Here is a 51504-nt window from a genome sequence, read left to right on the forward strand (position 1 = left end):
CGCCGAACAGCCTGATTGCTCTGCCCCCGGCAGGGTCGGCTTTCTTTTCGTTAGTTTTCTTTGCCGAACGCAAAGAAAAGTGACCGGCAGCCCCCCGCAGGGGGGATGTCGTATGGCTGTTGGGTGCAAAAACCAACACCGATCAAATAACACCACCAGCAAAGAAACCTCACCAAGCCCTTGAGTCCAACAGCCGACACCGCCCACTCACACCATCAACCCCCATCAAAAAGCCACCCAACCATTAAGCCTTACAATTCCCCACCCCCCAGGAAAACACAAAAATGGATTCCCGCCTGACCGAACTCGAAATCAAGGTTGCCTTCCAGGACGACCTCCTCGACAGCCTCAACCTCGCCGTAGCACGGCAACAACGCCAGATCGACCTGCTGCAAGAGCAGTTGCAGGCGCTCTACCAGCAAATGCGCTCCAGCGGCACCGGCGGCGCCGAAGGCGGCCCACAGCACGAAATCCCGCCGCATTATTGAGAACGCATGGCGGCACTCCGCAACAACAAAATCCGCCTCGATTGAACAAAGCCATCACCACCGCGGTCAGACCGGGTAACGCGMAAAACGCCAACCTGGAGGCACCGCAGCATGCCGACCATGYAACCCCGCACCCGGCTCCTGCCCGCACGGTCCATCCGCGCCAGGACCTTGAAAGCCGTCACAGCACTCACCATGCTTGGCGCCGCCACCGCCTGGGCCGGCTATAACGTCTGGACCGGCGAATACACATTCACCCGCGAGGAATTGCAGGCTGCCGTGGAAAAACGCTTTCCCGCAACGCTGCGTTATGGCCAGGTAATCGACGTGCAACTGACGCATCCGCGCCTGGTATTCGACGGCGCCAATAATCGCGTGACCACCCAGATGGACGCGCAACTCGGCAATACCTTGCTGCCGGCACCGCCGATCAACGGCACGCTTTCGCTCAGCAGCGCACTCAAATACGATCCGGCAAAACGCGCCGTGCTGCTCGACAATCCATCCGTCGAGCGGGTCCAGGTAAACGGCATGCCGGCGCAATATGGGGAGCAACTGAACGCGATCGGCGCCGTGGTGGCGCAGCAGTTGCTACGCGATTACCCGCTTTACACCTTCACGCCGGAGCAATTGCGCATCGCCGGCAAAGATGTGGAACCAGGCGCCATTACTGTGCTGCCCGATGGCATCAAGGTTCAGGTCAATACGCGTTAAACGCAATACGTATTGCGTATTCGCATCGATTGCCCCTGCCATTGCCGTGCAGGAAATGTTGTATCCGCGCACGCATTCAGCCAGGAACCACACCGATTAATATCACGGCGCGCGAGTAATGCCGCGCGACCGGTTATACTCCGCGCTCCTACAACTAACGGGTAAATACAATGGCCGTAGCTAAGAAAGTCGCACAAACCAGCGCAGCAGCAAAGACCAAGCCGGCAGCCGCCAAGAAGGCAGCAGCACCGGCAAAGAAGGCCAGCGTGCTGGCTCGCGAACTGGCAGCTGCAAAGAAGGGCCTGCTGAAGCTGCGCGCTGACGCGAAGAAGGCGATCGAAGCCGCCAAGCGCGAAATCAAGGTGGCTGCCGAAGCCGCCAAGCAAGCCGTGCTGGCAGAGCGCCAGGCCGCCAAGGAAAAGCTGGCAGCACAAAAGGCAAAGGCCAAGCCCGCTGCCAAGAAGCCGGTGGTGAAGGCCGCCGTGGCAAAGAAGGCTGCAGCCAAGCCGGCCGCCGCCAAGAAGGCCGCTGCACCGAAGGCAGCAGCTCCGAAGGCCGCCAAGCCGGCCGCCGCTCCCAAGGCAGCAGCTCCGAAGGCTCCCAGGAAGGCCGTCGCGAAGAGCGCCGCCAAGAAGCCGGCAGCACCGAAGAAGGCCGTGGCCGTCAAGGTCGAGGCAGAAGCGCCTGTCGCCGCGAAGTAAATCGCGCGAGGGCCAGCGCGGCGGGCGGCCCGGACATGCGCGCGGCAATCCGCGCCATGCTTCGACCCCCTTTCGCGCACCACTTTTGTGCGAACCGGCTGGCGCCTGGCAGGGCCAGCCGGACATCTCCTTTCGAAATTCCCCGTCTTTCCAGCAGTCCTGACCGATCGGCCAATTCGGCACGATCGCGTGAACACGCGCCCCGGCCCCCCCGCATTCCCGGCATCATTTCTGCCAGATCTCAAGCCAATACTTGAGCCAATACTTCAGCCGATGCGTCAGCCAAGAGTTAAGCGGACACCCGGCCGGAAAACCCAAATCGCCCTTTCCGCGATTACCTGCCCCCGGCATTAGCCAGCATCCATCCAGGCAAATCGGGCCGCGATCCGCCAGCATTCGGCCGGCAGTTTCCTATTTTCGGAATACCAGGCTGAAGTTATTGGCTGGCATCGGGATTGGCTCATCCATGCGGAAACCCTCGGCCTGGCCCAGCACCGCCACGTCCTCCATATTGCGCACGCCCCATTCCGGGTCGGCATTGCGCAACTGCGCATCGAACGCGGCATTGCTCGGCGCGGTGTGTTCGCCGTTGCGCCGGTAGGGGCCGTACAGGTAAAGCACGCCGCCGGCCGGCAACAGGCGCCCGGCGCCGGTGAACAGCGCCTGGGCCGCCGCCCACGGCGCGATGTGGATCATATTGATGCAGACCACCGCCTGTGCCGCTTCGATGCCCCAGGATGGCTGGCGCACGTCCAGCACCAGCGGCGCAAGCACGTTGGCCACGCCGGCATGCGCGGCCCAGCCTTCGATCGACGCGCACGCCGCCGCGTCGGGATCGCTCGGTTGCCAAGTCAGGTCCGGCAGCGCGGCGGAAAAATACGCCGCGTGCTGGCCGGTACCGCTGGCGACTTCCAGCACCAGGCCGCTCTGCGGCAATACCCAGCGCAACACGGCCAGGATGGCGTCGCGATTGCGGTCGGTGGCCGGCGCGATCCGGCGTGCGTCAAGTTGGCCATCTTGGTTCGGCATGTCGTTTCTCCTGTTATGGGGACGGAATAGGGCGCGGAACATCGAGCCACCGCCAATGTGCTGCCGCAAGCGTAGCAGGCATGCCCCACCCCCCGCCACCGGGGCCGCCTTCGGCCTGTCCGGTTGCTCACGCCGCCAAACCCAGGGGGCACAAAGCAAAACGCCCCCGACGACGTTGTCATCGGGGGCGTTCAGCCACGCGGGCCTGGACCGTCCCGCGGCCAGGATTACCGTTGCTTGCGCACCGGCTTCAACCTCCGCGTGGTCCAGTCCGCACTCAGGCCTTGCTCGTCTTGACGCTGGTGACATCGGCTGTCAGGTAGCCGACTGCCGCGCCAAAGCGGTCCTTGTAGTTGGCACGGACCAGCGGATCCAGCGCGGCCTTCACGGTGTTATGCAGGCTGCTCCAGTCGCCGGCGTGCTGGAAGTTGCTCATGATGTAGGTCCAGCCGTTGAGCTCGTCGACCGCATGCAGGCCGGTCGATTCGCCACCCGACGGCACCGACAGCAAGCGCGACAGCTTCTTGGTGTCGACGTTGTAGGCCCACAGGAAGTTGTTGACGTGCTGGCCGCTGTCTTCGCCGATAAACAGGGTGCGCAGCTTCTCCGAGAACTTGAGGTTGTCCGGATTGGCGATCGTCTCGGGGTCGCCGGTGTTGCCCAGCGCATCCGCGCCGATGTCCTTGCCGACGATCAGGGCCTTGGTATGCACCGGCACCCATTCGCTGTTGATCGCGGCGCCGTCCAGGTCCTTCTGGCCGCCGGCGAGGTTGTGCTGCATCACGCCGCCAGCCTTGAGCGCGGCGGGCAGCGAGATGCCGCTTTGCGCATTCCAGCCCTTGGCGTTGTTCGTGACCATCGAGTCCTGGATGTTCTGCAGCGCGGAGTAGGCCACCTTGTCCTTGATATTGACGGTGGTGCCTTCCATCTTGGTGAAGCCCATGCTGCCGCCCTTCAGGTAGGCGTAGCGGTGGGTTTCCAGGAAGGCGGCGGCCTTGTCCTTGCCCTGCAGGATCTTGACCCATTGCGCCTTGCCGCCGGAGAAGATCTTGGTGTATGCCGAATCGCTGGGATCGGCCCACTTGACGTCCATGACGTCGACCGGGCGGTTTGACTTGGCCATCGCCTCGACTTCTGCGCTGGTGGCATGGCCGAGCTTGACCCAGGACAGGTCCGCGCCGGAAGCCGCCGGATCGATGGAGAAGCCTGCACCGATCTTGGCAACGTACAGCGTGCCGGCGGAGAGGTCCTTCTCCTTGTCGGCCACGAACATGAACAGCCCGCTGTTGGTGGCGTCGTCACCCATCAGCACGGTGCGGTTGTCGGGCATCACCTGCACGAGTTCGTGCGAGATGCGGCCCAGGCAATAGTGCTTCCTGATGGAACCGGTGCCGTCGGGATTGACAGTCACTTCGGGCAGATGGCCATACAGATAGGGGTTGAACGCGATGTTCGCATTGCCGTACAGGTTCTTGGCGAACTTCGTGTACTGATCCGTCTGGTCGGTGTAGGTCGGAACATCCGCCGCATTGGGGAACGTTTCCGGCTCGTACTCTTCGCTGGACAGGTGGGTGTTCCACGGCGACAGGCTGGCGCCGCAGGTGATCCACAGGCCGTTGACGCCCGAGGTGTCGACGTTGTGGTACTTGACCAGCGCCAGCTTGCCGGTGGCCGGGTCCTGATCCAGCGTGAGCACGGCGATCGGCGACGGCAGGCGGCCGTAGGTGTCGGTGCCGAGCTGGTCGCGCGTGGTGTATTCGAACTGCACGACGGCGAATACGGTGTTGCCCTTCACGCCGGCCACCTTGGCGCCGTCGATCTTGAGCAGCGAGGTGCCATCCGGCGAGTCCGAGAAGAACTGGCGTTCCTTGCCGGCCACCGACGTGTCGATGATGGGCTGGTTGTTGATGTCGACATAGCCGCCCGCCAGGATGGTGCCGCCCTGGCCGTCCGGGACCATGTCGCCGGTGACGAAGAAGGGCTGGTAGGCCAGCTTGAAGGTCTGGCTGCTGCCATCGCTGAACGATACCTTCAGGCTCGAACCCACCGTGGTGGTCGCCATCGCTGCCGGGTTGGCCAGCGTGGGGGCCGCCATGCCGGTGAACTCGGCGGTGGTGAAGGTGGCGGCGGCGGGTGTGCCGGGTGCCGGTGCCGGCGCCGGCACCGGCGCGGCTACCGCGTCGCCGTCTCCGCCGCAACCAACCAGGAAGGCGGAAGCGCCAAGGCCCAGCGGCAGCATGGGTGCGCCGGCCAGGAATTTAAGCGCCTTGCGGYGGGATGCGTCCGGTTTGTCGAGCATTCTTCTTTCCCGTTTCGTTATGTGAGTGATTGGGCGGCGCGCGCTGCGCCGCCTTGCCGCGCGCTTGTGGGGAGCCGCGCGGCGTTCAGGCCGATTCGCATCCTATGAATGATTTGTTACAACTTGTTGAAAGTGTCTTAAATCGCAGACATCCAGGGACCGCCCGCGAAATCAGCCTAACCAGCGTAATCAGGGCAATCCGCGCATCCCGGACGGCCGCGGCCGCTGTTGTACACTGGCGCACGCTCCCTGCCAGGAGCTGATTCCCTTAGCTCTCAGCCCGCCGGCGCCGCTTATGGCCCGCCGTGACGCGGCCCCACCCGTGCCGACTTACACCCTCGCTTCTCCCGTCCAGGCGGACCTGGAAATCCGCAAAAGCCGTTTCATCGGCTACGCGATGCCCGTGCAGGACCGCGCAGCGGCCATGGCCGAACTACAGCGCCTGCGCGAAGCGCACGCCACCGCCACCCATGTCTGCTGGGCCTTGCTGGCAGGCGGCCAGTCCGGCATGTCGGACGATGGCGAGCCTTCCGGCACAGCCGGCCGGCCCATGCTGGAGGTATTGCGCCACCATGAACTGGAAGGCGTGCTGGCGGCCGTGGTGCGCTACTACGGCGGCATCAAGCTGGGCGCGGGCGGGCTGGTGCGGGCCTATACGGATGCCATCGCCGCGGCGCTGAAGGATGCGCAGCGCATCGAGCGCATCGCCTATGCCGAACTGGTTGCGGAGGTGGACTACGCCGACGAGGCGCGCGTGCGCCGCTGGATCGAGCAGGAGGGCCACGTGCTGGCGCATGGCGAGCATGGCGCCGCCGCCCGGCTGACGATCCGCCTGCCGGCCAGCGCGCTGGACGCGGCGCGGGCCGCGCTGCGCGACGCCACGCATGGCCGCGCCCGCTTTCCCGGCGCGGACGATGGCGAGGCGCAGCCATGAACAACGGCCCACACGCGCCCGGTTCGGGTTCCGGCGGCGCGGCCGATGCCGCCACGCCCCCCTCGCCACCTTCGCCGGCCTTTGCCGCGCGCGTCGAACCACTGGGCAGCAGCTTTCCCGCCTTGCCCACGCAGACGCTGCTGGAAGCCGCGCTGCTCGCCGGCGTGCAACTCCCCAGTTCCTGCCGCAATGGCACCTGCCGCACCTGCCTGTGCCGGCTGTCCGCAGGGCGGATTGCCTATCGCATCGAGTGGCCGGGCGTGAGCTTCGACGAACGCGACGAGGGCTATATCCTGCCCTGCGTGGCGTATCCCGAGAGCGATGTGGTGATAGAGGCGCCGCTGGCGCGCCTGCCGGACGCTTCCCGCGCTTAAGCCACACTGACCAACTTGCGCCTTCGCGCCGGCACGGCCCGCGCAGCGAGGCACTGCATGAAGAACTGCCACGCGATGCGCAGCGCATCCGGGCCGGAAGGATCGGCAAAGGCCTGGCTGGACGGGCCGCCGCTCCACGCATGCCCGAGCCCTTCGATCCGCACCAGGCGGACATAGGGCTGCCGCTCGCTCGACCATGCGTAGACGCTGAAGGGCCGCCGCTGCCCGCGCTGCCCCCGGCGTGGTGCGGCCAGCACGGGTGCTTGCGGCAACAACTGCTGCCACAACGCGGCCGAAGCCAGCGCGTTGTCGAAGTGCACCACGTGATCGGCATCCCCGTGCACCAGCAGCAAGGGCGGCGGGCGGCGCCCCGCCAGCAGCAGCCGCGCGGCCGCCACGTCGGGGTGGCCCTTGCCTTGCATGACGCGCGCCGCCTGCGCGGCGTTGGACGCGCTCAGCGGCACCGCGCCGGAATGCGAACCCACCGCGGCGAAGCGGTCCGGATAGCGCAGCCCCAGTATCTGCGCCATGGCGCCGCCGGCCGACAGGCCAAGCGCGAACACGCGGTCGCGGCGAATCGGGCGCTGCTGGCACACATGCTCGACGATGGCCATCAGCAGGCTCGCCTCGGCCGCCACGCGCGCGGAAGCGCCGAACCAGTTCCAGCACCGCTGCGCGTTCGCGTGGGAGGATTGCTCGGGCATCAGGACCACGCAGCCCGCGCTGCGCGCCACCACCGCGGCGCGGGTACATGTGGCAAAGCTGGCCGTGTCCTGGCCGCAACCATGCAGCAGCACCAGCATAGGCGCCGGACGCGAAGCGCTCACCCCTGGCGGAATAAACAGCCGGTAACGGCGCTGCACGAGCGGCCCCAGCCCCCAGCTTCCTTCTTCCCAGCGCCCCCCGCCACGGCCTGCCGGCGCCGGCACCGGGGACACGACACCGCTCAACACGCGTTGCGTGGCCTTGCTCATGGCCTCGCCCTGCCTCACCGCCGTTTTGATTGCGGACTTCGTGACCGTGCGCTGCGCGCGCCGCATGTTGCGGGCGGCGATCTTGCCGAGGGTGCTCCAGAGTTTGCTGCCACTGCTCTTGCGACGCGTCATCGGCGGCATCTCCTGCGCGGGGTGATGGAATGCGCCGTCAGGGCGCATGGCTGGCATGGACGCGCAGCGTTTCGCTGCAGCGCACCACCAGTATGCCGTGCAGCGGGAAGTTCTGTCAGGCTTTCCCTCGCCTTCAGCAAGCCTAGAAGACCCCACGCAGCGCCAGTTCGGCGCCGAGCAGCAGCAGCCCGCAAAAGAACACCTTGCGAAACCGCGCCGGGCTGATGCGATGGCGCAGCCATTGGCCGACGAACATGCCGCCCAGCGCGGGCAACAGCGCCAGCACCGAAGCGCCCAGGACGGGCGTATGCAGCAACGCGCCATTCATCGCCAGGCTCACCGCAAGCGCGATGGTGGACACCGTGAACGACAAACCCAGTGCCTGCACCAGCGTCTCCCTGTCCAGGTCCAGGCCCTGGATGTAGGGCACCGCCGGAATCACGAACACGCCCGTGACGGCGGTGATGACACCGGTGATCACGCCGGCCAGCGGTCCCAGCCAGGGTTCGGCGGCAGCCGGCACTTTCGGGTGGAAGGCGGCCAGGCCCAGCACCGCGTACAGCACCAGCGCCACGCCCAGCCAGGACGTGGCATGCGCCATCAGGCTGGCCGGCAGCAGCGCCGCCGCCAGCCATGTGCCCACGCAGATGGCCGCCAGCATGGGCCACATCCGTCGCATCAGCTGGCCCAGCCGCGGGCCGCTGTAGAGTTGCACCACATTGGTCACCATGGATGGCGCGACCAGCAGCGCCGCAGCCTGCGCGGGTGGCATCGCCAGGCCGAGCAGCCCCATCGCCACGGTCGGCAGGCCCAGCCCCACCACGCCCTTGACCAGCCCGGCGAGCAGGAAGGTAAAGCCGATCAGCGCCATCTGCGCGCTCAGGAACGTCGAGTCCATGGCCCGCTCACTCCGCCCGCGACGCAGGCGCCGCGATGGGCTGGTGCACCGCGCGGCTATCCGCCGGCGCCTGCTCGCGCTCGTTCAGGCCATAGTCGCGCAGCACGTGCGCCACCCGCAGGCGATAGCCCGCGAACACGCCGCCGCGCCCGGCCGACTGCGCGTGGCGGTGCTCCATCGTGTTGCGCCAGGCCATGACCGCGGCCTCGTCACGGAAGAACGAGAGCGACAGCAGCTTGCCCGGGTTGGTCAGGCTCTGGAAGCGTTCCACCGAGATAAAGCCGTCGATGGCTTCCAGCGTGGGCCGCAACTGTGCCGCGAGGCTCAGATACGTCTCCATCCGCCCCTCGGCGGGTTCGACTTCGAAGATGACTGCGATCATGGTGATTGTCCTTTTGTGATTGCGGTGTTTCAGGTGCCTGGCCGTTCAGGCACTCAGAGGAAATGCGGAATGCGCGTATTGAGCGAGGGCCGGTAGCGGAATGCCCGCACCAGCGCAGCGGGATCCGCGCCGCGTGCCAGCAGCGCGGCAACCACCGCCTGTGCCACCGAGGCGGCCAGCGCATCGCCGGGACACGCATGACGGCCGGCACCGAAGGTCCACGGCCGAGAGGCCTTGTCCGCGCACTCGCCCGGCATGCGCTCGTCGAACGAAGCGGCCGCCAGCACCAGCAGCACCCCATCGCCGGCCTTCAGGTCCGCGCCGCACAGGCGTGCATCGGTGGCCAGGAAGCGCCGTGTGTTCTGCACCGGCGGATCTTCGCGCAGCACCAGCGCGGCGACATCGCGCAACGCGCCGGATTCGTCCGGGCGCCGGCCTTGCGCCATCTCCCTGCCAAGCCGCACCAGCATGTTGCCGACCAGTCCGGCGGTGGCCTCGCACGCTTGTATCAGCAGGCCAATCGCATTGGTGGCGATCACCGCTTTCGCCACGCCGGCGGCAAGGGCTTCGCGTTGCAGCGCATCCAGCGGCCGGCCTGGCGCGGAGGCCGGCGCGCCCGCCGATAAGCTCTCGCGCATCCACGCCTGCAGCCAGGTGGCCGCCTCGCTCCCGGCGGCAATCTCCTGCGCGGTTGCCAACGGCGACATGGCCCGCGCGAATGCCGTCACCTGCGCAGCGGCCTGCATCGCCACACCGGGCTGGCCTGCTACGGCCAGGCCGAGCGCATCGGCCACGGCCAGCACCGGCAGAGAGAACATCCAGTGATTGACCGCAGCACCAGGCTGCGTCAGGTCGAAGGGCAGACCCTGCGCCAGCGCCGACACGCGCTGCCGCATGCCGCCCAGTTCCAGGGCCGCCATGCGTTTGAGCAGCACGCCCTTGAGCGGCGCGTTCCACGCGCCATCGTTCATGCGGATCAAGCCGCCAAACAGCGCGCCGGCAGGGCTGCCGGCCAGCCCGGGAGGCACTGGCTGCGCGGGCGGCCTCACGCGGCTGGCGGGATGCGCCAGCACCGCCGCGACCTCGGCAGCGCCGGCGGCAACCCACAGTCCGAGCGCCTCGTCGCGATAGAAAGGCCGGCGCGCGGCGAGGCCGCGGTAGTAGGGCGCCGGGTCGGCATGGGTGACGGCGGCAAGCGGATCTGACGGCATCGGGATCGGCATGGGCATCGGTGTGGGAACGCGGTTGATATTGGTGAGTATGCGTCTATACTGCGATCGTTGTTTCACCGCGAGATGAACTATGGAATACGCGCCCAGCATCAGCCAGATGGCCGGCCTGCTTGCCGACCCCGGACGGGCCGCCATGTTGTGGGCGCTGATGGACGGCAGCGCGCGCCCGGCTGGCGAGCTTGCTGTCATCGCCGGTTTGTCGGCATCGTCCACCAGCGGCCACCTTGCGCGGCTCAGCGAAGGGGGGCTGCTCGCGGTGCAGACGCGCGGGCGCAATCGCTACTACCGGCTTGCCACGCCCGAGATCGGCGTTGCCATCGAGGCGCTGGCCAGTGCGTCGCTGGCGAGCCAGCCGCCGCGCGTGCGCGCGGTACCCGCCTCGCGCACCGCGCCGGCGGCGCTGCGCCAGGCCCGCACCTGCTATGACCATCTCGCGGGAGAGCTTGCGGTTGCACTGTTCGAGCGCATGTCGCACGCCAACTGGATCGTGGTGGCCGGCACGGCCGTCGACCTGACCGAGAGCGGCACGCAAGGCATGGCGCAACTCGGCGTGGATCTCGACGTCGCGCGGCGCAAGCGGCGGCAGTTCGCCTGCACCTGTCCCGACTGGAGCGAACGCAAGCCGCACCTGGGCGGCGCGCTCGGCGCGGCGCTGCTCGAAAGCCTGATGGCCCGCAAATGGATAGAGCACACGTCCACCTCGCGCGCGCTGCGCGTGACGCCGCGCGGGCAACGCGAGATCTTGCGCATCGCCACTTGAGCGGCTGGCGCGCTTGCCCGGTTGGAATCCCCGTTTTCAAATGCGCCGGAACGTCATGGCGCCGCACCCATGGAGGGCTGATGCGATGAGCGATGAACTGGATGACGAAACGCACCGCGCGCTCTGGCGCCTGATCGAGCTGATCAACTTCGACGATCCCGTCATGATCGAGAAGCAGCAGACGCTGTTCGACGAGGCACTGGCCAGCTCGGACGACGCGGATGCGGTCGAGGGCCAGGAGCTGCTGTGGGTCCTCAAGGACGTCATCGACTGGGAGTCCGGCTTCTATGTGGACTGGAAAGACGCGCCGTCTTTCATCAGCTGCATGGACGAGCTTTGCGACCGCCTCGACATCGAACTCGACTGGGGCGTGGAAGATCCCGAAGACGAGGCGTTCCTGGAAAAAACCAGCGTGCCCGAGCTGATGGAACTGGCGCACGAGCAATTGCGCGTGGCCGGCATCACGCTATGGAACTGGGACACCGAGAGCGACGCCTATGCCGGCTGGCTGGCGCGCGGCGAGGACGATGAGGAGATGATCGGCCTGGGCGAAACACTGGGGCTGGAGATCAGGCCCGGCGACCAGCCGTATTGAGAGCGAGCGGATGCGGGTCCGCCTCCTCCGGGCCGGGGACGTTCCCTGTTAGTCAGTTGAAGTTGGGCTCTGTGTCGACAATTTCCGCGCCCCCAGGCCCCAACGTCTCCTCCAGCACATCGAGAAACACCCTCACGCTGGCCGGCATCAGCTTGCGCGCAGGCATCAGCACATAGACCTTGAGCGGCGCAGACGAATAAGCAGGCAACACCCGCACCAGCCGCCCCTGGTCCAGTTCGTCCTGCACATAGCGCGGCGACAGCCGCGCCACGCCCAGCCCGTCCAGGGCGGCCTTGAGCCGGATCTCCGCGTTCTGCGTGCGCATGCGCGGCTCCACCGCCAGGCTCGCCACCTCCACGCCATCGCGCAGGAACTCCCAGCGCCGGTCGTCGGCATTGCCCAGCGTCGGCCAGCTCGCCAGATCCTGCGGCGTGCGCGGCAATCCGCGCGCGCGTATCAGCGCCGGCGAGGCAAAGAATCCGCGATCGATCAGCACCACGCGTTTGCTGGCGAAGGAGCTGTCGAGCAAGCCGGTGTGGGTCATCACGAACACCAGGTCGTAGCCCCGCTCGACCAGGTCGGGCTGCTCCCAGCTCACATCCACCTCGACGCGCAACTCGGGATGCAGCCGCAGCAGCCGCGTGAGGCTGGGCGACAGATGCAGCGAGCCAACCTCGTACGGAGTGGAAATGCGCAGGGTGCCGCTGACCTGCTCGCTAACGGACACCGCCTCGGCGCTGATTTCGCGCAGTTCGTTAAAGAGCGGGGCGACCCGGTCGTAGAGTTGCTGGCCCCGTTCGGTCACCCGCACGCGGCGCGTGGTGCGCTCGAACAGCCGCACACCGAGTTGCACCTCAAGCCGGGACACCGCCGCGCTGGCCGACGACTTCGGCACATCGGCCAGGTCGGCCCCTTTGGTAAAGCTCGCGCCTTCCACCACCCGGCAAAAAATCTCCCAGTCCTTCCATTCGATCGTCTTCATGCGCCAATCCCTTTTGCCGCCTTGGGCCGCCTTACGCGCGCCATCGGTCGTGCGCGTCAATGCGGGCGATTGTCCCATATGGCGAACAATGGTGCGCCGATGTCTCCTGCAAAAGCTTTCCTTGACAATTTACATCGTAAATATACACTGTAAAACATCATCGCCAGACCATCTGACGATATGCCTCAAAAGGCATACGACATCCATCGCAGCACAACTGACAAATGGCAAAGAACCTTACCCAGGATGAAATCGAAACCTTCAAGGCGCGCCTGTGCGCGGTGGCCGAACGCCGCTTTGCCGAAGGCGGCGTAGCCAGCGTGAGCATGCGCCAGCTCGCCGAGGAAATGGGCTGCAGCCCGATGACGCCCTACCGCTACTTCAAGGACAAGGAAGACATCCTGGCGGCCGTGCGCACGGCGGCGTTCGACCGCTTCGCCGCCGCGCTGGAAGCCGCCGGCGCCAGCGTCGGCGAGCCGCGCGAGCGGGCGCGCGCGGTGGGCGAGGCCTACCTCGCCTTTGCCTTTGCCGAGCCCAACGCCTACCGGCTCATGTTCGACATGACGCAGCCGGGCGGCGACCGCTATCCCGAGCTGGAACGCGCCGGCTCCCGCGCGCACCGCACCATGAGCGCGCACCTGGAGACCATGGTGGAGCGCGGCCTGATCCACGGCGACCCGCAGGTGCTGAGCTATGTGATCTGGGCCTCGATCCACGGCCTGGTGATGCTGCACCTGGCCGGCAAGCTGCCCGGCGGGCCCGGTTTCCGGGCCATCCATGCCGAGATGATGCGGCTGCTGGCGCAAGGCATGCGCGCGCCCATCCCCGAAACCGGCGTCGAAAACGAATAAGCGAATAACGCAACAAGTAACGAAGCCAGCAACGAACCCGGCCCCCCGGCTACGCTGGAGCCAACCCCGCAGCAGACAACAAGGAGCACGAGATGAGCCAGCCGTTCCCGTCATCCCCCTATCTCAGCGGCAACTTCGCCCCCATCCTGATGGAGTGCGACGCGCCCGATCTGCCGGTGCTGGGCGAGCTGCCGCGCGCGCTGCGCGGCACGCTCTACCGCAACGGCCCGAACCCGCAATACGCGCCGCGCGACGCGCAGTACCACTGGTTTATCGGCGATGGCATGGTGCACGCCTTCCACATCGAGAATGGCCGCGCGCGCTACCGCAACCGCTGGGTGCGCACCAACAAATTCCAGCGCGAGCAGGCTGCCGGTCATGCGCTGTTCGGCAGCTGGGGCAACCCCGCCACCACCGACCCTTCGGTGCTTGGCCAGAACGACGGCGTGGCCAACACCAATATCCTCTGGCACGCTGGCCGGCTGCTGGCGCTGGAAGAAGCCGACCCGCCGGTCGAAATGGACAGCGAGAGCCTGGCCACGCGMGGCGACGTCGACTACGGCGGCAAGCTCAAGGGCGCCATGACCGCGCACCCCAAGGTGGACCCGGTCACCGGCGAGATGGTGTTCTTCGCCTATTCCGTCGATGGCCCTTTCACGCCCGGCATGCGCTACGGCGTGGTGGACCGCAACGGCCAGTTGCAGCGCCTCGAACGCTTCGAAGCGCCGTTCCCCAGCATGGTCCACGATTTCATGGTGACGCAGAACCATGTGCTGTTTCCCATCCTGCCGCTCACCGGCAGCATGGACCGCGCCATGCGCGGCGAGCCGGCCTATGCGTGGGAGCCGGAGAAGGGTTCGCACATCGGCATCATGCCGCGCAACGGCGGCACCGCGCAGATGCGCTGGTTCCGCGGCGCCGCCTGCTATGTGTTCCACGTCATGAACGCCTGGGAAGCCGGCAACAAGATCATCGCCGACGTGATGCAGTACGAGAGCGCGCCCCTGTTCAATCCGGGCGCCAATGGCGAAGGTGCGCGCCTGTGCCGCTGGACCTTTGACATGGCCGGGAAGTCCGACAGTTTCACGCGCGAGTACCTGGACGACATGCCGGGGGAATTCCCTCGCTTCGATGAGCGCTTCGCCACGCTGCCCTACCGTCACGGCTACTTCGCGTTCCGCCAGCACGAGAGCAGCGCGCGCGGCAGCTATGACAGCCTGGCGCACATCGACCTGCGCAGCGGCAAGCGCGCGGTCCATGTGCTGCCGCAAGGCGACGCCATCTCCGAGCCGGTGTTCGTGCCGCGCGCGGCCGACAGCGCCGAAGGCGACGGCTGGCTGCTGGCCACGGTCTACCGCGGCGCGCAGGCGCGCAGCGACCTGGTGGTGCTGGACGCCGGCGCGGTGGCCGACGGCCCGATCGCCACGGTACAGCTTTCGCACCGCGTGCCATTCGGCTTCCACGGCAACTGGCACGGCGCGGACTGAGCCGGCGCCTTGGCGCTTCTTTGCCTCACTGTTCATTCACGCAAGACGGCACGACACGCATCGTGCCGCATCACGACACCAAGGAGACCAGCATGGGAATGCTGACCGGCTTTGCCCCCTTCATCGCCTTCTTCATCGCCATGCGGCTGGCATCCCCGCTGGCTGGCCTGGCCTCGGCCTGCGCGGTCTCGCTGTTCATGTGCCTGCGCATGTGGCGGCGCGGCGAATCGCTAAAGGTGCTGGAAATAGGGAGCCTTGCCTTGTTCGCACTGCTGCTGCTCTATACCTTCATGGCGTCGCCCCAATGGACAGTGGCCACGGTGCGGCTCGCGGTGGATGCCGGCCTGTTTGCCATCGTGGCGATCTCGCTGGCGATCGGACGCCCGTTCACGCTGCAATATGCGCGCGAGCGCGTGCCACAGGAATACTGGAATGCGCCGCGCTTCCTGGCGGTGAACCGCCACATCACGCTGGCGTGGGCCGTCGCGCTGGCGATCATGGTGGCCGCCGACGCGTCGGCGGAATATGTCAGCGCGATCCCGTTGTGGATCGACATCGCGGCCACCGTGGCCGCCTTCGCCGGCGCCGTGATCTTTACCGTGCGCTACCCGGCGGCGGTACGGCGCGCGGCGGAGGCCGCCGCGGCGGGGCAGACACGGGCGTAGGAACAAGCGCTAGCTTCGGATTCCGTCGTGCCGGGCAAAACCGTTGGCTTCGCTTCCCGTGGCTCCTGGCCAGACCGCCCCTCACTCCAACCCTCTCCCCATGAGGGGAGAGGGCGTGAAGGCCTTCGTCATCGCGGGCGGCTTTGGCGCATCCTGGCCGCTTCGTTCGGTGCGTTGTGCATCAGGTTTCCTGACTTCCGGCTTTCAAGGCGCCCAGCCCGTCTTCTATCTCCTGCTGGAATGCTGGCCATAGCACCTGGAAGCTATCGAGTCCCTCGCTGCGAACCACTTGCCGCATGCCGTTACAGAGTTCTGCCAGGGTCGCATTTCCCACCAGTGCGAAGCCACCGCTCAGCGAGTGCAGTGCATTGAGGACTGCGCCGGCGTCGCCCGCATGCAAGGCATCCGCAATCGCCGCCGTTGCCTCCCGCGTAGCGGAATGCATCGCCTCGCACACCTGCGGGGTGATCGGCAATTCCGCCGGCGTCTTGTCGCTATCCGGTTCTCTTCTAGGGCTTCTACCGGCACGCGCCCGCAGGACACGCTCCAGCACCGCGAGCGGCAAAGGCTTGTTCAGCACGGTGGAAATGGACGCTTCCAGACGGCGAGCCGCGTCTTCCGGCATGCTATGCGCGCTCATCGCTACAACCGGCAAGCCTGGGTACTGCTGCCGGATGGCAGATGCCAGTGCATAGCCATCCATCACCGGCATGCCGATGTCCGTCAGCACGATGTCATATTGACTGTGCGCAAGCGTCTCCAGTGCCTTCGCGCCATGTTCGACAATCGTCGCGTCAAAGCCGAGCTGTTCGAGCTGGTCGGCCAGCATGGCACGGGTTGCCGGGTGGTCTTCCGCGACAAGCACCCGGATGGGCGGCTCGCCGGCATCGGACTCCACCGCACTTGCGGCATCCGATGCCTTGGCCGACGTTGCGCCGCCGTCCTGTGACCCGTGCGAAGGCGCCTCCGTCCGTTGCAATGGCCACCTGACCGTGAACGTGGTGCCCCGCCCCGGCGTGGTGTCGACGGAAATATGGCCTTGCACTGCCTCCACGATGCGCCGGCACAGCGGCAGCCCGAGGCCAGTACCTCCGTAACGTCTGTGGATAGAGCTGTCAGCCTGCGTATAGAGCGCAAACAGCGTTGGTACAACGGCCGGATCCATCCCGATACCGGTATCCGCAATCTCGAATTGCACTTCGGATACCTCGTTGTCTTGCACGAAGCCGGCGCGAATTGCCACATGGCCTGATTCCGTAAACTTGATCGCGTTGCTGACCAGGTTGGCGATCACTTGCCGGATCCGGGTCGGATCGCCGAGGAAGTGGCCGGCGGCGCCCGGCGCGATTTCGCAAGTCAGCGCCAGGCCCTTGGCCTCCGCCAGCGGCGCGAACGTGTCGCGCACGTCTTGCAGCAACTGGTCGCAACGGAAAGGAATGGATTCGAAGGTCAGCTGCCCCGCTTCGACCTTGGAAACGTCCAGCACGTCATTGATGATGCGAAGCAGCGAAGCGGACGAAGACTCGACAATCTCCAGCCTACGCCGCTGGCCGGCAGGCAACGGTGAGCGCCCCATCAGTTCCAGGCTGCCGATCATCGCATTCAGCGGCGTACGGATCTCGTGGCTCATGGTGGCAAGGAACGTGGATTTCGCCTTGTTGGCCTGGTCGGCCGCCTGGCGCGCCTCCCTGAGCTTCTGCTCCGTTTTCTTCTGCGCGCTGATGTCAAGCAGCGCGCAAAGCACTGCCGCTTCCCCTCGATACTTGACATGGGTGAAATTCACCAGCAGATGCGTCAAGGCCTGTGTGTCCGCCCCAAGGGTCAACTCCTGGCCAATCAACGGCCGGATCCGGTTTGGACGCTCTTCCGACGCACGGCGATAGAGTTCCCACAGCCGCTGGTTCAGCGGCGGCGCGCTGACCTGCTCGGCATATCGGGCCATCACGTTGTTGTCCACGATCACGCGGCCATCGCCATGCGCAAGCAGGCTAAGGCCCACGGGCGCCGTATGGATCAGCGCGCGGTTGAGCTTCTGGCTCTCCTTCAGGCGCACTGCGCGCTCGTAGGCCGGCATGAGGATCTTGCGGCGATAGATGGCAATGCGGATCCACAGCAACAGCCATCCCACCACGGCAAGGGCGCCGATCGTCAGCAGGCGATACTTGAGGCCGGCCAGGATTGCGTAAGGGCTATAAGCGTAAATGAGGGTCCAGTCCGTCCCCGGAATGCGCTCACTGACCTTGAAGATGCCATCCCTGAAGGTCTGTTGCACGCCCGGCCGCGCCGCAGCGACATGCGCGGCTGCCACACGGTTGATGAAGGCGCTCCGATCGCCGTCGGGCGTCAACAGTACCTTGCCGCGCCGGTCGAGAATGGCGAACTCGCCCCCATGGAACGGATTCTGCAGGCCATTCAGGAACCGGCCCGGACGCCTGCTGGCAACGACGATGCCGAGCGGCCTGCGATCGCTGTCGAACAGGAACTGTGCGAAGCGGACCATCAGCTCACCCGATAGCGGATCAAATTGCGGCGCCATCCAGACCACGTCCGCCGGCGCGGCTTCGGGATGCGCTACAGCAGCCTGCGTGAGGCTGACGACGTCCGGCCAGGCCTCCCTGAACAACCGGAGCGCATCGGGCAGCCGTGACGACGGTACAGCGTAGCCGCTTCCCGACCGGAGCAGCGTAGCCAGGAAATCCCCCTGTACTGAATAGAAATAGGTGTTCGCGGAAAGCTCGGGAGTCCGCGTCAGCACGATACTGGACTTGAGCTGTTTCTCCACCATTGCCAGCAGTGGCAGGAAGCTCGATGCTGGCCGGACGTCGGTGACCTCGGTGGCCACGGCATAGATGCGGCGGCCCGAATCCTGGCTGATCCACAGTTGACCGTTATGCGAAAGGTACTGTTCGCGCAAGGCTGCCGACGGTTGCCCCTGGCTATCCCACACGCCTTCTGCATAGCCCGTGCCCCGCTTCAGGACCGCGCCGGCCCCTGTCATGCTGACAAGGAGCCTGGATTCCTGCGTCAGAAAGCTGGCGCGTGCGGCCGCATTGTAGTCACTGGCCGCCATCCACACGGCCAACACCGAGCACAGCAGGATAAAAGCCGATAATGCGGCACCACCTCCGTACAGCAGGGCAAGCTGACGCCGCTTCATCAACTCGGGATTGAAGTCGCGGCGGCTGCGCATGCTGCGGTGCCTGACAAGGCGTTTCAGTTTCATGGCGAAATTGACATCACGTGGCGCGCTCGCATCACGCTTGCTCCGGGCCGTCTTCCGGCTCCTGCTGCGTTTCGTTGCCGGCGTAACGGATCAGGTCCGCATCGCGCGTGACCCCAAGCTTTTTCATGGCCGCGACCTTCTGCGCGCTGATGGTCTGCTTGCTGCGATGCAGTTGGGCGGCGATCTCGCCCACTTTGTAGCCCGCGCGGAACAATCTCACGATTTCCGCCTCGCGGACACTCAGCTTGCGAGTACCGTCCGGGGACTCCTGATCTTCGAGCAAGGACACAACGGTGGGCGACAAGTACTGCCCACCGGTATGGGCGGCATGCACAGCGGTGACGATATGCGCCATTGCATCGGATTTGCTCAGGATGCAAGTCACGCCAAGCTTCTGGATGGCACGCAGCACCGCGGGATCATCCACCATGGTGATGGTCACGATGCGGACCTCGGGATACCGCCGCAGGATCATCGAGATAAGTGCCTGTCCGTCGCCGTACTTGCCATCCGGCATGACATAGTCGAGAACCAGGACGTCGCACTGCTGCTGACTCAGGGCGTCAATCAGCTCCGTGGAACTTGAGGCTGTCCCCGCCACCTGGATTCCGCTGACCCCCTGCAGCGAATGGGCAATGCCAAGCAACGTGACAGGGTGGTCGTCCGCGACCACGACACGCAAATGAAAGTCATCCATCGAGCCCACGCTTGTAGAAAGTTGCACAAGACCCCCGGGGTGCGAATGGCAAATAGCGCAAGCTCACCACAAACAACAGTTGTCAGGCCGCACAGCGGCAGCGCTTAAATCCAACACAAAATGATACTTATAGATCACTATTAGTCCGCCGATGTGCGAATAGGGTCATACCAATGGTATCCGATCCCCGTCAATGGCCACTTCCTCGCGACGAGGGGTAAGGTTAGCGCTTCGCTCGTTCATTCATTCGGTAAGTAAGTACCTAGTCACCCCCTCAATTCAGACTCGTCCTATTCTGAAATGCCGGCCATCCTCGTATCCTGTCGGTATGAAAGGATCTCTCAATTCCCTCGCGCTTCATCAAGCCCAGGTTCATGGCAACCCAATGCACGGTTGTGGCGCACGCACCCACGCCAGGCCTTGCGGTATGGGCGGCGCGAGCCGTCATCGCATCCTGGTCGTGGAAGAGAGTCCGCAGCACCTTTCCGCCACGATGCAAATGTTCGCCTGCCAGGGCCGGCATCATGTCGAAGGCTACATTGACGGAGCCAAAGCCTTGCAGCGCCTGGGCGAGTGCGCCTTCGACCTGATTGTCACCGGCCTCAATGTAGCCGGCGTCGACGGCATCCAGATCATCCAGAGCCTGCCTACGTCGCCGTTCGCACCGGCCCTGGTGGTCACCAGTGCCGCATCGGAGCCGATACTGGTCGGCGCCCGCAAGGTCGCCGAATCGCGGGGCATAGCGGTGATGGCTACGTTGCCGAAGCCGCTCGCCCAGGATGCCGTGAATGCAGCCCTCGACACATATATCGGGAGTGTCAAGCATGCACATCCCGTCCGTTCCGGCAACATCCCGGATTTTCAGCGCGATACCCTGATCTCCGCGATGGAAAACGGCGAAATGCAGGCCTGGTTCCAGCCAAAATACGCGCTGGCCGAAAACCTGGGCCACGCCGCGGAGGCGTTGGTGCGTTGGGAGCATCCGGAATTCGGGCTGCTGCTGCCCGGCGCCTTCATGCCCGACATTGAGCGTGAAGGGCTTGAGGCCCACCTGCTGCAAACCATGCTGGCACAGACACTCGCCGCACAAAGGCAGTGGAGCGCATCCGGCCACGATATTGCCGTCTCCGTGAACCTCACGACAAAGCTGCTCGACGACCCGGATCTTCCCGATCGATTGCACGCGCAGGTGAAAGCATGCAACGGCAACCCGCGTCTTATCGGTTTCGAGTTGACCGAAGACACCATGGAAGCGCAGGAAAGCAACTACTACGCTGGCGCATGCAGACTGCGCATGCACGGCTTTGGCCTGGCGCAGGATGATTTCAGCAGCGGTTTCAGTTCGTTCTACAGACTGGTGGCGACGCCCTTCACGGAACTGAAGCTGGATCGGTCCATGGTGAAAGACGCCATCATGATCGATGCCTTTCGTGCCGCCCTTTCGAGCGTAGTGCGGCTTGGACGCGAAATGGGCCTGACCGTCGTCGCCGAAGGCGTGGAAACCGAAGCCGAACTGCGCATTGTCCAGGAGGCCGGCTGTCACAGAGCCCAGGGCTTTCTGATATCGCCCGCGATCCGGCAGGATGCAATAGTCCGCTTCTTCTCCGCAGGCTGATGGCCGCCCGCCGTCCTGTCGTCCTGCGCCACTTTGCAATTTGACCTGAAGCGGATCGCCGTGATTCGCGACGAAACATGGTGTGGCCCCTCTCTCAGCGCCTTCGCTTTCGCATAGGCAACCGCGCTCCCCTGCCCCCCTTCCCCGCCCCCGGGCACGAGGCTCTGCGGCATGCGCCGCCCCCCCCAGCAGGCGAGCTCGGCGCACCCTCATTGACATGGCAAGTGGCGTGTCCCAAGCCCCCAAATGCTCCCGCTTCGACCTTGATCCGCTCCTGTTTCCCGCGAGCTCGCGCCGGCATCGCCGGGCATGCCTGCGCGGCCTGCCCAGGCTGGGATGCCGCAAGATCCAAAGTGTGAACAATTCTTAAAATTAGGACTCGTCCTATTAAGTAGCGTGAATTTCGTACTTGTCCCATATTTTTGGGATCGAAAATCGGACATCATATACATATTGCAAGCCCACCCACCTACACCGTTACAGGGGATGACTATTTAATCTGCAGAAAGGCGCCAAGGTTAATATGCGTAAATTTAATATAAGCGTTGTTCTGGCTGACGACACTCCATTGATGCTGAGTGGCCTGAAATGCGCGCTGAATTCAATTTCGAAGATATCCATCTTGGCTTCGTGTGAAACGTCGCAAGAACTATTTAATACACTATCCGACATCCAGTGTGATGTTGTTATTACGAATTACGCGATTCGCGGAAGCGAATCTGGCGATGGGCTGGCTTACCTCTCTCGTCTTCGGCGTCTTCACCCAAATGTGAAAATTGTCGTCCTGACGAGCTACAAGCAGCCCGCCATTATCAAGTCTGTATTGTCCCTTGGCGTCTCCGCAATTGTAGGGTGGCAAGACGATGCAGCAGAGATAATCACCGCAATTCTTGTCAGTTCATCTGGCGGCGAATATGTTTCTTCGCAGATCCGTGCGGCGTTATCTTGTTTTGAGTCCGATATCGAACAATCGCAACCGCTTTCTCCCCGCGAATCGGAGGTGATGCGCCTCTATATCTCCGGGATGACCGTCGGTGAAATCGCAGCCCTGCTCAAGAAGGGCAAGCAGACAATAAGCTGCCAGAAGATGAGCGCCATGCGAAAGCTCGGAATAAAGAGCAATGTCGATCTCATCAGATATGGCATTGACAGCAGTGTCGGCCAGCAGCATTGATGAATCGTAGTCGCAGAAGCCAATCATCATCTTCTGGCTGACTTCCCTGATACGGGGTCGCCCACGGTACCGGCTGTGAGCCACTCTGTACCGAGGCACGTCTCATAACAGAGTGCGTAGTCTCGACCATGCCTGAATGCAAAGCCATTCACTCGCAGCACCGCTGACTGGCTCCGCATATCAAGCGTTATTTGCAACCATTTTTTGCAACCTCCGAAAGGAAACCTAAATGAAAACGAAAATCCTGGCAATCACCCTGGCAACCGCTGGCCTGATGACCGCAGCCGGTTCGGCGCAAGCTGCCGATGGCACGATCAACTTCACCGGCAGCGTGATCGCTTCCACCTGCAAGATCAATGGCGGCACCAACGACCTGACCGTGGCGCTGCCGCGCGTGGGTACCAACACCCTGTCCAAGGCGGGCGCCACTGCCGGCCGTACGCCGTTCGTCCTCACGCTGACGGGCTGCAGCGTCGCCAAGGATGCACCCACCAAGGTCTCGGTTTCCTTCGAACCCGGCACGACCGTCAACGCCGACACGGGCCGTCTGAAGCTGCAAGGTACCGACGCCGCTACCAACGTGGAAATCGGCCTGCTGAACGATCAGTCCGCGCCGATCAAGGTGGGTGCAGCCAGCGCCGACCAGAACTCGCAGGTCGTGAACATCGATTCCACCAGCGGTGGCGCGAAGATGAGCTACGCCGCCGAATACACGGCGACCGGCGTGTCGACGGCGGGTACCGCGAACTCGTTCGTGCAATACACCCTGATGTATCCCTAAGCGCGAAGACGGATCCCTGATTTCCGGGGATTGATCGTACCAGCTTTGCAAGCCGCCCGACCCGAACGGGTCGGCGGCTTGCGACAGGAGGTATAACTCAAAGGACAGTCATATGAGACACAGCATTCCGAAGTTACTGACGGCGATGGCGATTGCGTCCGCATCGATTGTTTCCGCATCGATTGCGACATCGGCCAATGCCACGGTCGTCGTGTCTGGAACCCGCCTGATCTTTCCCGCGGAAGAGCGGGAGATGACCATCAAGCTCACGAACGATGGCAAGCTCCCTTCGCTGGTTCAGGCCTGGATCGATAAGGGAAACGGCAATGAAAATGAAACGCCGGACAAGATCGATGTGCCGTTCACGCTCACACCGACCATGTTCCGGGTCGAGCCAGGCAAAGGCCAGACCCTGCGTGTGATCCATACCAACGAGCCGATGGCGACTGACAAGGAAACGCTGTTTTGGCTCAACGTACTGGACGTTCCCCCGAAACCGAGCGCCGAAGATGAGCGCAACCTGCTCCAGGTCGCCTTTCGCACACGGATCAAACTGATGTACCGGCCGACCGGCTTGCCCGGCAAAGCCGAGGAAGCCCCCGCCCAGCTCAAATGGCAGCTCACCAGGGGCGCAAGCGATCAGCAGTATGTCTTGAAAACCGTCAACCCAACCCCTTATGTCGTCAGCCTCGGCAGCGTCCAGTTGAAGATGGGTGGGAAGACACTCGATGCCGGCATGGGCCATGTGCTGCCCGGCGCGTCGCAGACCTTCCCGGTCAAGGGGCTGGAATCGATGCCCACCACGGAAGCGACAGTCGAGTTCAGCAGCATCGACGATTGGGGCGGCAGCAGGAATGCCCAAATGCCCGTCGTCACCGACCTCCGGTAGTAGCCTGGCCGGTCAGCACGTCATCACCAGCCCCACTGCTGGGGCACCAGAAATCTCTCACAAGTAGCCGTTGCGCATCCGTGTGCCACGTACGCATGTCGGGCGGCAAGATCGGACCCTAGCTCTGATGTCGTGGTCCGATCCATGATCGCCTGAAGTTTTCCTCCCGGAGTGTTTTGTATGCCGCCGATTCAGCGTCCGAATTCCGATATTGGTCACATGCCGCAGCTGCGGCCAATATGCGCGTTGCTGCTGACCAGCCTGGCCGGCTGGCAGAGCAACGCGCACGCGGACGGCGGAACTCCGGAGGCGCTGCAGGTCGCGCAAGTCGAGTTCGAGGGCGGCTTTCTCAACAACAGCGCCGGCACCGTTGACCTGTCGAAGTTCCAGCGCGCCAATGTCGTCCAGCCGGGCACGTACAGTGTCGACCTCTATGTCGAGCAGAACTGGGTGGGGCGCGCGAGCGTTCCGTTCAAGGCCGTGCCCGGTACGGCGGATGCCCAGCCTTGCTTCAACGAAGCGCTGCTGAAGCAGGCCGGTGTCAATCTCGGCAAGTTGCCTCACCATGTGAAGGTCTCGCTCGCCGAGCCCGATGCATGCATTCGTCTCGGGCAAGCCATTCCGGACGCGAGCACCAGTTTCGATTTCAGCGAACAACGGCTCACGCTCAGCATTCCGCAGGTTTCGCTCGTGCGTAACCCGCGCGGGTACGTGAGCCCGGATCAATGGGATCAGGGCGTTCCCGTCGGGATGCTCGGCTACAACCTCAACGTCTACAGCACCAAGAACCAGGGCAGCAACACCCAGACACAGGGATATCTCGGCCTGAACACAGGCATCAACCTGGGGCCCTGGCATTTCCGTCACGACGGGTCGTACAACTGGGATGACAAAGGACGCCAGAAGTACCAGAACGTTGCAACCTATGTGCAGCGGAGTCTGCCGTCGCTGTCGTCGCAGCTCGTCATCGGCGAATCCTATACCTCGGGCGAGCTGTTCGATTCCACCCAGTTCCGCGGGGTGCGCGTCTACTCGGACGACCGGATGCTGCCGGATTCGTTGCGCGGCTACGCGCCGGTCGTGCGCGGCGTGGCCAAGAGCAACGCGCGGGTCACGATTTCGCAGAACGGCGTCAAGCTCTACGAAACCACGGTCGCACCGGGCGCGTTCGAAATCGACGATCTTTACCCGACCGGGTACGGCGGCGACCTGAACGTTTCCGTCACGGAAGCGGACGGCGTCGTGCATTCGTTCTCCGTGCCGTACGCGGCGGTGCCGCTTTCGCTGCGTCCCGGCACCAACCGCTACAGCGTGGTGGCGGGAACGGTGCGCAATCAGCAGAGCTCGAAGAATCCCCTCTTCACCCAGGCCACCTGGCAGCGCGGCTTCACCAACCTGCTGACCGGCTATGGCGGTATCACCGTGGCCGAAGGCTACGTGTCCGTGATGGGCGGCGGCGTGCTGAACACCTCGTTCGGCGCAATGGGGGCCGACATCACGCAGGCACGCACCTTGATTCCGGGCGTGAAGCGGTTCGACGGCTCCAGTGTGCGGGTGAGCTATGCGAAGAACGTGGTGCAAACCGGCACCAACGTTTCGATTGCGGCTTACCGCTATTCGACAGCCGGGTATTTCGGCCTCAATGACGCCATGCTCGCACGCGAGCAGGCCGAACGCGGCAACTCGATCGACACGGTATGGCGGCAGCGCAATCGCGCATCGCTGACGCTCAACCAGCGCCTAGGCGAGCGCGGCGGTAACCTCAGCGCGACCGCCTCCACGGCAACGTACTGGAACCGCAGCGGTTCGGACGTGAATTATTCGGTGGGCTACAGCAATGCCTACAAGAATATTTCCTACAGCGTTTCGGCAACGCGCCAGCGCAGCCCGAGCGGCGGCATGAGCACGCAGTACTACGTCGGCGTGACGATTCCGCTGGGCCGCAAGACCCCCGTGACGGTGTCGGGCAACATGGTGCACGACAGCAACGGGAGAACCCAGCTGCAATCGTCGCTCTCCGGTTCGGCCGGCCTGGACAACAATTTCTCCTACGGCCTGAACGCCAATCACTCGTCCGGAGACGGCAGCTCGACGACCAATGGCGGCGCCAACGTGATGTATCGCGCGCCGGTCGCCGAGCTCAGCGCCAGTGTCAGCGGCGGCGCGGATTACCAGCAGGCCTCCGTGTCGGCGCGCGGCGCCATGGTCGCGCATAGCGGCGGGATCACGCTGTCGCAGCCGCTGTCGGAGACGTTCGCGATCATCGAAGCGCCGGAAGCGGCCGGTGCGCGCGTGACCAATGCATCGGGCGTGCGGGTGGACAGCCGGGGCTACGCGATCGTGCCGTACCTCACGCCGTTCAATATGAACATGATCGAGCTGGATCCGAAGGGCTTGTCGACCGACGTCGAGCTCAAGGAGACCAGCCAGCGCGTAGCGCCGCTGGCGGGATCCGTCCCGCTGCTGAAATTTGCCACGGAGTCCGGGCGTTCCGCCCTGATCCGGTCCCGGCGGCCGGACGGCTCGCCGCTGCCCTTTGGCGCAACCGTGCTCAACGAGCAAGGGAAAGAGGTCGGCTCGGTCGGCCAGATGGGCAAGATCTTCGCGCGCGGCCTGGAGTCGCAGGGCGAGCTGACCGTCAAATGGGGCAAGGACAAATCGGCGGTGTGCCATGTCCCCTACAAGCTGCCGGAGCGGAAGAAGCAGAAGGGGCTGCAGCCGCTGCAGCGCATCGATGCGGCATGCGCGGACGGAGCAGAAAAGCCGTCCTATGCGGTGAACCGGCCGAATCGCTAAGAAAGAGGTTTGGATGTGCAGGACGCTGCGCGATGTGGGGGCTACGCGCGCAGCGAGATCTTAGGGATCCATCAATATTCAAAGACATACGATATCGACCCTGATGAATTGGTGGAATTGGCCTCGCTGGGCCGCATCTGCATTTGATGCAGCGCGAAAAAATTAAATTAGCAATTAAAAAACCAATTGCGAAATACAAACAACATATCACGTTGGAACAGCGATGAAAAATCTTACCAGCTATATCAATAAACATATCAATAGCCATATCAATATACCGATCTTGCGTCGGTATTTGATGGCATGCCTTGGCACCCTGACGCTAGGTGCGACACTTCTGCCAAACTCCGCGCACGCCGCCTCCTGCAGGACAAACCCCTCTGGCTACCTGATCCGTCCCTCCTATCCAAGTTCCATCAGTACTTCGCGAGATGCTGTCGTCCCGGGCATTTTGCTGCCGTCAAGTGCAATGGGAGCGGAAATAACTGGCTGGTTTAAGGGTTGTACCGTAGATACGCTAACGTCGACGCCCCTGGGAATTTTGGTCCCCGGCGTTACGTTCCGAAAGGGGGAATTCACCTATCCCGTTTATGAAACGGGAATTCCCGGCATCGGCTACGCAATGGAGGCGATCCGAGGCAATTGGGCGCCTCTGTCTAATTTAAGGCCCGTAGGCCCGGGACCTACGGTACTCCTTCCAAACGTCATTACGGAAACGGATCCCACTCACAGAGTGTACCTGGTCGCGACCGGTTCGCTTGTCACCGGCACCTACAGCGTTCCTTCGCAAAGGATAGCGCAATTGCGGGCGACGACCCAAGGGGTCCCAGTCGACTTCGACCCTCCGTTGTACGCACAGTTGGGGCCGCTGAATATCAATGTGACGGCACGGGCGTGCGCTGTGACCTCCGGCGCGAACAATGCTGTCACGATGCCCACCTTGCTGGTACATAGCCTGAAAACGGTCGGCGCCGTGTCGGATGCATCGGCCTCTTTCTCCATCGCGGTGAAATGCGACGCCAACCTGGGGTTGTACGCGACGGTCACTGATGCCTCCGATCCTACCAATACCAGCAATACGCTGACGTTAGCCAGCAATTCCACCGCATCCGGCGTGGGCATTCAGATGTTTCGGTCGGGCAAGACGACGCCGCTGTTGTTCGGCCCGGATTCGTCGAAAAAGGGAAACACCAACCAATGGTTCATCGGCAACGCGTCGGCTTCGGGCAGCACCTTCACCATTCCCATGGTTGCCAAGTATGTGAAGACCCTTCCGGTCATCAAGCCTGGCTCGGTCAGCGCGCGCAGCACGATTACGTTCTCGTATCAGTAGTGCAAACCAGATTTCGAAAGAGATGCGATGGATTTTTCGGCCGCACAGGCGGCCCGCACGGTGAGATGGAAACATGCACCCGATGACGTATTCCGATGTTCGGCTGGCATTGGAATACTTTGGTGGATCCACCGCGCATCTGGCAAAGGGATTTATTATGCTATTTAAAATGACTTCGCGCGCTCTAATCCTGGGCGTCATGTTTTTTTCTGAATCAGCGTTTGCTGATTGTTGGATCTCTACACCGACCAGTCAGGCACAGGCAAAACTTCCGCCCTCGCTCAGCACTGTTCGAGATTCGGTAGCCTCGGGGATTCAGTTTCCGTCATCGACTGCCGGATACGCCGGTCACAGTGTCAGCAGAACCAGCGATTGCAATTTCGATGAAATCATCGTAACGCCGCTCGGGAAAGTGGTTCCGGGTGCGACGTTTAAAGGCGAGAGGGGCAGCGCTGCTGTATTTGAAACCGGAATTCCCGGAATAGGTTATGCACTGGAAACGAAAAATGCCAACACGCCTTATGACCCTATTGGATCTGGGCCAACTGTACTTCCACCCGGCCCCCCCGGCTCTGGCGCTTGGGGTTACTACCACCGGGTGACTCTCGTCGTAACTGGTGCTATCGAAACGGGAACCTATAGTGTCCCGGCTAAAAACATCCTGACCATCAGCGCCATGCTGGGTGGAGCTGTCGTATCGAATACGCCGGCGGCAAGTATGGCCGCATTGAGCATTGCCGTTACGGCAAGAACATGCAAGATCACGTCCGGCGCGACCAACACGGTCGTTATGCCGCAGTTGGTGACGTATAGCCTGAAAGCGGTAGGCGATGTCTCTGCCGCCAAATCGACGCCGTTTTCGTTGGGACTCCAATGCGATGCGAACCTCAGTGTCTATGCAACGTTGACGGATGCGACCAATCCCGCGAATACCGGCAATGTCCTTAGCCTTGCAAAGAATTCGACGGCATCTGGCTTGGGTATTCAAATCATGAAGCAAGGCACGACCAGTCCATTGAATTTTGGGCCGGATTCATCGGCCAAAGGCAATACCAATCAGTGGCTGGTCGGTAAATCCGGGACATCCGCTAGTGTCATCAAGGTGCCCTTCGAAGCGCGCTATATCAAGACGGAAGAGACGATCAAGCCGGGTACCGTGAGTGCGCTCAGCACGATTACGTTCTCGTACCAGTAGCGCCAGCCGATTGCCTCGCACTTCATGCCATGCCCGGCCGCCCTCCCGGCTGGCCGTTAGCAAAACGTCATAAGGAGAATCAAGATGCCACGACAGCAACGCGTTGTTCAGAAGAGCGCCGTGCGGTGTCGCCGGGCAATACTTGGAATTGGCTGCACCGCAGCGTTTGCCCTTCCTGTTTCGGAGGCACTGGCGAGCTGCACGCTCGTCACCAGGGCCGGACCTGTCGAGTATCTCGAGGTCAGGCTCCCCGCCTGGTCGCCCTCCTCGTTTGACCCCACGGTTCCAGACGGGACGGTTCTTTTTTCCGAAGAGGGGACGGCAACCGGGCCCAGTGGCGACCTTAACTGTACATCCCTGATTGGCACGGTCAAATACGAGGGAAAAGGGGCTCCAGGGGCCTTTAATACTTATGCCACCGGTATTCCCGGTGTCGGTGTGCGCATCCAAGGAGGATGGCCCGGATGGTGGCCGCAACAGCCCTATTTCCCAAAGAACGCGAGCACGTTCGTGGGAGGCGGGGAGTTCAAGGTGGAACTGGTCAAGACCGGCCCGATCACGGTGGCCGGGTCAATGTCGGGGGAAATCGGCACGACTACCGCGGCCGATCACGGCTTCGTCGTCCGGCGTGTCTTCATCAACGGTTCGCTCCCCATCAGGCCGCAAATCCCCGCATGCAGGGTGATGACGCCGTCCATCTCGGTGCCGCTCGGCCAGATTCCGATCCGCGCGTTCAAGGGCGTTGGCACGACCACCGACGCGCAGCCGTTCGAGATTCGGCTGCAGTGCTCAGGGGGGACTCAAGGAACGTCCACGCGGATGTATTTCACGATGACGGACGGCACCAACTGGTCGAACCGAAGCAACCTGCTGTCCCTGTCGCGTGACTCCAAAGCAACTGGCGTCGGCATTCAGGTGCTGCGCGGCACCGATAACAGCCTGGTCAGTTATGGCCCCGACTCCTCACAGAGCAACAATCCGAACCAGTGGTTCATCGGGCAGTTCGGCAATGTCCCGGTGACGATCCCGTTCAAGGCGCGCTACATCCAGACCGCCTCTACTGTGACACCCGGAGAGGCAAAAGGCTACGCCACGTTCACGATGAGCTACCAGTAATTGCGCGGCAGGCGGGCACGCTGCCGCGCCCTCCCGATTTCCGATTTCCGGTTCGCAACAACTTCACAACGACTTAAGGACTTTCAGATGCATTCGTCGAACACATGGCAGTTGTGGCAGCTCGCATCGAAGGGCAGCGGGTACTGCGCGCTGGCTACCGCGTCCCTGGCAAGCCTGCCGCCACAAATGCAGGCAATGGCGCAAGGCATAGCGGCCAGCCTCGTGCCGCGCGACCGCTACTCCGCCCTCAAGACCGCGCTTTTGGTCCATGTCACATTGGAGCTAAGAGATGAAGAACGCCCCGAAGCTGAACGCAGTGCCGTCGGCCGCGCGTTGCACTATCTGTACGCGCCCTGGAGTTCGCGAGTGCCCAAGTATCGCCATGTCGACTACACCAATCCCGTTGGCTATCGAAAGTCCGTGGCACAGGGATCGGCTGGCAGGCCCGCTTGATCCGTCTGGTTGCGCAGCTTCAACAGTTTATTGCGACAGCGGTCGACAGATGGCGCTCCGGCGACGCCACTGGTGGCGATCGCGCGCGTGGCCGTCCCGGCAGCCGTGCCCCGGCCCTCTGCAACCTGGCTTCATCAGATCGGCGGAGTCGTTCCCGGCGGCCCCATCGAGCTGCCCGCCAGACGCCGACGACGAAATGCTCGTCTTCGTCTTCGTCCTACATTGCATCGCATTTTCTAACTTGTCCGATTGTGTTCTCTTCCTAGGACACTCAGAATATTCCTGCTTCGCTTACGACAGCAGCGACACAACACACAAGACACAGCGACTGCCACCGGGCCCACCAAGCGGCTTCGGCATCGGCGGCTGGCATTTCCGCAACAGATCCGCGTCCATGTTCCAGACATGGACGCGCAGCATTGGCAGCATGACATCCTTCCGTAAGATCGGCGGCGCAGCAGCACTGCTCCTGCTTCAGATCTCTCCCGGCATCGCACAGTCCCTGACACCGCACGCGGCGGCCGAGACCAGCGAAGCGACACGCCGACAGGCGCAGCAGGTCGACGAGGCGCTCACACGCGCCGCGGCCGCGGCGCCCGTCCTGTCCGGTGGCGAGACTTCCCCGCACGCGATACTCGCCTTTCCCGCCGAGTCGCCGTGCTTCGGCATCTCGCGCCTTGAATGGAAGAACGCCGAGGCGTTCGCATGGCTCGTGCGCGCCGTGCAGGTGCAGGACGTGTGCATCGGATCCGAAGGGATCACGCGCCTGCGCGACCATCTGCGCTACCAGCTTATCGAGCGCGGCTACCTCACCACGCAAGTGCTGATTGGCCAGCAAGACGTGCGCACCGGCACGCTGGTGATCGAACTCGTGCCCGGCCGCATCGGCAGCATCGCCGAAACCGGCGACGCCCCGGGCCGCCGCCAGGCGGCGATGCCGATGGCCGAAGGCGATGTGCTCAACCTGCGCGATCTCGACCAGACACTGGAGAACATCCGCACCGTGGCCGGCGACGCATCGGTACGGATGGAGCTATCGCCCGGCAAGGAATTTGGCCAGACCGATCTCGCCATTCACCATGCGCCCGAGGTGCGCCGCTGGCGGGCCATCGTCACCGCCGACAACTCCGGCATCGACGCGACCGGCAAGAACCAGCTCGGCGGCGTACTGGTGGTGGATTCACCCCTGGGACTGTACGACCAGCTCATCGCTACCTACAACAATGACGCGCACTTCGGCAACCATGCCGTCGGCTCCCGCTCGATGGGCCTGCAATGGACGGTGCCGTATGGATATGGCTCCTTCTGGCTGGGCGCGAACCAGTACGATTTCCTGCAGACGGTGGCCACGAATGCCGGCGGCCTGCCCTACACGGGCCGCACGCGCACGTTCGAGGTGGGCGCCAGCCGCGTGGCTTACCGTACCGGCACGATGAAGGGCACGGTGCGCGCCAAGCTGTCGCGGCGATCGGACGATGTCTGGCTCAGCGATTGGCCGATCGGTGTGCAGACGCGCGACATCACCGGCTACACCCTCAGCTACTCCCACTATCAACGCTTGAGCCGCATGACGTTCACTGGCGGGCTCGGCCTGCGCGGGAGCATTCCCGCGTGGTCGGCCAACAGCGGCTATGTGAGCGGAAGAACGCAATGGAACGGCCGCTACAGCATCCTCAGCGCCAACGCGAGCGTCGACGCGCCCTTCTCTCTCGGCGGGCAGCGCCTGGGCTATCGCGCCAGCGTGAATGCGCAGGCCGCGCCGAATGCGATTCCAGCAACCGAAATGCTTTCGATCGGCAGCCGGTATACCGTGCGCGGCTTCGATGGCTCGCGCACCCTGGTGGGGCAAAGCGGATGGGTGCTGCGCAATGAAATCGCGGTGGCGATCGGGCGCACCGGGCAGGAAGCCTATATCGCGGCCGACACGGGCGCCGTGGGYGGCAGCGTGACGCGCGAACTGGCCGGGCGAACACTCGTTGGCGCCGCGCTCGGGGTCCGGGGCGCATACGGCAGGCTCGGCTACGACGTGTCGGTCGGCAAGCCGGTGGCCAAGCCCGCCGGGTTCGAGGCCGCCCGGACGACCGTGGCCGTGCAGATATCCATCACGCTCTGAATCCCGCATTGAAATTGATCCACAACCTGAAGGAGGAAGCCAACCACAGCCATCACTGAATCTCCCAAGCCCTGACCCGGCATGCCTGCACCGAACCCGGCACGGATCTCCGTATGCCGGTGGCTGCCGTCTCTCCTTACTTACCATGGTCCAAACGATGAAAAAGACATCCATGATTACCCGCGCGCCCCGCTGCAGCACCCTGCTGCGCGCTCTGTTGCTGGCCGCCCCCGCGCTGCACGCCTCCGTCGCTTCCGCGCAGATCAGCGCTGCGCCCGGCGGTCCGGCTATCGGCTCGACGTCCAACGGCGTACCGCTCGTGCAGATCAACGCGCCGAACGCCGCCGGCGTATCGCACAACCAGTTCCAGAACTACAACGTGGGCGCCAATGGCCTGGTGCTCAACAACAGCGCCAACGGCGCCGCCACGCAGATCGGCGGCAATGTCGCGGGCAATGCCGCACTCGCCAATGGCGCCGCCGGCGTCATCCTGAACGAGGTGGTCGGCAACTCCCGCACCATGCTGAACGGCACGACGGAAATTGCCGGGCAGCGCGCCGCGCTGATCGTCGCCAACCCGAACGGCATCTCCGTCGATGGCGGCAGCGTGCTGAACGCCTCCCGCGTCACGCTGACCACGGGCACGCCGACGCTCACCAGCGGCGGCTCCGTGTCCGGCTTCACGGTGGCCGGCGGCGACATCGCCATCACCGGCAGGGGGTTCGATGCCAGCACGGTGGACAAGGTCGACCTGCTGTCGCGCTCCATGAAGATCGACGCGGCGGTCCGTGCCAAGGACCTGATCCGCGCCGTGGCGGGCCGCAACGATATCGCCTATGACGGCGACCGTATCGATGCCGAGCAAACCAAGGGGACCGATCACGTGCCCGTGCACGCGATCGACGTGGCCGCGCTCGGCGGCATGTACGCGAACGCCATTTCGCTGCGCAGCACCGAAGGTGGCGCCGGCGTGAACATCGCCGGCAAGGTGCAGGCGCTCACGGGCGACCTGAAGATCGAGAAGACCGGCCTGATCATCACGACGGCGGATCAGGGCGGTGGGAAGGTCAGCGACGACAAGGCCGGCGGCGAAACGGTCGGCACCGAAGTCGCGCCTGGCTTCGTCGTAGCCGAGAAGGCCACCGAGGACAAGATCAGCGTAYGGGCCGGCGCGCAACTGCTGGCGGCGGGCGCCACCGATATCCGCTCGAACAGCGTGAACAATGCCGGCGCAATCAGCGGCAAATCCGGCGTCAAGTTCAAGTCGGCGGTGTTGTCCAATGACGGGACCATCTCGTCGGACGGTGACATCACGCTGAACACGGCCACGTTGCAGAACACGAAGACCATCAAGGCCGGCGGCGCGCTGTCGGCCGATACTTCCACCATGGGCAATGGCGCTGGCGGCACGATGGAATCGGAGCGGGACCTTTCGGTAAAGGCGGCAACCCTGACTAACGATGGCGTGATCCGCTCCAACACCGGGAACCTCAACGTAGATGGCACAGCCACCAATAACAAGGGTACGCTCGCCAGCGTGACCGGCACCACCAAGGTGAAGGCGACCACGTTTACGAACTCCGGCAAGATCACCGCGAGCCAGAATCTTTCGGTCAATACAACGACCGGCAGGAACGAAGGCACGCTGTCCAGCGAGCACGGCAACGTTGACGTCTCCAGCCTCACGTTCGCCAACGTGGACCGCTTGTCCGCCAAGGAAGGCAAGGTGAAGGTGCAGTCGATGATCTATTCCAACTCCGGGACCATTGAGCAGGCCCCGCTGGTGGCGCAGGTCAAGCCCACGGAGCCGGCCAAGCCCGTGGAACCAGCGAAGCCGGTAGAGCAGGCCAAGCCCGTTGAGCCGACCAAGCCGGTAGAGCAGGCCAAGCCCGTTGAGCCGACCAAGCCGGTGGAGCAGGCCAAGCCCGTTGAGCCGACCAAGCCGGTGGAGCAGGTCAAGCCCGTTGAACCGGCCAAGCCGGTGGAGCAGGCCAAGCCCGTTGAACCGGCCAAGCCGGTGGAGCAGGCCAAGCCCGTTGCACCGACCAAGCCGGTAGAGCAGGCCAAGCCCGTGCAGCAAGCCAAGCCCGTGCAGGTCTGGCCCGGGCAGCAGGCCTGGCAGGCGCAGCAGGTCTGGCCGATGCAGCAGGTCTGGCCCGTGCAGCAGACCTGGGCCGTGCAGGCGCCCGTAGTCAACCCCTGGTGGCAAACGATGTACACCGGCTGGAATATGAATAGGGGCTGGTACTGAAGCGCTGAAGACATCCGGCCGCATTGTGCGGCCTGAATGAGCCAAGGCGAGGCGGGCGCCTTCCCGGCGCCCGCCTTTGGAATGGCGGCGAGCCCTTCCTATGTGATTCCTTATGTCGCCATTGCCGGTTGGTTATTCCCGCGTGGCATACATACTCAATACCTTCAGGCTTTCCCATGAACGAACGACTGCCTTGCACAGCTTGCAGCGAATTCATTCTTGCAGACACCGCAGCGAGAACCGGCGGCTTGTGCATGCCGTGTAAAGGCGGCTATCGGCAACAGATTGACGACGGCAGGAAGCGCCGTCAACTCGAGCGCCAATACGAGGAGAGCGCCGAGCGGAAATACCGGATCGACCTGGTCAGCCGTGTTCACGGCGAAGGTGGCGGATTTCAGTCCCTTGTGGCACGTGAGAGAACATATTTCGCCGTGATCTGCCTCATAGGCGAGGTTTATGGCGGCGGATTCCATCAGTTCTTCTCCAACAGCGCCGGAGAACTTTACGATTGCGCTTTCGATGGCCTCCTGGAGATGGAGGCGAGCCAGTCGCCGGCGCTCCTGCTGCGCGCCAAAGAGTTGCTCTTTGGGCAACAGGCTGTGCCTCTGGAGCGCAGACGCCGCAATGAACTGCTGCCCAACCTTGAGACGTTCGACACAACGGAACTTGATGCGCTGGAGAAGGATTTCTGGGCTGACCCGGATAAGCTTGGCGATCGATGTGCGCGGTTCGCACATCGGCATGGACTGTATTCGCGCGACTGAAGTGAATAACCGGGCAGCGGCCGGTCATTCCGGTTCGCCATACGCGCTATTGCCGCCCCGCATTTTCCATTATTTTGCGCGCACTTTATCACCCGATGAGCTGATGAATGAGCGCACCACTCGTTGCACCTTGTGCGTTCGCACCCCATCAACATCGCGGCGATGGATCAGAAAGGTACCGGGCCGGTGTGATTGAGCTGGCGATAGGCAAATTGCAGACTCCAGGGCGCGTAAACGTAGTGCAGCGCTCGCCCCACAGCTGTGCCGGCGGCTTGCGGGCGGCCCTCATCGCCCACCTTATCGCCCAACTCCAGCGTGACATGGACCAATAGCGCTGCCTTGACGTCGGAGTATCGGTCGCGTGGCAAGAGCCTGGCTGCGATGTTCTGGGCAATGTCCTGCTTTTGCGGCGGCAGGCTTGCCAGGGACACGGTGGCCAACGCGCAGTATCCGCTGCCCTTCAAGGCAAGCTGCCACAATTGCCATTTTCTTGAGGCATTCATCTTCATCTTCATTTGAGAGTCCTTATGTCTTCAAGTCGTTGTCAGCGGGGGCGGCGGGGCAGACCGAACCGAAACCGGCCGACGCTACGGATACGAGAACGTAATCGTGCTGCGCGGGCTAACCGTGGCTGGCTTGATGGTCGGTTCGGTCTTCACGTATTTTGCAGCCAGGGGAATGTTGAGGTTGCCCCGCCGACGCCGACGAGCGGCCGACATGCCATGGGTTGGTGTTTCCCTTAGCCGCCGGATCCGGCAAGGCGGGCAACACGATGGCATTGCTCGCTCCGGATGTCACCTTGATCGTCCCTGGGGCTGAAAGATGGAGGCTATTTTCGCTGCGCCGCTTGCCGTCTGCATCCCGCGGCCTTACGACGGCCATAGTCTGCAGCGGAATGGTGCAAATGCCGGCGACAGGGTGTCCTGAAGCAATCAGGATATCGAAATTGCAGGTCGTTCAGAATAGGACGAGTACTAAAATGCGTGCCGTCGACGAGGATACGCTTCGTCGCTGGCGTATCGCGGGCAGGTCGATGCCACGGTCGGTGAGCATCATGGTGTCTCCTTGCCATGCGGTGAGGATTCGCGCGGCCTTCCCCGGAGCTTGGTGAGAAACCCCAAAAAAAAGCCCAGGCTGTCAAGGGGAGAACAGCCTGGGGTGCGAGCGCGGGCAGGAGGGGGTCACCCACTATGCAAAGGTGGATCGGCACACGCGGGCGTGCCGACCGACGAAGTCTAACGAGACTTCATCGTGCAGGGAATCGGATAAGTCCGAAATCGCAGGGGCATTCGGCGAAAATATTCAGCGCGCCGTGGCGGCGCCAACCGGGCTGATGGTGAGCGGCCAGACCAGCGCGGTGATGTGTGTGGTCGCGATGTGGGAGAGCGTTGCGGCGGCGCGGCCGGCATGCCGTGGCGGACGGGACGACGGTGGCCTGGGCGGAGCACGCCCGGGCCACGCCTGCGGCGCTCAGTGCTCGAACATGATCACCGAGCGTGCCAGTTCACCCCGGCGCAGTTCGTCGAACGCTTCGTTGATGTTTTCCAGCGGCATGCGGCGCGAGATCAGCTCGTCCAGCTTGAGCTTGCCCGACAGGTAGAAATCCACCAGGCGCGGCATATCCACCGGGAAGCGGTTGGAGCCCATCATCGAGCCCTGGATGCGCTTTTCAGCCAGGAAGTCGGTGCCCTTGATCTCGATCTTCACGCCCGGCGCGATCATGCCGATCACCGTGGCGGTGCCGCCGCGCCGCAGCATGGAGAAAGCCTGCTCGGCGGTCTGCTTCAGGCCGATGGCTTCGAAAGCGTGATGCACGCCGCCGCGCGTGAGTTCGCGCACGGCTTCCACCGCGTCCACGTCGGCGGCGTTGATCACATCGGTTGCGCCGAATTTTCTGGCCAGCTCCAGCTTGCCGGGCACGCGGTCGATGGCGATGATGCGGCCGGCGCCGGCAATGGCGGCGCCGTTGATGGTCGCCAGGCCGATGCCGCCGCAGCCGATCACCGCCACGGTTTCGCCGGGGCTCACGCGCGCGGTGTGCACCACGGCGCCGACGCCAGTGGTCACGGCGCAGCCGATCAGCGCCGCGCGGTCCAGCGGCATCTCGCGGCGGATCGCCACCAGCGCGTGCTCGTGGATCAGCATCTGCTCGGCGAACGCCGACAGGTTCAGGAACTGGTTCATCGGCGCGCCCTTGGCCAGCAGGCGCGGCTCCTCGCCTTCGCGGCGCCTGGTGTCCGGCTCGACGCACAGCGACAGGTGCCCCGTCAGGCAGTGTTCGCAATGGCCGCAATAGGCCGACAGGCAGGTGATCACATGATCGCCGGGCTTGACCGTGCGCACTTCCGAGCCCACCTGCTCCACCACCCCGGCGGCTTCATGGCCCAGCACCACCGGCATCGGAAAAGGATAGGCGCCGTCGAGAAAATGCAGGTCCGAATGGCAAACGCCCACCGCCGCCGTACGCAGCAGCACCTCGTGCGGCCCCGGCTTGCCGATGGCGACGTCTTCGATCACAAGCGGGGTCTTGGGATGATGCAGGACAGCGGCTTTCATAGGTCTCCTCGTTGTTCGATATCGTTCGACACAGTTCGCTACGATTCCCGTCCCCGGCAAGGGCGGCGGCACGGCTACCATACAACCGAAACGCGGTTCAGTGAAGCCATAAAACGGTTCCCTCCCTGGCCAAACGCTTAAGCATCAGGAATGCGGCGCCGCCTTGTCCTGCTGTGCAGGCGCGGGCTCGGCGCTGGCCGCCACCATTGCCGACGCCAGCGTCGCGTTCCGTTGCTGGTGGTACTTGCGCAGGATCTGCTGCGCGGTCGACAGCCTCGAGGCCACCGGCACCGGGAACCGCACCAGCACATCGAGCCGGTCCGCCGCCATGGCTTCGAACATCACGCGCGGCTCGAACTGCGAGAGATCGAGAAAGCGCGAGCCGCCGTATTCCTGCAGGCTGTGCCGGGCCTCGGCCAGGAACGGCGCGCACACTTGCTCGGTGATCGCGATCAGGTCGGCCTCGACACGGTCCGGGTCGCTTTTCTCGGGCAGCGGGATGCGCAGCGTGTCCAGCGTGTACTTGCCGGACTGCGAGTGGTTGCGCACGGCCACGGTCAGCAACATGCTGTTGGGAATCTGCACCGTGGAGCCGGTGAACTGGCGCGCGCCGGCGATCTCCACCAGCGTGGTGGTCAGCGCATCCATGTCCACCACTTCGCCCGAATGCGGGCCGATTTCCACGATGTCGCCAAGCTGGAAGGGGCGCGCCATCATGCGCAGGAAGGCGCCGAGGAAACACATCACCAGTTCCTTGCCACCGATCACCAGCGCCACCGCGAAGGCGGTCAGCGAGATCGCCACGCTCTTGAGTTCGGACACCCAGATACCCAGCAGCAGCAGGAACACCACCGCGGCAACCGCGTTGCGCGAGGCCACGGTCCAGGTGCGATAGCTGCCGCGATTGTCCTTGTCCCCTTGCTGGCGGGCCTGGAAGAAGCGGTTGATGAACTTCACGGCCAGCATGCCGGCCAGCACGATGCCGGCGCTCAGTGCGATGTGTAGGAGATAGCTGTCGTTGAAGGGCAGGTTCATGAGGTTCGGTCCGAATACCGCGAGGATGCAAACCCTCGATTCTAGCCATGCCGCAGTGCAACGAACGCAAAACCGGCCGCACGCGCCGCGCCGCCTTTCCCCACGCGGCGTTTTCTCTTATGATGCCGCCCAATGTACCGGCCGGTGAATGTATTCCATGTATCCCCGTTTGCCCAGGCCGGGCACGGCCGGATGCGGACGACACCGGTGAATGCGGGYGCGTCCGGCCCGGGCGCCCCAATCCTTTTCTTCTCTATGACCCGCCAGCCATCCACTCCCCACGCTCCGCCGCCCGCCCTGCGCCGCACCCTGCGCGCGCGCCATCTCACCATGATCGCCATCGGCGGCTCGATCGGCACGGGGTTGTTCGTGGCCTCGGGCGCCACCATCGCGCAAGCCGGGCCGGGCGGCGCGCTGGTGGCCTATGTGCTGATCGGGGCCATGGTGTATTTCCTGATGACCAGCCTGGGCGAACTGGCTGCGTATATGCCGGTGTCGGGCTCGTTCGCCACCTACGGCGCGCTGTATGTCGATGAAGGATTCGGCTTCGCGCTGGGCTGGAACTACTGGTACAACTGGGCGGTGACCATCGCCGTGGAGCTGGCGGCGGCGCAACTGGTGATGCAGTACTGGTTCCCCGACACGCCCGGCTTGCTGTGGAGCGCGTTGTTTCTCGGATTGATGTTCCTGCTCAACGCCATCTCCGTGCGGGGCTTCGGCGAGGCCGAGTACTGGTTCGCGCTGGTCAAGGTGGTGACGGTGGTCGCCTTTATCGTCATTGGCGTGCTGATGATCTTCGGCATCCTGCGCGGCGATACGGGCGGGGTGCCGGCGGGACTGGTGAACCTGACCGCGGGCGACGCGCCCTTCGTCGGCGGCCTGCCGGCGATGATCGGCGTGGCCATGATCGCCGGTTTTTCCTTCCAGGGGACCGAGCTGATCGGCGTGGCCGCCGGCGAATCGGCCGATCCCGCCAAGAACATCCCGCGCGCCGTGAGGCAGGTGTTCTGGCGCATCCTGCTGTTCTATGTGCTGGCGATCCTGATCATTGGCATCCTGATTCCCTACACCGATCCCAGCCTGCTCAAGAGCGATGTGGAAACGGTTGGCGTAAGCCCGTTTACGCTGGTGTTCCGCCATGCGGGACTAGCATTCGCCGCCGGCGTGATGAACGCGGTGATCCTGACGGCGGTGCTGTCCGCCGGCAACTCCGGCATGTACGCCTCCACCCGCATGCTCTACAACCTGGCGACCGAGGGCCGCGCGCCGCGCCTCTTCGCCCGCCTGACGCGCAACGGCGTGCCGATGGCGGCGCTGCTGGCTACCACCGCGGTGGGCGCGCTGTGCTTCCTGACCTCGATGTTCGAGAGCAAGTCGGTCTACCTGTGGCTGCTCAACCTGTCGGGCATGACGGGCTTTATCGCCTGGCTCGGCATTGCCATCAGCCACTACCGCTTCCGCCGCGGCTTCGTCGTGCAGGGCCTGGACCTGTCGCGCCTGCCCTATCGCTCGCCCTTCTTCCCGTACGGCCCGATCTTCGCGTTCGCGCTGTGCCTGATCGTCACGCTGGGGCAGAACTACCAGGCTTTCATGGACGGCAAGATCGACTGGGTGGCAGTGACCGCCACCTATGTCGGCATCCCCATCTTCCTGCTGATCTGGCTGGGCTACCGCATCTTGCGCAAGACGCGTTTCGTGCGCTATGCCGACATGAAATTCCCGCCGCTGCCGCCGGCGCGCAGCGAGGCAGGCGGCGCCGCCTTTCCCGCCACGGCGACGGGCGAATAAAGAGCAGTCCGCAGCAAGCAGTCAATCCTGAGAGCAAATAAGAAAACCAAAGCGCTGTACCACAACAACAAGGAGAGTTGATTTGAAACACGCGATCCGCAAGAGCCTGCTGGCCCTGGCCGCCGGCACCGCCCTGTCCGCGCACGCCGCGCCCACCCTGATCGAGTCCGTGCAGGGCTACACCCTGAAGAACGACCAGGTCGCCAGCTTCACCGGCCTGGTGTTCGACCAGGGCAAGGTGCTGGCCACCGGCGACGCCGCCGCGCTGCGCGCGCAATACCCGCAGGCCAAGCGCATCGACGGGCAGGGCAAGACCCTGCTGCCGGGCCTGATCGACGCCCACGGCCACGTGTTCCGCCTGGGCTTCAAGACCACCGAGATCTCGCTGTCGGGCACCAAGGACCTGGCTGAAGCACAAGGCATGATCCGCGCCTACGGCGACAAGAATCCGCAGCGCAAATGGCTGCTCGGCTACGGCTGGAACCAGGTCAACTGGAAGCTGGGCCGCTTCCCCACGGCGGCTGAGCTGGACGCCGCCGTATCGGACCGCCCGGTGCGCCTGGTGCGCGTGGACGGCCACGCCGCCTGGCTCAACACCAAGGCCATGCAGGCCGCCGGCATCACGCGCGACACCAAGGACCCGGCAGGCGGGCGCATCGAGCGCGACGCCAGCGGCAACCCCACCGGCGTGCTGGTCGACAAGGCGATGGCGCTGGTCAACAACGTGATCCCGCCGTATTCCGACGACGACCGCCGCGCCGCGCTGGCCGCCGCGCTGGCGCACATGAACGCGCTCGGCCTGACCGGCGCGGGCGACGCCGGCGTGACCGCGCAGGAAGACCGTATCTACCGCGAGTTCGCCGACCAGGGCAAGCTGACCACGCGCATCTACGGCATGATCCGCGACACCGGCGACGACTTCAAGGCGCTCTCCGCCAAGGGCCCGCTCTCCGGCTACGGCAACGACCGCTACTACCTGCGCGCGGTCAAGCTGTACGGCGATGGCGCGCTGGGCAGCCGAGGCGCCGCGCTGATGGCGCCGTACTCCGACGACCACRTGCACAGCGGCCTGCTGTTCATGAGCGACGCCGCCATGCAGGCCAGCGTCAAGATGGCCATCAAGGCCGGCTACCAAGTCAACGTCCACGCCATCGGCGACGCCACCAACCACCAGGTGCTGGACGCGATCGAAGTCGCCTACAAGGAAGTCGGCGGCCGCGAACTGCGCAACCGCATCGAGCACGCGCAAGTGGTGGCGCTGCCCGACATCCCGCGCTTCAAGCAGCTCGACCTGATCGCCTCGATGCAGCCCACCCATGCCACCAGCGACATGAACATGGCGGAAGACCGCATCGGCAAGGAACGCATCAAGGGCGCCTACGCCTGGCAGACCATGCTCAAGCAAGGCACCGTGATCGCCGGCGGCTCGGACTTCCCGGTGGAATCGGCCAACCCTTTCTACGGCCTGCACGCGGCGGTGACGCGTACCGACCACGAAGGACGCCCGATCAAGGGCTGGCATCCGGAAGAGGCCATGACGCTGACCCAGGCCTTTCGCGCCTTCACACTGGACGCCGCCTACGCGGAGCACCAGGAGAAGACGCTGGGGTCGCTGGAGCCGGGCAAGTGGGCCGACTTCATCCTGGTCGACCAGGACCTGTTCAAGGTGGCGCCGGCCGAGATCTGGAAGACCCGCGTGACGCAGACGTGGGTGGCGGGCGAGCGGGTGTACGCGCAAGGCGAAAGGCAGTAAGCGTTACGTAGCGCCACAGGGGCCGGCGCTGCCGGCTCCGCGTGGCGGCAAGCAGCAGCACCGCCACGCTTTCAATCCCCACGCAGATGAAGAAGTAAAGCAGCGCCACCGCGGCAAACACCTGCGCCGCATACCCCACGCTGCGCCCGTTGACCTGCGTCGCCACGGTAGACAATTCCACCACGCCCACGATATAGGCCAGCGACGTATCCTTGGCCAGCGACACCCAGACATTGCCCAGCGACGGCAGCATGGCGCGCAGCGTGCGCGGCAGCACCACCAGCCACAGCGCCTGCAACGGCGTCATCCCGAGCGCCAGCGCCGCATTGCGCTGGCCCTGCCCGATCGCGGCGAAGCCGGCTTCCATCACCTGCGCGATGTAGGCCGCGCCGATCAGTGCGAGCGCCAGCACCACGGTCTGCACCTCGCCCACATGGACGCCGGCCAGCATCGGCAGCAGGAAGTAAGCCCAGAAGATCAGCATCAGCACGGGGATCGCCCGCAGGCCGGCCAGCAGCGCACGTATCGCGCGCGCCAGCGGCGCTGGCGCCTGGTCCAGCAGCACGGCAACGCCGATGCCCAGCACGGTGGCACCGGCGCAGGCCAGCACCGCCATCCACAAGGTCAGCGCGGCGCCCGCCAAGGGGCCGTCCGGAAAGGCGCCCGAGAGCAGGTAAGGCAACTGCCCGAGCACCACGGCCCAGCCGGAGATCGCGTGATCAGGCACGTGCCGCCTCCGTCCATCCCAGCCACCGCAGCAGCAGCGGCGCGGCCGCCTGCAACAGCAGAATCAGCGCCATGTATAGCAAGGTGGCCAGGCCAAACGCCTGGAAAGTCATCAGGCTGTCCGTCTCCACCTGCCGCGCGGCGTAGGACATCTCGGCAAAGCCGATCGCCATCGCCAGCGAAGTGTTCTTGATGGTCTGGCAGAACTGCCCCGCCATCGGGCGCGCGGCAATACGCAGCGCCTGCGGCAGCACCACGCGCCAGAACGCGGCGGCGGGCGTGAAGCCCAGCGCCAGCGCTGCCGCGCTTTGGCCCGCGGGCACATTGGCCAGCCCCGCCTCCAGCTCACGCGCATAGAAGGCGCTGGCATAGAGGCCGATGCCAACCAGGCTGGCGAGCGCTTCGAGCGAAGGCGCGGGCAGGTGCAAGCCACCCAGGTGGATGCCCCGCCAGCTGTAGAGAACGCCGATCGCGTCCTCGCCGAGCAGTTGTGCCGCACCGAAATACCAGAAGAACAACTGCACCAGCAATGGCGTGCGGCGCAGGAAGCCAACCGCGCCGCGCGCTGCCACGCGCAGCGGCGCCAGCGGGCTACGCGCGAGCGCCAGCCAGAATGCGGCAAGCACGCAGCCGAGCACGAACACCGCGAGAGACAGCGCTACCGTCAGGCCGAAGCCGGCGGCAATCCAGCCGACGTACCTGGCAGGCAGCGGCTGCAGCAGGATGGCTTGCATCCCCACGGCTAGCGTTGCCCGTCGGCAAGAGGCAACGCGCTCATTTCACCGCGCTGCCAATCGTGAAATCGCGCGCCAGCGGCGCCGCGCTCTTCGGGCCGAACCACTTGTCATAGATGCGCGCGGCGGTGCCATTCTTCTCCAGGTCCGCCAGGATGCGGTCGATCTCGGCCGTCAGGCGGTCCTCGCCCTTGGGAATGCCCACGCCCATGTATTCGCGCGTCAGCGTGAACGAAGAAATCTCGAACTGATCCTTGTTCGGCAGCGTAGCCAGCAGGGCACCCAGCTTCGCCCCGTCCTGCGCGAATGCCTGGATCGCGCCGCTGCGCAGCGCGGTCAGCGCCAGCGGGGAGTCGTCATAAGCGATCACGCGCGCGTCCGGATACTTCTGCCGCAGCGTGGTCTCCTGCGTGGTGCCCTTATCCACGCCCAGGCGCCACGCCCTGAGGTCATCCGGCTGCCTGAGCGTGCCCTTCTTCGCGATAAACTGCAGGCCGCTGGCGAAATACGGGGTAGAGAAGCCGATCTGCTGGCGGCGCTCATCCGTAATGGTGAAGTTCGCGGCAACGATATCCACCTTCTGCGAAGCCAGCAGCGGAATGCGGTTAGCCGGATTGGTAGCGCGGAACTCCGGCTTCACGCCCAGCCGTTTGGCGATCTCGGCGGCGTAGTCCACATCGAGGCCCACCGGCGTGGCGCTGCCCGCCTCGACAAAGCCGAACGGCGGGTTCGCATCGAACACGCCCACGCGGAGCACGCCGGCCTTCCTGATGTCATCGAGGCGGTCCGCCATGGCGGGGCTCGAAGCAAGCGCGGTGAGGCCGGTGAGCAGCGTCAAGGCAGCCTTGAACAGCGGCGAAGGGATACGCATGGGGAGTCTCGCTAAGGGTTGGATGGCGAGACAATAGCGGTGGGCACTCAGGCCGGGAACGAATGGTTTTGCAGATGGTTATRCCATCCCGGGAGCCCCATCGGCAGGCCTCCACCCAAGTTAAGCCTCAAAAGCCGCCATTGATCGACGCAAGTTATTGACAGGCAGGGAGATCTGAGCTGCCGCCGCCCTGCTTGCGCAGGCTTTTTGCGCAAGCAGGGCGGCGGCCAATAGAGGATCCGACGACTTGCTCTTGCTCGACCGCGGCTACCCCGCAGACCGTCCGGCTGATCCGGCGGATCTCGCCAGCCGGTAAGGTGCGCGTGCTCATCACCAATCCGCTCGACATGCACCGCTATCCGGCTGCCACCTTTCGCGATCTCTATCACCGGCGCTGACACCTGGAGGAGGGTTTAAACGTCTCAAACACCGCATGGCACTCGAACACCTGTCCGGCCTCTTACAGATGGCCGCCAAGCAGGACTTCGGTGCCAAAATCCTGAGCGACTACCTCCACGCCCTCTGCTGCCTTGGCGCCGCGCAGGAACGGTTGATCCGAACCATCGGATCAACCGTTCCTGCGCCATCACCGCCTTCAAACCTGTCCTGTCAGCGGCGCTGCTCGGCTTGCGCTGGGCCAAGGCTGCTCTGAATGAGACCTTGCACTTGATTGCAACACGTACCCATCGCAGGCGACCGGATCGCGCTAAGCCACGTCCGTCTCGCCACAAGCTTCATCGACATGCCGCCTACAAGGCTTTCTGAGGTTTAACTTGGGCGGATTGCCCAACAAGATTGACAATGTGAAAAATTGCCCCCCATTTTCCCGCAATGATTAAACTTGATCAATCGGACTTGTCCTAATTTGATGTGAATATTTTTGTTCTCTGTGATACACAATTTATCTACCGTAATTTTTCGAAATCTCAGAACCGGCGCGGCCATTTTATTACGCTCCGGGAAAGACGGTGTAACACATAGGAACAGGAGTTATGAATTAGGAATGATGACTAGGAATAGTAAGAAAAATCTGAATTTACCCAATTATTTTAATTAGTTAACAATCATGAGAAACTCTTTGCGTATAAGATCGCGTTCTCCCCGCAACGAGTGTCTTGTCTGTATCGCGGTCACCTTGCGGCAATCCTTACTGCCAGGAGGCCACCCCGCATGGGTATTCGCGACAACCTGCCATTCCTCTCCAACCGGACGGTCACTGTAAAAGGAGCAAGCCTGCCGCAGGTGCTGGGCGAGCCCGTGCTGGTCTTCTCGCGCCTCACTGGCACCGATGGCCTGAATGGCCTGTTCGAGTATCAGCTTGAACTCAGAACGCCCGATGCGCGCAACGCATCCTTTGGGCCGGCAGCCGACCTCGACAAGAAAGCACTGGAGGGCCGGGAGCTGACCGTCGAGATCGAACTCGATGGCAGCGGGATGGGCCTCGATGGTGGCGTCGGGGCCGGCAAGCGTGAAATCACCGGGCTGGTGACAGAGGTGCGTGGTCCCATCCAGGCCGATCGCCATCTCATCTATCGACTGACGCTGCGGCCATGGTTGTGGCTGGCCACACTGAACGCCGGCTTCAAGATCTATCAGAACCTCACCGTCGTCGAGATCCTGGACCAACTACTGTCCAAGTACATCTTTCCAGTGGAGATGCGCCTGAACGTAGCGCAGTACCCGAAGCGCGTGTTCCAGCAGCAGTTCGGCGAGACGGATTTCGACTACTTCCAGCGGCTGACCCAGGAATGGGGGATTTCGTGGTTTCACGAGCATTCCGATGGGCACCACCGTCTCGTGCTCACCGACGGTAACGGCGCCTTCCGCAAATTCACCAGTCCCGCCTACCACACGATTCGATGGCACCACTCAGCGGACCGCGTCGATGAAGAGCATATCTATGACTTCGAGGTCATCGATCGTCTKGTGGCCGGAAAGTGGCGCAGCAACGATTACGATTTCGTGAAGACGCGGGCGGACCTCACGGTAGCCGCCGGAGATCCGCGCGACACCGCGCACTCTACGCAGGAAATCTATGAGTATCCGGGCGACCATGCCCAGCCCTCCACCGACAATGACCCATGGGAGGAGGGCGTGCTCATTGCCCGCATCCGGATGGAAGCGTTGCGCCAGCATGGGCTACGTGGCCGCGGCAAGGGCAACCTGCGCGGTGTGGTGCCGGGATGCACGTTCACCCTGGCCAAGTATCTGATGCTTGACGCCAACTGCGAATACCTCGCCTACGCGACCAGGCTTTTGATCGAGGAGGTCCCGCAGGCCTCGGGGCAGAGGCAATCATGGCGCTGCGAGGTCGAGTTCGAGGTCCAGCCTACCAGTGAGGTCTTCCGCCCGGTACGCACCCAGAAGAAACCATGCACGCAAGGCCCCATTTCCGCAACGGTGGTTGGCCCGAGCGGCCACGAAATTCACACCGACCAGTACGGGCGCATCAAGATCCAACTGCCCTATGACATGTACGGCAGCAACGACGAGCATAGCTCTTGCTGGGTGCGCGTCTCCAATGCCTGGTCTGGCGATCGCTTCGGCTCCACCCATGTTCCCCGGATTGGACAGGAGGTGCTGGTCGAGGGGCTGCACGGTGACCCGGATTGCCTGATCGTCACCAACCGTGTGCCAAACCGGCTCAATCTGCCACCGTGGGAGCTACCCGGCCAGCAAGCCATCTCCGGCTTTCGCAGTCAGGAGTTGACCGGCGGCAATGGCAAAGGCGGCGGGCGGCACAACAAGATGCTGGCCGACGACACGGCCGGCGAGCCGCAGGTGCAGATCGGCTCGGACTACCAGGCCTCCGAGCTGGCACTGGGCCACAACGTCAGCATTCACGACTTTACCGGCCGCAAAGGCAAGCGCGGCGAAGGCTTCGAATTGCGCACCGACGCCTGGGGCGCGCTGCGCAGTGCCATGGGCATGTTGCTGACGACCCACAAGCGATCATCTGGCGGCGACTATGCCATGAGCATGGGTGACATGGTCGACGCGCTGCAGCACGCCGAGAGCCAGACCGAACAACTGGCCGAAGCGGCGCAGACGGCCGGGGCACAGGACGGCGAGCAAAAGGCGGTGGCCAGGGCCATAGCCCAGCAGCATATGGCGCTCAAGGGCGACGGGCCACTCAAGGAATTCACCGCGCCGCACCTGGCGCTCACCAGCCCGGTCGGCATTGCCACGGCCACGCCAGGGCTGACACATCTGCAAAGCGGAACCCACGTTGCCATCACCGCCGGCGAGCACATGTCGGTGACCACGGGCGGCGGGTTCCTCGCCAGCATCCGCAAGGCGTGGCGTGTCTTTGTCTACGAAGCCGGCATGCGCTTTGTCGCGGCCGTCGGCGACATCGACGTGCAGGCGCTGAAGAACTCCATCCACCTGCTGGCCATGCTGGAAATCACCGCCACCGCTAACCGCATCGTCATCAAGGCTAAGGAAGAGTTGCTGCTCGATGGGGGCGGCAGCTATATCAAGCTGATCGGCGGGCGGATCGAACACGGCACCGACGGCGCCTGGATCGTGCATGCCGCGAGCAAGAACATGACCGGGCCGAGCAGTATCCCGGTCGACCTCAAGCCAAAGCAGGTCTGCATTGAATGCCTGCTGAAAGCTGCCGCACGAAACACAGCGCTGGTGCCACGCTAGCCGATGGAGACCCATCATGACCGAAGAGAGCAACCCGATTCATATCTATGCGCTGGTCGACGGCGCGCAGCATCCCCTTCCTATCCGGGATGCCCTCCAGGGGGCGCCGGATATTCGCAATGTCTACGCCGGCCTACCCGAGGAAGCCGCGGGAAACGCCTCGCTATTCCTGGCCCGCATTGACAACGCGAAGGCGCAATGGCTGTCAACGCTCGACAGGCTGGATCACCTTGCCCCCTGCCTGACGCTGATATGGAGCCGCGCCGGCATCGGCGAGCTGGCCGTACACCTGCAATCCTTCCTGCTGGCCGACATCGGCGACGGGATGACCGCCCTGGTCCGGTATTTCGATCCACGCAATCTGGCCTTTGTGCTGGAGGTCTGGGGCAAGGACATCACAGAAGAACTGATGAAACCGATCCAGCAATGGAAGTACCGCGGCTATGCGGAGGATTGGCAGCGCATCGACGGCCTGCTGGATGGCACCCAAACCGTGGTGGGTCCCGTCAAGATCCCGCTTAGTCAGGAACAGGTCGACTTGATCACCACGCATTGCGAGGCGGACCAGCTTCTCGCGGCGCTCATTGAAAACGGTGACGTCAACGGGGATGGGGCCTACTTGCCGCGCTTCGAGGCGTTCGAGGCACGCTATCTGCGTGCGATCCAATGGGGCCTGGAGGAGCCGGCCGACCGCCTGTTGTATTGCCAGTACAGCTACCTGTATGGCGCGGATTTCGATAGCCATCCCGACGTGCGATCCGCATTTGAGCGGAGCACGCCAGACCAGTCCTTCGGAGAGCGTCTTGCCAGCGTATGGCCGACCGTCTGGGAGTCGTTGCTGGCCAAACAGCGAAAAAAAGCGTCCCGAGACCCGACCCAGCCCACGCCTAACAAACCGCTACACGGTACCTAAGCGGCCATTTCAAAAAGCTTCTGGCGTCGTTGCGCGGCCTTGGCCGATCCACTTGTACTGTCTGCGGCCGCGCGCCTGGCCAGAACCGCTTCGCTTCATTTTGAAACAGCCCCTAAACATCAACCACCAACGCTCCACCAACGCACCTCCAACGCAACTATCAATGCAACCATTCATGAACCAGCAATCTCAACAGCCATCCTTCGCCTTCGTCGCCGCTTCGTGGTCCGCACTTCTTGCAGGCTTTCTCGCCTTCCTGGTGGGACTCTTCAACGCCGACATGCAGCTCAATGAGCGTGGCTACTACTTTACGGTACTGGTCTACGGCCTGTTCGCCGCGGTTTCTGTCCAGAAGAGCGTGCGCGACCGGCTGGAAGGCATTCCGGTGACCGGCATCTACTACGGCTTGAGCTGGGTGTCAGTGATCCTGTCCGTGCTGCTGCTTTGCGTGGGGCTRTTCAACGCCACCCTGGCCTTGAGCGAGAAGGGATTCTATGGGATGTCCTTCGCGCTCGCGCTGTTTGGTGCCATCGCGGTACAAAAGAACACCCGCGACACGCAGGCAGCCCGACCGCAGGTGATCGAGCCCCAGTTTGTTCAGATCCAGGAAAGCGACGCCGCGACGCGCCAGGGCGACTAGCCCTTCCCGCCGGCGGCTTACACGATCAGGCGCCGGCTTCAGCGATCGCAACTATGCAGCCTTGCGGATCCATATGCACAACAACACCAGTGTTGCTCGACACCTCTGGCGACTCTGCGCCAGCCTCTCCCTGGTCGCGGCACTGGGCGCCTGCTCCGATCGGCTGTCGGCTTGGTTCTCGCCGTTGTTTTCCGATGCAGAAGTGGAGGCAGCGCCCACGCCTGGTCGCATGCTTGGCGCCGGAGTGAGCGGGCTCAATTACACGCCGCACTTCATCGGCTGGTTCCGCATTACCGGCCCGGATGGCATGCGCGGAGGCGGTCCCAATATCATGCCGGCGCCTCCAGGAGGGCGCTCCGGCGGTGGTGCGCAAAACTGCTGCATCAGTATTCCTGAGGTCTGGCGTCCCGGCATTGAGGTCACGGTCCACTGGTATGCAGGGAAGATCCATGACGGAAAAACACCGGACGTGGTTTATCGCGCCAAGACCGAAGTGCCGCAATACGATGGTGCTAACTCCGGGGAAATGTGGGCAATATTCCTGCCGGATGATCGGGTCAAGATCATGGTTGCGGATGGGAATGCTAATGGCCGAAACAGCGTCGATGCGCGTCCTGCCGACGACGATCCCTTTATCGCTCATGGTGTGCTTGACGAAGGGGAGAGCAAGCGTGTGCGCGCCCGTGGCCGTTCGACCTATTGCGCTAGCGACGAGAGCAGCTGTCCGCCACGACTGCAGGAGAAGAACTACGCACCAGGTGGCCCATGTACTGCGGGCCTGCCATGTCCCCCGACAGCTGAAAAGGAGAAAGAACGATGAATATTCTGCGCTGGCCGGCCAAGATGCCGGAACGAGACAGCGGGAGATTGCCAGAAGGGCTCGACACACATCCGCTTGGCAAGGCAAAAGTGATCGATCCATTAGGTGCATGCGAAC

General features: G+C 63.7%; 43 protein-coding genes. 28 read left to right on the forward strand and 15 right to left on the reverse strand.

The annotated features are described in order from the left end of the window. Positions 1-284 precede the first annotated feature (284 nt). The 3 genes from AC1DKD_RS06835 to AC1DKD_RS06845 all read left to right on the forward strand — a co-directional run bounded on the left by AC1DKD_RS06835 (position 285) and on the right by AC1DKD_RS06845 (position 1903). Positions 285-488 (forward strand): SlyX family protein, encoded by a 204-nt coding sequence (locus tag AC1DKD_RS06835; protein WP_045236516.1) that lies wholly within the window; start codon positions 285-287, stop codon positions 486-488. 120 nt (positions 489-608) lie between these two features. After that, positions 609-1202 carry a DUF1439 domain-containing protein gene (locus tag AC1DKD_RS06840; RefSeq protein WP_477143123.1) on the forward strand — a complete coding sequence of 198 codons (594 nt, stop codon included), beginning with the start codon at positions 609-611 and terminating at the stop codon, positions 1200-1202. A 170-nt stretch (positions 1203-1372) separates the two neighbouring features. Beyond that, a complete protein-coding gene (locus AC1DKD_RS06845) occupies positions 1373-1903 on the forward strand; it encodes a fumarate hydratase (protein ID WP_441637447.1) in 531 nt (176 codons plus the stop codon). A 411-nt stretch (positions 1904-2314) separates the two neighbouring features. Here AC1DKD_RS06845 and AC1DKD_RS06850 read toward each other — a convergent pair whose 3' ends face one another. Together AC1DKD_RS06850 and AC1DKD_RS06855 are read right to left on the reverse strand one after the other, a co-directional pair. Further along, positions 2315-2932: a DUF938 domain-containing protein gene (locus AC1DKD_RS06850; RefSeq protein ID WP_441637449.1), complete on the reverse strand. Its 618-nt coding sequence runs from the start codon at positions 2930-2932 to the stop codon at positions 2315-2317. Positions 2933-3209: 277 nt separating this feature from the next. Continuing rightward, positions 3210-5231 (reverse strand): PhoX family protein, encoded by a 2022-nt coding sequence (locus tag AC1DKD_RS06855; protein WP_477143124.1) that lies wholly within the window; start codon positions 5229-5231, stop codon positions 3210-3212. 322 nt (positions 5232-5553) lie between these two features. On the opposite strand from AC1DKD_RS06855, the gene AC1DKD_RS06860 reads away from it, so the two are divergent. Both AC1DKD_RS06860 and AC1DKD_RS06865 read left to right on the forward strand, forming a co-directional pair. Continuing rightward, entirely contained in the window at positions 5554-6165 is a 612-nt protein-coding gene (locus AC1DKD_RS06860) for an IMPACT family protein (RefSeq protein ID WP_477101874.1), read from the forward strand. Continuing rightward, the gene (locus tag AC1DKD_RS06865; protein ID WP_441637355.1) at positions 6162-6539 is read left to right on the forward strand and encodes a 2Fe-2S iron-sulfur cluster-binding protein; all 378 of its coding nucleotides are present in this window, start codon (positions 6162-6164) and stop codon (positions 6537-6539) included. Before AC1DKD_RS06860 ends, AC1DKD_RS06865 begins: the two co-directional genes overlap by 4 nt. On the opposite strand, the gene AC1DKD_RS06870 is transcribed toward AC1DKD_RS06865, so the two are convergent. From AC1DKD_RS06870 to AC1DKD_RS06885, 4 genes are all read right to left on the reverse strand, one after another. Then, complete coding sequence (locus AC1DKD_RS06870) at positions 6536-7645, reverse strand: extracellular catalytic domain type 1 short-chain-length polyhydroxyalkanoate depolymerase (RefSeq protein WP_441637357.1); 1110 nt, start codon at positions 7643-7645, stop codon at positions 6536-6538. The genes AC1DKD_RS06865 and AC1DKD_RS06870 overlap by 4 nt on opposite strands. A 142-nt stretch (positions 7646-7787) precedes the next feature. After that, positions 7788-8543 (reverse strand): sulfite exporter TauE/SafE family protein, encoded by a 756-nt coding sequence (locus tag AC1DKD_RS06875; protein ID WP_441637359.1) that lies wholly within the window; start codon positions 8541-8543, stop codon positions 7788-7790. Positions 8544-8550: 7 nt separating this feature from the next. Beyond that, positions 8551-8925, reverse strand: coding sequence for an antibiotic biosynthesis monooxygenase family protein (locus AC1DKD_RS06880; RefSeq protein WP_441637361.1), 375 nt, complete (start codon positions 8923-8925; stop codon positions 8551-8553). A 53-nt stretch (positions 8926-8978) separates the two neighbouring features. Continuing rightward, entirely contained in the window at positions 8979-10136 is a 1158-nt protein-coding gene (locus AC1DKD_RS06885) for a cytochrome P450 family protein (protein ID WP_441637363.1), read from the reverse strand. A gap of 91 nt (positions 10137-10227) precedes the next feature. Between AC1DKD_RS06885 and AC1DKD_RS06890 the strand changes: the two genes are divergently transcribed. After that, positions 10228-10917, forward strand: a complete 690-nt coding sequence (locus AC1DKD_RS06890; RefSeq protein ID WP_441637365.1) for an ArsR/SmtB family transcription factor — start codon at positions 10228-10230, stop codon at positions 10915-10917. Between the two features lie 85 nt (positions 10918-11002). Continuing rightward, positions 11003-11512: a DUF6630 family protein gene (locus AC1DKD_RS06895; protein ID WP_441637367.1), complete on the forward strand. Its 510-nt coding sequence runs from the start codon at positions 11003-11005 to the stop codon at positions 11510-11512. 52 nt (positions 11513-11564) lie between these two features. On the opposite strand, the gene AC1DKD_RS06900 is transcribed toward AC1DKD_RS06895, so the two are convergent. Further along, positions 11565-12494 (reverse strand): LysR family transcriptional regulator, encoded by a 930-nt coding sequence (locus AC1DKD_RS06900; protein ID WP_045236505.1) that lies wholly within the window; start codon positions 12492-12494, stop codon positions 11565-11567. A 224-nt stretch (positions 12495-12718) separates the two neighbouring features. On the opposite strand from AC1DKD_RS06900, the gene AC1DKD_RS06905 reads away from it, so the two are divergent. The 3 genes from AC1DKD_RS06905 to AC1DKD_RS06915 all read left to right on the forward strand — a co-directional run bounded on the left by AC1DKD_RS06905 (position 12719) and on the right by AC1DKD_RS06915 (position 15497). Then, positions 12719-13345 (forward strand): TetR/AcrR family transcriptional regulator, encoded by a 627-nt coding sequence (locus AC1DKD_RS06905; protein WP_477101815.1) that lies wholly within the window; start codon positions 12719-12721, stop codon positions 13343-13345. Between the two features lie 92 nt (positions 13346-13437). Continuing rightward, positions 13438-14832: a carotenoid oxygenase family protein gene (locus tag AC1DKD_RS06910; RefSeq protein ID WP_441634338.1), complete on the forward strand. Its 1395-nt coding sequence runs from the start codon at positions 13438-13440 to the stop codon at positions 14830-14832. Between the two features lie 92 nt (positions 14833-14924). Then, positions 14925-15497 carry a hypothetical protein gene (locus AC1DKD_RS06915; protein WP_441634340.1) on the forward strand — a complete coding sequence of 191 codons (573 nt, stop codon included), beginning with the start codon at positions 14925-14927 and terminating at the stop codon, positions 15495-15497. 181 nt (positions 15498-15678) lie between these two features. Here the strand turns inward: AC1DKD_RS06915 and AC1DKD_RS06920 are convergent, their stop codons facing one another. After that, positions 15679-18720: an ATP-binding protein gene (locus AC1DKD_RS06920; RefSeq protein WP_441634342.1), complete on the reverse strand. Its 3042-nt coding sequence runs from the start codon at positions 18718-18720 to the stop codon at positions 15679-15681. 31 nt (positions 18721-18751) lie between these two features. Then, the gene (locus AC1DKD_RS06925; protein WP_441634383.1) at positions 18752-19417 is read right to left on the reverse strand and encodes a response regulator; all 666 of its coding nucleotides are present in this window, start codon (positions 19415-19417) and stop codon (positions 18752-18754) included. 427 nt (positions 19418-19844) lie between these two features. On the opposite strand from AC1DKD_RS06925, the gene AC1DKD_RS06930 reads away from it, so the two are divergent. The 12 genes from AC1DKD_RS06930 (at position 19845) to AC1DKD_RS06985 (ending at position 35897) form a co-directional block, all read left to right on the forward strand. Then, positions 19845-21032, forward strand: coding sequence for an EAL domain-containing response regulator (locus tag AC1DKD_RS06930; RefSeq protein ID WP_441634344.1), 1188 nt, complete (start codon positions 19845-19847; stop codon positions 21030-21032). Between the two features lie 523 nt (positions 21033-21555). Beyond that, the gene (locus tag AC1DKD_RS06935) at positions 21556-22206 is read left to right on the forward strand and encodes a response regulator (protein WP_441634346.1); all 651 of its coding nucleotides are present in this window, start codon (positions 21556-21558) and stop codon (positions 22204-22206) included. 229 nt (positions 22207-22435) lie between these two features. Continuing rightward, a complete protein-coding gene (locus AC1DKD_RS06940; RefSeq protein ID WP_441634348.1) occupies positions 22436-22987 on the forward strand; it encodes a fimbrial protein in 552 nt (183 codons plus the stop codon). Between the two features lie 112 nt (positions 22988-23099). Beyond that, positions 23100-23876, forward strand: coding sequence for a fimbria/pilus periplasmic chaperone (locus AC1DKD_RS06945; protein ID WP_441634350.1), 777 nt, complete (start codon positions 23100-23102; stop codon positions 23874-23876). A 219-nt stretch (positions 23877-24095) separates the two neighbouring features. Beyond that, the gene (locus AC1DKD_RS06950) at positions 24096-26672 is read left to right on the forward strand and encodes a fimbria/pilus outer membrane usher protein (RefSeq protein WP_441634352.1); all 2577 of its coding nucleotides are present in this window, start codon (positions 24096-24098) and stop codon (positions 26670-26672) included. A 733-nt stretch (positions 26673-27405) separates the two neighbouring features. Continuing rightward, complete coding sequence (locus AC1DKD_RS06955) at positions 27406-28005, forward strand: fimbrial protein (protein WP_441634354.1); 600 nt, start codon at positions 27406-27408, stop codon at positions 28003-28005. A gap of 82 nt (positions 28006-28087) precedes the next feature. Further along, positions 28088-29200 carry a fimbrial protein gene (locus AC1DKD_RS06960; RefSeq protein WP_441634356.1) on the forward strand — a complete coding sequence of 371 codons (1113 nt, stop codon included), beginning with the start codon at positions 28088-28090 and terminating at the stop codon, positions 29198-29200. An 84-nt stretch (positions 29201-29284) separates the two neighbouring features. Next, the gene (locus AC1DKD_RS06965; RefSeq protein ID WP_441634358.1) at positions 29285-30316 is read left to right on the forward strand and encodes a fimbrial protein; all 1032 of its coding nucleotides are present in this window, start codon (positions 29285-29287) and stop codon (positions 30314-30316) included. An 87-nt stretch (positions 30317-30403) separates the two neighbouring features. Further along, positions 30404-30769 carry a hypothetical protein gene (locus AC1DKD_RS06970; protein WP_441634360.1) on the forward strand — a complete coding sequence of 122 codons (366 nt, stop codon included), beginning with the start codon at positions 30404-30406 and terminating at the stop codon, positions 30767-30769. 427 nt (positions 30770-31196) lie between these two features. After that, positions 31197-32882 (forward strand): ShlB/FhaC/HecB family hemolysin secretion/activation protein, encoded by a 1686-nt coding sequence (locus tag AC1DKD_RS06975; RefSeq protein ID WP_441634362.1) that lies wholly within the window; start codon positions 31197-31199, stop codon positions 32880-32882. A 157-nt stretch (positions 32883-33039) separates the two neighbouring features. After that, positions 33040-35133 carry a two-partner secretion domain-containing protein gene (locus tag AC1DKD_RS06980; protein WP_477143125.1) on the forward strand — a complete coding sequence of 698 codons (2094 nt, stop codon included), beginning with the start codon at positions 33040-33042 and terminating at the stop codon, positions 35131-35133. Between the two features lie 176 nt (positions 35134-35309). Beyond that, complete coding sequence (locus AC1DKD_RS06985) at positions 35310-35897, forward strand: DMP19 family protein (protein ID WP_441634366.1); 588 nt, start codon at positions 35310-35312, stop codon at positions 35895-35897. A gap of 167 nt (positions 35898-36064) precedes the next feature. On the opposite strand, the gene AC1DKD_RS06990 is transcribed toward AC1DKD_RS06985, so the two are convergent. From AC1DKD_RS06990 to AC1DKD_RS07000, 3 genes are all read right to left on the reverse strand, one after another. Continuing rightward, positions 36065-36412, reverse strand: coding sequence for a hypothetical protein (locus AC1DKD_RS06990; RefSeq protein WP_441634368.1), 348 nt, complete (start codon positions 36410-36412; stop codon positions 36065-36067). 955 nt (positions 36413-37367) lie between these two features. Then, entirely contained in the window at positions 37368-38453 is a 1086-nt protein-coding gene (locus AC1DKD_RS06995) for a Zn-dependent alcohol dehydrogenase (protein ID WP_441634370.1), read from the reverse strand. A 144-nt stretch (positions 38454-38597) separates the two neighbouring features. Beyond that, positions 38598-39488 (reverse strand): mechanosensitive ion channel family protein, encoded by an 891-nt coding sequence (locus AC1DKD_RS07000; protein WP_441634372.1) that lies wholly within the window; start codon positions 39486-39488, stop codon positions 38598-38600. Between the two features lie 255 nt (positions 39489-39743). Here AC1DKD_RS07000 and AC1DKD_RS07005 point away from each other — a divergent pair, with 255 nt between their 5' ends. Beyond that, on the forward strand, positions 39744-41276 hold the full coding sequence (locus AC1DKD_RS07005) for an amino acid permease (RefSeq protein ID WP_441634374.1): 1533 nt from the start codon (positions 39744-39746) through the stop codon (positions 41274-41276). A gap of 82 nt (positions 41277-41358) precedes the next feature. Further along, positions 41359-43029 carry an amidohydrolase gene (locus tag AC1DKD_RS07010; protein WP_477143126.1) on the forward strand — a complete coding sequence of 557 codons (1671 nt, stop codon included), beginning with the start codon at positions 41359-41361 and terminating at the stop codon, positions 43027-43029. On the opposite strand, the gene AC1DKD_RS07015 is transcribed toward AC1DKD_RS07010, so the two are convergent. From AC1DKD_RS07015 to AC1DKD_RS07025, 3 genes are read right to left on the reverse strand one after another with little or no spacing between them, the layout of a single operon-like run. Then, a complete protein-coding gene (locus AC1DKD_RS07015) occupies positions 42938-43756 on the reverse strand; it encodes an amino acid ABC transporter permease (protein WP_441634377.1) in 819 nt (272 codons plus the stop codon). The two genes, AC1DKD_RS07010 and AC1DKD_RS07015, sit on opposite strands and share 92 nt — an antisense overlap. Further along, complete coding sequence (locus AC1DKD_RS07020) at positions 43749-44489, reverse strand: amino acid ABC transporter permease (protein ID WP_441634379.1); 741 nt, start codon at positions 44487-44489, stop codon at positions 43749-43751. The genes AC1DKD_RS07015 and AC1DKD_RS07020 overlap by 8 nt, the downstream gene beginning before the upstream one ends. 40 nt (positions 44490-44529) lie before the next feature. Further along, on the reverse strand, positions 44530-45360 hold the full coding sequence (locus AC1DKD_RS07025) for an ABC transporter substrate-binding protein (protein ID WP_441634381.1): 831 nt from the start codon (positions 45358-45360) through the stop codon (positions 44530-44532). A gap of 1170 nt (positions 45361-46530) precedes the next feature. On the opposite strand from AC1DKD_RS07025, the gene AC1DKD_RS07030 reads away from it, so the two are divergent. From AC1DKD_RS07030 to AC1DKD_RS07045, 4 genes are all read left to right on the forward strand, one after another. Next, positions 46531-49014 carry a type VI secretion system Vgr family protein gene (locus AC1DKD_RS07030; RefSeq protein WP_477111144.1) on the forward strand — a complete coding sequence of 828 codons (2484 nt, stop codon included), beginning with the start codon at positions 46531-46533 and terminating at the stop codon, positions 49012-49014. A 16-nt stretch (positions 49015-49030) separates the two neighbouring features. Further along, a complete protein-coding gene (locus AC1DKD_RS07035; protein ID WP_477111143.1) occupies positions 49031-49927 on the forward strand; it encodes a DUF4123 domain-containing protein in 897 nt (298 codons plus the stop codon). 175 nt (positions 49928-50102) lie between these two features. Then, entirely contained in the window at positions 50103-50567 is a 465-nt protein-coding gene (gene yiaA, locus AC1DKD_RS07040) for an inner membrane protein YiaA (RefSeq protein WP_416051639.1), read from the forward strand. Positions 50568-50640: 73 nt separating this feature from the next. Continuing rightward, positions 50641-51387, forward strand: a complete 747-nt coding sequence (locus AC1DKD_RS07045; protein WP_441634290.1) for a DUF3304 domain-containing protein — start codon at positions 50641-50643, stop codon at positions 51385-51387. Positions 51388-51504: the final 117 nt, after the last annotated feature.

The sequence above is a fragment of the Cupriavidus sp. 05T313 genome (genome assembly GCF_056396665.1).

Bases quoted from the DNA above. Each gene is read 5' to 3' on its own strand.
- AC1DKD_RS06835 (WP_045236516.1), top strand. From the start codon at position 285: ATGGATTCCCGCCTGACCGAACTCGAAATCAAGGTTGCCTTCCAGGAC.
- AC1DKD_RS06845 (WP_441637447.1), top strand. From the start codon at position 1,373: ATGGCCGTAGCTAAGAAAGTCGCACAAACCAGCGCAGCAGCAAAGACC.
- AC1DKD_RS06850 (WP_441637449.1), bottom strand. From the start codon at position 2,932: ATGCCGAACCAAGATGGCCAACTTGACGCACGCCGGATCGCGCCGGCC.
- AC1DKD_RS06865 (WP_441637355.1), top strand. From the start codon at position 6,162: ATGAACAACGGCCCACACGCGCCCGGTTCGGGTTCCGGCGGCGCGGCC.
- AC1DKD_RS06870 (WP_441637357.1), bottom strand. From the start codon at position 7,645: ATGACGCGTCGCAAGAGCAGTGGCAGCAAACTCTGGAGCACCCTCGGC.
- AC1DKD_RS06875 (WP_441637359.1), bottom strand. From the start codon at position 8,543: ATGGACTCGACGTTCCTGAGCGCGCAGATGGCGCTGATCGGCTTTACC.
- AC1DKD_RS06880 (WP_441637361.1), bottom strand. From the start codon at position 8,925: ATGATCGCAGTCATCTTCGAAGTCGAACCCGCCGAGGGGCGGATGGAG.
- AC1DKD_RS06885 (WP_441637363.1), bottom strand. From the start codon at position 10,136: ATGCCGTCAGATCCGCTTGCCGCCGTCACCCATGCCGACCCGGCGCCC.
- AC1DKD_RS06890 (WP_441637365.1), top strand. From the start codon at position 10,228: ATGGAATACGCGCCCAGCATCAGCCAGATGGCCGGCCTGCTTGCCGAC.
- AC1DKD_RS06895 (WP_441637367.1), top strand. From the start codon at position 11,003: ATGAGCGATGAACTGGATGACGAAACGCACCGCGCGCTCTGGCGCCTG.
- AC1DKD_RS06900 (WP_045236505.1), bottom strand. From the start codon at position 12,494: ATGAAGACGATCGAATGGAAGGACTGGGAGATTTTTTGCCGGGTGGTG.
- AC1DKD_RS06905 (WP_477101815.1), top strand. From the start codon at position 12,719: ATGGCAAAGAACCTTACCCAGGATGAAATCGAAACCTTCAAGGCGCGC.
- AC1DKD_RS06915 (WP_441634340.1), top strand. From the start codon at position 14,925: ATGGGAATGCTGACCGGCTTTGCCCCCTTCATCGCCTTCTTCATCGCC.
- AC1DKD_RS06920 (WP_441634342.1), bottom strand. From the start codon at position 18,720: ATGAAACTGAAACGCCTTGTCAGGCACCGCAGCATGCGCAGCCGCCGC.
- AC1DKD_RS06925 (WP_441634383.1), bottom strand. From the start codon at position 19,417: ATGGATGACTTTCATTTGCGTGTCGTGGTCGCGGACGACCACCCTGTC.
- AC1DKD_RS06930 (WP_441634344.1), top strand. From the start codon at position 19,845: ATGGGCGGCGCGAGCCGTCATCGCATCCTGGTCGTGGAAGAGAGTCCG.
- AC1DKD_RS06935 (WP_441634346.1), top strand. From the start codon at position 21,556: ATGCGTAAATTTAATATAAGCGTTGTTCTGGCTGACGACACTCCATTG.
- AC1DKD_RS06940 (WP_441634348.1), top strand. From the start codon at position 22,436: ATGAAAACGAAAATCCTGGCAATCACCCTGGCAACCGCTGGCCTGATG.
- AC1DKD_RS06945 (WP_441634350.1), top strand. From the start codon at position 23,100: ATGAGACACAGCATTCCGAAGTTACTGACGGCGATGGCGATTGCGTCC.
- AC1DKD_RS06950 (WP_441634352.1), top strand. From the start codon at position 24,096: ATGCCGCAGCTGCGGCCAATATGCGCGTTGCTGCTGACCAGCCTGGCC.
- AC1DKD_RS06960 (WP_441634356.1), top strand. From the start codon at position 28,088: ATGACGTATTCCGATGTTCGGCTGGCATTGGAATACTTTGGTGGATCC.
- AC1DKD_RS06965 (WP_441634358.1), top strand. From the start codon at position 29,285: ATGCCACGACAGCAACGCGTTGTTCAGAAGAGCGCCGTGCGGTGTCGC.
- AC1DKD_RS06970 (WP_441634360.1), top strand. From the start codon at position 30,404: ATGCATTCGTCGAACACATGGCAGTTGTGGCAGCTCGCATCGAAGGGC.
- AC1DKD_RS06985 (WP_441634366.1), top strand. From the start codon at position 35,310: ATGAACGAACGACTGCCTTGCACAGCTTGCAGCGAATTCATTCTTGCA.
- AC1DKD_RS06990 (WP_441634368.1), bottom strand. From the start codon at position 36,412: ATGAAGATGAAGATGAATGCCTCAAGAAAATGGCAATTGTGGCAGCTT.
- AC1DKD_RS06995 (WP_441634370.1), bottom strand. From the start codon at position 38,453: ATGAAAGCCGCTGTCCTGCATCATCCCAAGACCCCGCTTGTGATCGAA.
- AC1DKD_RS07000 (WP_441634372.1), bottom strand. From the start codon at position 39,488: ATGAACCTGCCCTTCAACGACAGCTATCTCCTACACATCGCACTGAGC.
- AC1DKD_RS07005 (WP_441634374.1), top strand. From the start codon at position 39,744: ATGACCCGCCAGCCATCCACTCCCCACGCTCCGCCGCCCGCCCTGCGC.
- AC1DKD_RS07020 (WP_441634379.1), bottom strand. From the start codon at position 44,489: ATGCAAGCCATCCTGCTGCAGCCGCTGCCTGCCAGGTACGTCGGCTGG.
- AC1DKD_RS07025 (WP_441634381.1), bottom strand. From the start codon at position 45,360: ATGCGTATCCCTTCGCCGCTGTTCAAGGCTGCCTTGACGCTGCTCACC.
- AC1DKD_RS07035 (WP_477111143.1), top strand. From the start codon at position 49,031: ATGACCGAAGAGAGCAACCCGATTCATATCTATGCGCTGGTCGACGGC.
- AC1DKD_RS07045 (WP_441634290.1), top strand. From the start codon at position 50,641: ATGCACAACAACACCAGTGTTGCTCGACACCTCTGGCGACTCTGCGCC.